Consider the following 49810-nt stretch of genomic DNA (forward strand, 5'->3'; position numbering starts at 1 on the left):
CGCCCTCCTCGTCGCCTTCCCATGGATTGTCCTGTGGCTGCCAAGCCAAGTGTGACGATATCGCGCCGGTTCACGCAGTGAGCCGGTTCGTGCCCGACCCGCCCCCAGGGCGGGCGCGAATTACCAACACTTGCCAGAAATAGAGTGCGCCGATGTCCTGAGAGGTCGGCGCACTTGAAGACCCCGCCCACGGGTCGGGCACGACCCTCCGCCTCTGTCTTCAAACAGCGATCAGGTGATTATCAAACGCCATGTCGTGCTGCACAGGATCCTTCTCAGCCCCGATATAGCGGATCATCCCAGTGCCGGAGGTTGCGATGAACCCGTCGCCAGAGGGTGACAGGCCACAGACATCCACCTCATCAATCTGGCTTAAAAAGTCACCCGTTCCAGCATCAAAAATCTGCACCGCATTGCCGCGGGGCGAGGTGATGGCAACCGTTTGCCCATCGCCGCTGAAAGCGATGGAGCCGGCGTAATTCTGCATGCCCTCATGCTGGGATTTGGGGGCGGCACTGAGGCGGGGCGCCTCACCGGGGCGCATCAGCCCCAGCAGCGGTGGGTGGCTGCCATCGCGGCCCTGCCACTGCATGGCAAAGCCGATCAACCCATCCGCCCTGAGTGCCAGATGGCGGATTGAGTTCAGCCGCAAGGCGGGCGCCAACTGGGTCACCTCCAACCCGCCGTCCAGATCCAAGAGCGCCAGATTGGCGCGCATGGTCGGCAGGTTCAGCGCGGTGCGGCCGCTTTCGGGATGGGTGTCTATACCGCCATTGGCGACCACGAACCGGTCCTGACCGGGCAGGCGCTGCAGGTCATGCGGGCCAATGCCCCCAGAGGGCAGATCGCCGATGCGGCGATAGCCCTGCCGCCTGTCCCAAAGGGCGATGCGGCCTTCACCGGCCTCATAGTCATTTTCCGGCGTTAGCAGCAGATCGCCAGCCAGATCAAAGGCGCCGTGGCCCATGAAATGGCGGCCCTCAGGGCTGTGAAGTTCGGCGATCACCTGACCGGTTGCACAGTCAATCACATGGGCAAAGGTGCCGGGACGGCGGGCGAAGGCCACGGCCTCGGCCCGGGTGGGATGGGCGGCGGCGGCATGGCCACGGCCGGGCAGGGGCAGATCAAATACCGGCTGACCCTGGGCCGATAGGCCAAAGAGGCGAAAGGATCCATCCGGCGTTTTGGCAGCCGACAGGTAGCGCGGCGCGCCGACATCGGCCCAGGTCACTGCGGGTGTCAGACCCGCCGCCAGAAGCCCCGCCAGAAAACCACGCCGTGAGGTCATCCGATCAACCCCGTCCAGCGCGTTGAACCCTGCGGGCACACCCAGGTCTTCGCCCAGCATCGGCATCAGCTCTTCCATGATCCGGTCATGTAAGGTCAGCCGCAGCATGTCGACCTGCATCCAGCCCATCGGCTCGGTCACTTGACCCAGATCCGCGCTGGTGATGCCGCCCAGGTTATCCGCGGCTTCGGCAAAGGCAGCGGCAAGTTCGCGTTCAAGGCTGCTGTCATCGGTTGCCAGCAGATCGGCCAGATGTGCCAGTTCGGTGACGGACAGCTCGATATGACGTTTGGAGCGTTCTGAGCGGCGCACCTCAGCACGTTTTGGACGGGGTCGGTCAAAACTGCCCAAGGGGCGGGCGAGGCGCATGTCGCTTGTGAACTGCAGGCCGGTCAGCAGGGCTTTGAACAGCTCCTGTGTCGCTTCATCCTGGGTTTTATAAGGGCCATCAGCGCTGGGGCTGCGCAGCGTTTCGGCATAGCTTTGCCAGTCTGTGTTGATGGCTGCGGTGATCCGGGCAATGTCGGCGCTGCCGGCTTGCACAAGGGCGCAGGCATAGGCGGCGGGCTGTTGCAGCTGCGGCTCAAACAGCAGGTATTCCAATGCGTAAAACCCGCGTGCCGCAATCGACAGTTCGGCGTATTCTTCCGGGGCCAGCAGGGCGACATCCTGATCGGCCAGCAAGCGGGCCAATGCGCGCGGTGTCTTGCCGCGACTGTCCGGCCAGAAGGCCAGCGCAAAGGCGCGGTTCTGCACCTCACTGGGGCCAAACCGCAGATGGCTGACCCGCACCCAGGCGTCAAAGGCGCGGTTATAGGCCTGCATCAGATCGCTGTTGCCCGGGGTGCAGTCACTGCCCGCGACAGTTGCCAGCATTGCGCTGCTCTCTGCCAGTTCGGCAAAGCCCGGCACTATCTGTTGATCCAGCACCGCCGCGACCTTTTCGCTGGCGGATTGGGCCAGGGCTGCAGTGGGCAGGATCAGGGCAAGAGCGGTGGCAAGAGGTTTCAACATCTCAAAGGCTTTCCAAAAAGGCGATCAATGCGTCACGGTCTGACGCTGGCAGCTGGCGAATATGGTTCTGGGCGCGGGCGGCTTCGCCCCCGTGCCACATCACGGCCTCCAGCAGGGTGCGGGCGCGGCCATCATGTAGGAACCCGGCCTCAGGCGAAGCGGCTTGCGCCAGACCGATACCCCAAAGCGGCGGGGTGCGCCATTCCTGATTGCCCGCGATCCCTTCCGGGCGGCTGTCCCTAAGCCCTTCTCCCATGTCATGCAACAGGAAATCGGAATAGGGCCAGATCAGCTGAAACGAACGTTCCGGCGTTTCGTTCAGGCGGTGGGTGACAAAATTGGGGGTGTGGCAGGCCTGACAGCCCGCCTGATGAAAGATCTCTTTGCCGCGCAGAACCTCGGGGCTGTCCACATTCCGCCGTTTGGGCACGCCCAGATTGGCGGTGTAAAGCGTCATCAAATCCAGTGCGATGTCGTCCACCTCATGCACCCGGACGTCCCTGTCGCCATGCGGCGCGGCGCGGCATTTGGTCTGCGCCTCGGTGCAATCGCCCCAGCCCGCAGGGAACAGCGGGGTCGACAGACCCAGATCGGTGCTAAGTGCTGCCGCAACCTGTTGGCGCAGGGTGGGTTGGCTGGCCTTATGGCCAAAACGGCCCAGCATCCAGCGGTCATATTCTACAGACCAGGCAATGGCGGCGCGGCCGGATATGCCGTCACCGTTGCTATCCTCAGGATCGGCCAGGGCCAGAATATCAGCGGCGGGGATTGCCTCGATCAACCCCAGGCCGCTGATCGGTGGTGCGATTCGTGGGCTGAGCATCACGTCAGGGTGCAGCGCACCATGGGCCATCTGTTCCAGTGCGACCTCAGGTTGGCGCAGCGCCAGAACCGCGCCATCTTCAAAGGTGACCTGACGGGAGCTGTAGCTGACCGATAGCCGCGCCTCCGCCCCGATATTGGCAGTGGCAAAGTCCTGTATCTGGCCACCGTAGTTGGGTTCCGGCGCCGTGGCGATCCAGCTGGCGATTTCGGCCGCCCGCTCATCCAGGGGCGCGGGGACAGAGAGTTTCAGGGCAAAGCTTTTGGCGTCATCCTCGGGCCCGGCTGGGGCATGGCCGCGCCCGTCGTTGATGTGGCAGCCCGAACAGGCACGTGCGTTATAGACCGGCCCCAAACCGTCAGAGGCGCGGGTTGAGGAGGGTGCTGCCACCCAGAGCTTTTCAAACAGCGACCGCCCCAATTCGAAATCCAACGTGTCCGTCAGGTTGGCCGCCGGTTGCGCAAAAAGCGCGGCACCACCCCGGACCAGAACGGTGCCTGCACCGGCGGGCAGGACCTCAAACTTTTGCGGGGCAGTGAAATCCTTGGGGGCTGCGCGCACGGCGTCGATGCGGGCCGCCTCAGACGCGGTGCGGGGCAGGGGGCTGAGATGGGGCTCTTGCGACAGATCGGCCAACACTGCGCCGGCTGTCAGCGGTAGGGAAAGGAGCGGTAGTAGGTATTTGGACATGGTTTCTGGCACCGGGAGGGATCCCTTACGAACAGGGGCGGGGCTGGATGTCAACTCTTCAACAGCGCGAATGCCAAATGTTGAAAGGCGCAGGCCGGCCACGGTTGCCCGCAGCCGGCCCATTGGAAACCCTCTGTTTATTCAAAAACAGCGGTCGGGTTGTCGAGGCTGTCGGAGCCTTCAAAGGCCAGCTGGTCAAGGCCCAGAGCGGCCACGACACGCTCGATCGATTTGGTTTGATCAACCAGACCGTTGACGCCACCCATGATCAACGCTTCGCCTTCGGCATTGCCGCGCTCCAGCATCTGGTCGTAGGCGAAACCGTTGTCGGCAGCCTCTTTCATTTTGCCCAGAGCGGCCATGGTCACTTCCAGTTTGCCGGTCATCTCAGCATCCAGCGCAGCGTCTTTGGCTTTCACCAGATCGCTCAGCGAGGCGCCCGACACAACGGTGCCGTCTACGCGGGTGTAGCTGCCTAGATAAACGTTCTGGATGCCCTGACCATCGTAGTAGTGGCTGTTGTGGGTGTTGTCGGAGAAGCAATCGTGCTCTTCCTCAGGATCGTTCAGCATCAGACCAAGGCGCATACGTTCCCCCGCCTGTTCACCGTACGACAGCGAGCCCATGCCGGTCAGCATAGCCACCAGGCCAGCACCTTCGTCGGCCAGAACTGTTGCGCGGCCTTCGCCACCTTCAGCCCAGGCTGCGGCCATGAATTCCAGGTCCGAAACCAGCAGGTCGGTGGCGGCTTTCAGGTAAGCGCCGCGACGGTCACAGTTGCCGCCGGTGCAAGCATCACCCGATGCGAAATCGGTGGCGGGACGGTTGCCGGCGCCAGCGCCGTGGCCGTTCAGGTCCTGACCCCAAAGCAGGAATTCGATGGCGTGGTAGCCGGTGGCCACGTTTGCCTCAACGCCGTCGGCTTCGTGCAGGGTGGCTTCCAGCAGGTCCGGGGTGATGTTGGTGGCGTCTACCTCGGTGCCCGACAGGGTGAAGACCGGGGTCGCAACAACGTTCAGCGCGGCGTAGTCGTTTTCTTCCGACAGGCCGTAAGAGGCATCCACATAGTCGATCAGGCCTTCGTCCAGCGGCCAGGCGTTCACTTTGCCTTCCCAGTCGTCAACGATGGCGTTGCCGAAACGGTAGACTTCGGTCTGCTGGTAGGGGTTGCGTGAGGCCAGCCAGGCATCCTTTGCCGCCTGCAGGGTGTCATCCGACGGTGATGCGATCAGCGCATCAACGGCGGCCTGCAGCGCTTTGGCGGTGATCAGACTGTCCTGATACTTCGCTTCAGCGATGTTGGCATAGTTTTCCAGAACCGCTTTGGCGCTCGGGGCCTCTGCCAGGGCGGCGCTGCCCAGCGTCAGTGCCAGCACGGAGGTGCTCAGGAAGGTGGTTTTCATGTCAGACTGTCCTTGGTTGGTTTTATGTCAATTATTGAGAAACTTGCGGGCTCGGGTAGAGGTGGCCGCTGTGCGGTTCCAACGTCTCTGTCCCAAAATCTTCGCTTGATCTGGCGCGCGACAGCGCGGTGCCGACGGATTGTGCCAATGCGGTCGACAGGGGCACCTGTTCGGCGCGCAGCATCAAGGTGGCAATCAGCATTGCATCTGCATCTTCACCCGCAGCGGCTAGTTCGACGAGATTGGCAAAACAACTCTCATCCGCCCCCAGACACTTGCATTGCAAATGATGGCGGCACAGGCGGCGCCGGCCGTGGTTGATGCACAGGCTGCACAGATGATCAAATTCCTGACCGGCGCGGGCGGCCGCCTCAGGACCAAGCGCAGGCAAGAGATCCTGCCGCAATTGGTCAGGGTGCCCCTCGCACCATAGGCGCAGGTACATCACTGCCGACATTGGCACCGGCTCCAGATCGCTCAGCACTCCGACGGGGGCGGCGCCTTTGGGGCGGGGGTTATGCGGCCTGTGGTAGCTCATTTGGTCAAGATCAGCTTGCCGGCGCGGGTGATGCGCAGGCTATAAACTTGGTCGTTCAGAACGATCAGGGCCTGTGTCCCGCCTTGGGTCAGGTCCTCGGCGCGGTGGGTGGGCAGCGTCGGCAGCTCAATTTCGGATGCGCCGGATTGGTTCAGTCTCATGGTGGTCATGACAGGGTCTCCCGTTGATCAAGCCGGTCAATGAGGCGTTCCAGAGAGTAATTCTCGGAAAGGCCTGTTTCAAAAATGCCGGTCTCGGAAAGCAACGACAGCACCAGTGGTCGTTCCGAACGGGTTGAAGACGGCGCGTTTGCCCGACGTCCAGCCGCTGAGATTTGCACGTTTCTCATATCGTTGTTTCCTGTTTCTCAGCAGAATCGGGCTGCCGCATGTGCGGTTGGCTAGACACGGGTGCTTTCTGACTAATTTACTCAGGATGGTCAAGCTGAGTTTTTCACTCAGGTTTAATTTTCGCTTACTTACCACTGTGCGCCCTCTGGCGGAGTAGGGGCTAAAACCTTATGAAGAAGGCACTATTGGCAGGAGTGCAGCATGGTGAACCGGGTGACATTTTCTTCGCTGCAAGACATTGCAGCTGCCGGGTTTGATGACATCATCGATGTACGTGCCCCGGCAGAATATGCCGAGGATCACCTGCCCGGCGCCATTTCGCTGCCGGTCTTTTCGGATGAGGAACGCGCGCGTGTCGGCACGATCTATGTGCAGGAGGATCCTTTTAAGGCGCGCAAAGTGGGGGCTGCTTTGGTGGCGCGCAATGCTGCGGCGCATCTTGAGGGGGTTCTGGCGGATCGACCGGGCGGCTGGCGGCCACTGGTCTATTGCTGGCGCGGCGGGCAGCGTTCAGGCTCATTTGCCTCAATCTTGTCGCAGATCGGCTGGCGGGTGTCCCTGATTGAAGGGGGCTATAAATCCTACCGTCGTCTGGTGGTGCAGATGCTTTATGATCAACCCTTGCCGCACCGGTTGGTGTTGATCGACGGGGGCACAGGCACCGGCAAAACCGATCTGCTGGCGGCCTTGAAAGGTCAGGGTGCGCAGGTGCTGGATCTGGAGGCCATGGCGCATCACCGTGGGTCCCTTCTTGGAGGGCGCGATGGCGGTCAACCCAGCCAGAAAGCCTTTGAAAGCATCCTGGCCATGGCGTTGGCGGCGATGGATCCCACGAGGCCCGTGCTGGTTGAGGCGGAAAGCGCCAAGATCGGCCGCATCCGCATTCCGCCCTCCGTCTGGCAGGCGATGGTGGCCGCAGATCACATCCGGCTGGAGGTGCCGCTGCAGGCGCGCGCGCAGTATCTGGCGCAGGCTTACAGCGATGTGATCGGCGATATGGAGGAGCTATGCGCCCGGCTGTCACATCTTGCGCCGTTTCATGGTCATGATCTGGTGACGCGCTGGCAGGACATGGCGCGGGGTGGCGATCATCAGGCGCTGGCCGCTGATCTGGTCGCGGTGCATTATGACCCCAGCTACCGCCGATCCTCTCGGCGCGCCGGGGCACCGTTGATGGTTCTGTCCCTGACGGGCCTTTCTGCTGAAGACATCGCTGCGGCCGCAACCAAGGTGCTATCTGTCCTCGCGACTTAGCGGCAGCGCAGTTCAGTACCGGGGAAAAACGTGCCGATTTGCCGGGCTGAGATACCATCATCCGCCAAAGCATAGAGCAGGGCATCAGCCTCACACTGATCCACGGCGGCCAGCAAGCCACCGGCGGTTTGCGGATCATGCAGCAACAGGCCGCGCGGCCCACGGACGTTGAGCACCGGCGCATGGGCCAGATTGGCGGGATAAAGCGAGGAGGTCACGCCAGCCGCAGCCAGCGCCTCGGCCCCATCGTAGAGCGGCAGCGCCTCCAGCCAGATCTCAGCCCCCAGACCGGAGGCGGCGCAGATCTCCTGCAGGTGACCGGCCAGGCCAAAGCCGGTGACGTCGGTCATGGCGTGCGCCTTTGACAGATGCCTTGCAGCAATCCCCTGCGGCTGGGCCATCTGGTGCAGCATGGCAGCCACATCGCGCCCCTTTGCCTGGCCCTGCATCTCAGCCGCCAGCAGGGTGCCCGATCCCAGCGGGCGCGTCAGGATCAACGCATCACCCGCCCGCGCGCCGTCAATCCCGATGGGATCTTTTGCGGTGCCGGTCACGGTGAAGCCGATGGTCAACTCAGCCCCCAGCGTGGTGTGACCGCCAACAATTTCCGCGCCAGCCTCAGCAAAGACTTCACCGGCGTGGCGCATGATTTCGCTTAGGGTGCGCCGCTGCAATCGATCGGACATGCGGGGCAGGGTCAGCTGGGTCAGCGCCGCCTGCGGGCGGGCGCCCATCGACCAGATATCGCCCAGGGCATGCACCGCCGCGATCCGCGCCATCAGCGCCGGGTCATGACTGAAGGCGCGCAGATGATCGGTGGAGATCACCTGCTTCACGCCGCCCATCTGCAGGATCGCTGCATCATCGCCAGCCCCCTGCACCACATCGGGATGGGCGGGCATGCGCAATGCGCTCAGCGCATCAGATAGCGCAGCCGGCCCCACCTTGGACCCGCAGCCAGCGCAGATCGGCTTGCCGCTGGCCAGTTCATCGGCCACGCCTGCAGCCGCAACAGCGGGCGTCGCAGCGCTGGCCATTTGCGGCAGGTTCTGAAACTTCACCATAAAGGCGCGGTCGATCCGGTCCTTCCAGCGCCACAGGGCTGCACCTGTAACGGGGCGCCCCCAACGTTCGGCAAGGGCGGATTTATGACCTAGAGAAATCAGTTTAAGATATTGCGATTGTGGTTTGAAAATGCGTGGTTTTTTGCCGACAAGCAACGCCTCGATATTGCCGTGCAGATAGGGCGCGGCCCGGACGGCAAAGACCCCTGCCTTGGGCCTTGGGGCATGGCTCAGATGAGCGCAGTCGCCGGTGGCAAACAGGGTGTCGACCCCCTCAACCTGCAGCGTCGGGCCAACCTTGATGAAACCCTCGTGCAGCGGCAGGCCGGTGTTCCCCAGCCAGCCATGCGGCGTAGCACCCGCGGCCCCCACCGTCAGGGCGGCCGGGATCACCTCGCCTGTTTTTAGGCGCAAATTGCCCGCGGTGATTGCCTCAATTTCCACGCTTTTCCTGAGGGTTATATCGTTTTCCTCAAGTTGTTTTTCCAGCGCGCGGCGGGTTGCTGGGCTGGTGCCGGTCAACTGCTCCGCGGCCTCCAACACCGTCACATCCGCCGCGCCTACGGTGTGGCGCAGCCGATGCGCCATGGCCAGCGCCAGTTCTACGCCCGCGACCCCGCCGCCGATGACGGCAACGGGGCCAGCCTGGCCCGTCGCCTGCGCCTCATCCAGAAACTGCTGCCAGCGCGCAGCGTAGCGATCCAGCGGTTTGGCGGCGATGGCGTGTTCAGAAAATCCTGGCAAATCAGGTAGATCTGAGGTGATGCCAATGTCGATTGAGGCGATGTCATAGTCCACCAATCCGTGGCCTTCGACCATGATCTGGCGCGCCTCGGGATCAATGCCTGTGGCCCGGCCCAGCAGCAGACGCGCGCCCGCAAACCGGGCCAGACGGACCAGGTCAATCTCCAACTCCTCCCGGATGTAATGACCGGCGATATGGCCGGGCAACATGCCGGTATAGGGCGCCGTGGGGCCGGGATTGATCAGGGTCAACCGCACGCCCGGCAAGGGCCGCATGCCCCATTTGCGCAGTACCAGCGCATGGGTGTGGCCGCTACCGATCAGCACCACGTCTTGGGTCAGGGGGATGTTATTTTGCATGGCGGCCTCATCATCAGATGGCCAAGAGCTACCTCAGCCGCAGGCCAAGGGCCAGAGGTCAGGTGGTCCCATCTGCGTGATCTGAGTGGCTTAGGGCGTGCCCGCTGCGCAGCCGGTCGCCATGTCCTTCGGACAGCGGATCATCAGCACGGCAGGGTTTTCAATGCCTTTGGCGGCAATGCATTCGGCCATTTCATCCAGAGCGCACTCAAGGATCTTCTCATGTGGATGGCTGGCAGAGGCCACGACTGAGACTTCGGTGTCGCCGGGCAGGCCACCCGACAGCAGGTTTTCCTGCACCTCAGCCGCCTTATGCACCGCCATGTACAGCACCAGGAGTGAGCCGGGAAGCGCCATCTGCGCCCAATCAGGCTGATCATCGCCGGGCCGCAGGGTGCCCGTCGTCAGGGTGACGCGATCGGTTTCGCCGCGTGCGGTCAACGGCCGGCTCAAGGCGGCTGCAGCGGCAGAGGCGGCGGTCACGCCCGGCACAATCTCCACCGGGATACCCGCGGCGCGGGCGGTTTCCAGCTCTTCCACCGCGCGGCCAAAGATCGACGGATCGCCTGATTTCAGGCGCACCACGCGCTGGCCCTGACGGGCGGCGCGCAGAACCACCTCATTGATGCGGTGCTGCGGCCATTGGGTGGTGCCCAGTACCTTGCCGACATAGACGCGTTCGGCGTCGCGGCGCGCCAGTTCCAGCACCTCGGGATCAACCAGCCGGTCGTAGAAGATGATATCGGCCTCTTGCAGCCGCTCCACCGCCCGCAGGGTCAGCAAATCCCGCGCCCCAGGGCCGGCGCCAACAAGGCTGATTTGTCCCAGATCCGACGTGCCAGGTGCTCCGCCAGAAGCTATGGCCTGTTTCAACAGATCTGCCGCCTGCCGCTCGGCACCGCGTTTATGGGCCTGCCAGGGATCTTCCTTAAAGGTCCAGCGCCAGAAATTGCGCCGTTTGGGTTGCGGCACCCGTTTCGCCACCGCATCCCGCAGCCGGCCCGCCAATGCGGCGAAACTGCCAAGGCGCGGGTCCAGCATCACCTCAAGATCGGTTTTCAACCGGCGCGCCAGAACAGGCGCTGTGCCCTCGGTGCCGATGGCCACAACGACCGGATCACGGTCGACAATTGACGGCGTGGTCGCATCGCAAAGGTCTGGCTGGTCCACCACGTTGACCGTGGCGCCGGCGGCTTTGGCGATGGCATGCAGCGCTGCATCCATCCCCGGGCACCCGGTGGCAATGAAAACTAAGGCCGCGTCAGCAAACTGCGCCACGCCAATTGGGCCGGTGTGATGTTCGGCGCGTCCTTCGTTGACGATTGCCTGCAGTTCATTGTCCAGCTCGGTGGCAAGAATGCTCAAGGCTGCGTCAGTTTTTAGCACCAAACGGGCCTTTTGCGCCGCTTGCTCCCCGCCGCCTGCGATCACCACACGGCGGTCTGCCATCCGCAAGAACATAGGAAAAAATTTCATCGGCTGCGTCCTAAACGGCTGCGGGCGGACCCGGGGATCTTAACTGGCACCTTGGAGCGGGGGCGTGCAAGGCCACCCGTCGACTGGCACCGTGGTTTAACGGTGTTTTGCGGCGAAGCAAAGGGGCAAGCGGCCTTATTCCGCCGCCTGCCGTGGCATTGCCGCAGAAAGCAGCGCCGCCAGTTCCGGCCGGCAGGAGCCGCAATTCGTCCCTGCGTTGAGCGCGGCGCCGATGGCGTCTACTGACATCAGGTTTTGCTGCTGGATGGCGCTGATGATGGTGTTGATGCCAACGTCGAAACAGGCGCAGATCGTGGCGCCGGGATCCGGCTGATCCGCGCCGGCGCGCCCGGCCAGTGCGGCGGGGGCCTCAGTGCCCAGCAGCGTGTTGACATGGCTGCGGGCCAAGGCAACGGGGTTGGGGGCGATGAACAGGGCGGCCTCCAACAGACCGTCGCGATGGGCGGCCAGCCGGAACAGGCCTTTGGCCGGGTCCTCAGTGGTTTGCAGGTTGCAGCCATCGGTGCAGAGCAGCTGTTCCGCGTAAGCCCGCCAATCCTCGGGCGTATGGCGATCCGCAAACTCCATCTGCCAACCGTCCCCCAGCCGCGCCAGGGCCCAATACTCGGCCTTAGGCTTGGGGTGTTGGCGGCTGACGGCATAGCCATACCAGCGGGCAGGCAGCTTGGTAATCGCCACCGGGGTCGCTTTGGATTCCGGCTGGCCCGAGACCGGATCAACCTCCGCCGCCACCACGGCGTCGATCCGCCCGGCGGAGGATAGTTGGCTCGTCCAATGCATCGGCGCAAAGACAGCGCCGGGTTTCACCTTGTCGCTCAGCAAAACACGCAAGATGGCGCGACCATGGGCCGAGGAGACTTCGGCCAGATCTGCCGCCTGTAGTCCCAGCGTGGTGGCATCGGTCGGGTGAATTTCCAGATAGGGCTCGGCCATATGCTGGTTCAGGCGCGGTGCAAGGCCGGAGCGACTCATCGTGTGCCATTGGTCGCGGATCCGCCCGGTGTTGAGGATGAAGGGATGCGTCGCGTCAGCGGGTTTTGCCGGGGCGCGGTGATGCAGCGGCAGCATGTTGGCGCGCCCTGACGGGGTGAAAAACCGCCCATCTGCAAAGAACCGTCCACCCCTTCGCTCCTTGGTCAGGGGCCAATGTTGCGGTGGCAGCGCGTCATATTCGACCTCAGTCAGATCGCTGAGGGCGGAAATGTCGAAATCCTTGCCATGCTGCGCGGCGAGACCTGAGAGGGTGGCGTATTCCCGTAGAATTTCGGCCGGGCTTTCATAGGCAAATTCAGCCTGCCACCCCATGCGCCTGCCGACCTCCGCCAGGACATCCCAGTCGTGGCGCGCGGTGCCCGGCGCGGGCAGGAAGGGACGTTGCCGCGAAATGCAGCGTTCGGAATTGGTCACGGTGCCGGTCTTTTCACCCCAGCCCGTGGCGGGCAGGACGATATCGGCCAGCTTTGCCGTATCTGTGTCGCCATACATGTCCGAGACGACCACGAAATCGCAGTTTGCAATGGCGGCTTTGACACGATCCGCCTCAGGCATCGAGACGACGGGGTTGGTGCACATCACCCACAGCGCCTTGATCCGCCCGTCGCCGACCGCGCGGAACATATCGACGGCTTTCAACCCCGCCGCTTCGGGCAGGGTCGGTGCCTGCCAGAAATCGCGCACGGTTGCGCGGTGGCCTGCGTTTTCCAGATCCAGATGGCAGGCCATCATATTCGCCAGCCCCCCAACCTCACGCCCGCCCATGGCGTTTGGCTGGCCGGTGACTGAAAACGGCCCCATACCCGGCCGGCCGATACGCCCGGTGGCCAGATGACAGTTCAGGATTGCGTTCACCTTGTCACTGCCCGAGGTCGACTGGTTCACCCCCTGACTATAGATGGTCACAACTTTTTCGGTGCCGATCCAGGCGCGGGTAAACTCGGCAAGTTCATTCGCACTTAGCCCCGTTGCCTGCACTTCGCCGGAACTGGCTGCGGAGAGTGCCGCATCAAACCCATCGACATGCTGTGCCACAAATGCGCTATCGACGGCACCCATTTCGTGAATCGTGGTTAGCAGATGGTTAAAAAGGGCCACATCACTGCCCGGTGTCAGCGCCAAATGCAGATCCGCCAGATCCGAACTGGCCGTGCGGCGCGGGTCAATGTTGATGATCTTCATCGCCGGACGCGCGGATTTCGCCGCCGCGATGCGTTGGTATAAAACAGGGTGGCACCAGGCAAGATTTGAGCCAACCAAAACAATCAGATCGGCCTGTTCCAGGTCCTCATATTGCCCCGGTACGGTGTCGGTCCCAAAGGCGCGTTTGTGACCGGCAACCGAAGAGGCCATGCAGAGACGCGAGTTGGTGTCGATATTTGCCGAGCCAATGAAACCTTTCATTAATTTGTTTGCGACATAATAGTCTTCGGTCAGCAACTGACCGGAGACGTAGAAGGCCACGCTGTCGGGACCGTGGGCTTCGATTGTTTGTTTGAAACGGCTGGCGACCTGCGACAGGGCGCTTTCCCAGGAGGCTTGGGCGCCGCTGATCGTTGGGTGGAGCAGTCGGCCGTCAAGTGACAGGGTTTCGGCCAGCGCCGACCCTTTGGAGCAGAGCCTGCCTTTGTTGGCGGGGTGATCCGGATCGCCTTTCACCGTGACCTGCGGGCCGGTGGGCGTGTCCGTCAGCGTGGCCAAAACCCCGCAGCCCACGCCGCAATAGGGGCAGGTGGTTTTCACGGTTTTGCTCTCGGCGCGGGTCGGATCAGGCTGTGCCATTTGGGCTCCGTTCAGAATGGAGGCGAAGAAAAGGAGGGATCGAACACCAGCAAGATGGCGATCACAGGAGTTGGCGGCGCGCGCCGCGAGCATGCCCTTCGCGGCGATGGCGGATTGAGTGATTTGGGCGGCGTTTTGCAGAGCTGACCGGATGGTTTGCGGTCAAATGACACGGCATCACGCCGCAGCTGCCCCCTGCAAACGGCTGACGTCCAACAGGATGTTGCCCTGTTCAACCCGCACCGGATAGGTGTCAATCGCGCCCTCATCCGCGCCTTGGGCTTCGCCAGTTTCAAGGCTAAAGACCCAATTGTGCAACGGGCAGGTCACGGCGCGGCCATGGACGATGCCCTCAGACAGCGGACCACCTTTGTGCGGGCAGCGGTCAGAGGTTGCAAAGACCTCATCCTCGCCGGTGCGGAACAGGGCCACGCAGCCAAGGCGGGTTTTCACCACACGGGCGCCGCGCAGTGGGATTTGGTCGACAGGTCCGATATCAAGCCAGCTCATTCCGCAGCCTCCAGGGTCAGATCAGCGATTGGGGTGAATTGTTTGGCGGGTTCGGGTTGTGCCTGTTCGGCCCAAGGGTCAGTGCGATAGACCGATTGTGACACGTCAAACCGCTCGGCAAGGGCACGGCGATTGTCCAGATCGTCAACCACCTGTTCCTTGCACCATTCGAGCCCCACTTTGGCGACCCATTTATAGACCCGGTCCAGATACTTGCCGTTTTCGCGGTAAAGCTGGGTAAAGGCCGAGATGACCTCGATCGCTTCAGCTTCATCCGGGACTTTGCACAGCAACTCGGTCTCTTTAACCTCCATACCGGCAGCGCCTGCGACGGAGATTTCATAGCCTGAATCCACGCAGATCACGCCGATATCCTTGCAGGTTGCCTCGGCGCAGTTCCTCGGGCAGCCCGAGACCGCAAGTTTGAGTTTGTGTGGCGTCCAGGACCCCCAGAGGTGCTTTTCCAGTTTCACCCCAAGGCCGGTGGAATCCTGGGTGCCAAAGCGGCAATGGTCTGTGCCAACACAGGTTTTCACCGTGCGCAGCCCTTTGGAATAGGCGTGGCCCGAGACCAACCCGGCCTGGTTCAGATCAAACCACATGGCGGGCAGATCTTCGCGTTTGACGCCTAAGAGGTCGATCCGCTGGCCGCCGGTCACCTTGACCGTCGGCACGTTGTACTTATCTGCCGCATCGGCGATGGCGCGCAGCTCATCCGGGGTGGTCAACCCGCCCCACATCCGTGGCACCACCGAATATGTGCCATCTTTTTGAATGTTGGCGTGGCGGCGTTCATTGACGAAGCGCGACTGCGGGTCATCGGCATAGTCCAGCGGCCAATCCGCCAGCAGGTAATAGTTCACCGCCGGGCGGCAGGTGTGGCATCCGTTGCGCGTTTTCCAGCCCAATTCCTGCCAGACCGCCTCCTGGCTTTTCAGCCCTTGCGATTTGATCAGCCGGCGCAGCGCCTCATGGGTCAGATCGGTGCAGCCGCAGATGGCCTGATCGGTGGGAATGACAAAGTCATCCCCCAGAGTCGCGCCCATCAGCTGTTCCACCAACCCGGTGCAGGTCCCGCAGGAGGCCGAGGCTTTGGTGGTGGCGCGAATGTCGCCCAGGGTGGTGGCGCCGGCCTGAATGGCCGTCACGATGTCGAGTTTGGAAACGCCGTTGCAGCCGCAGATTTCTGCATCATCCGGCAAGGCTGCAACGGCCGCCATAGGGTCCAGCGCTGCCCCCCCTTGGTAGGCGGGCCCAAAGATCAGCGTGTCCCGCATGTCGGACACATCGGTGCCGTCCTTGATCATGCCGTAGAACCAGGCGCCATCCGCGGTGTCGCCGTACATCACCGCGCCGATGATCCGGTTTTCTTTCAGGATCAAGCGTTTGTAGACGCCGCGGGCTGGGTCGCGGAACACGATGTCTTCGCGGTCGTCGCCTTCTGCAAAATCGCCGGCGCTGAACAGATCGCAACCCGTGACCTTCAATTTGGTGGAGACCTCCTTGTTCACAAAGGTGTCTTTTTCCCCCAACAGGGTCTTCGCCAGAACCTTGGCCTGATCATAAAGCGGCGCCACCAGACCAAAGATTGCGCCGTTGTGTTCAACACATTCCCCGAGCGCCAGAATATCTGCATCAGAGGTGATCATCTGGTCATCCACATGGATGCCTTTGCCGACGGCCAGACCGGCCTCGGCCCCCAGTTGGGTGGCAGGGCGGATGCCAACGGCCATGCAGAGCAGATCACAGGGCAGTTCGGTGCCGTCATCCAGCAGCAGGGCCCGGACCTTGCCATCCGCCCCCAGGATTTCCTTGGAGTTGGCGTTGCACATCACGGTGATGCCTTTGTCGACCAGCGCCTTGCGCAAGAGGTAGCCCGCCGCCGGGTCCAGCTGGCGTTCCATCAGGTGGCCCATGATATGGACCACGGTCACATCAACACCCTGCGCGGCCATGCCTGCAGCGGCCTCAAGCCCCAAGAGGCCGCCACCGATCACCACCGCTTTGGCACCGGGTTTGGCGCCAAGCGCCATCATGCACTCGGTGTCTTCCAGATCGCGGTAGGGGATCACGCCCTCCAGATCATGGCCGGGCAGCGGGATCATGAAGGGGTTGGACCCCATCCCCAGCACCAGTTTGTCATAAGGCACTTCGCCATTTTCGCCGATAACCACCTTGCGGTCGCGGTCAATGCGCAGGACCTTTTCGCCAAAACGGCAGGTGATGTTGTTGTCAGCGTACCAATCCGCGTCATGGGTGACGATGTCCTGATAGGTTTTTTCACCCGACAGGACGGGGGACAGCATCAGGCGGTTATAGTTGCCGCGGGGTTCTGCGTTGAACAGCGTGATGTCATAGGCGTTCGGATCTGCCTCCAGCAGGTGTTCCAACGCCCGGCCCGAGGCCATGCCAGCCCCGATCACAACCAGTTTCTTAGACATGGGAGCCTCCTTGCCCGAAGTCATGGGCAGGGAGTGCTGCCCCTAGGACGCCTTGGAATAGGCGGCGTCGATCATTGTGGTTGAGACAAATCCATAGACCTGTCCCCAAAGCAGCTTGCGCTCGTCTGAGAGGCCCCCGGGGGTCAATTCGTCCAGCGCGTAAATCAGCGCTTCGCCGACCAGGTCGTAATGCGCAGGCTCCGCCCCGTAGGTGACGTGCCGCCGCGCCAGCCGCTTGATCTTGCCGGTCAGGAACATGGGCTGGTGCAGGTTGTTGACCAGAAAGTCGAGCATGCTTTCCAGCTTGCTCATCTGTTCGCTCATATCCTCGGGGAAGAGGGGCCGGGCCTGTGGCGCGATGGCGAACAGACGCCGATAAAACACATTTGTCAGATAGCCCTTGCTGGGGCCAAGGTCCTGATACGACGCCTGCACCTCTGCGATGTCGCTTTTGCTGAGGAAGTCCATCCGCATTCTCCATCTTTGGTGCAAAGACGGTAGGGTGGTTTGCTTGCAATTCTCTAAACGCTGGCATCATTTTCCCTCACGCCGCGATGGGGTTTTTGCCGTTTTTCGGCGTTTTTGGTTTGGCGCCGTGTTCGTATTCCTCAAGGAAATCAAGAACCTCTTGGCGGAACGTGTAGTAGTCCGGGTGATCCAGCAGCGCTTTGCGACTGCGCGGGCGGGGCAGATTAACGTCGACAATTTTACCAACCGTGGCCTGCGGTCCGTTGGTCATCATCACCACGCGGTCCGCCAGCAGGATCGCCTCATCCACATCATGGGTGACACAGATCGCGGTCACTTTGGTGCGGTCCCAGACCTCCATCAGCACCTCTTGCAGTTCCCAGCGGGTGAGGCTGTCGAGCATGCCGAAAGGTTCATCCAAGAGCAGCAGTTTCGGCGATAGGGCAAAGGCGCGGGCGATGCCGACGCGCTGTTGCATGCCGTTTGACATCGACTGCGCTGGGCGGTCCATCGCATCGGCCAGGCCCACCCGTTCCAGGTAGTATTCCACCACATCCTGCCGTTCGGCCTGCGACGCCTTGGGATAGACCTTGTCCACCCCGATGGCGCAGTTTTCGCGCGCCGTCAGCCAGGGGAAGAGGTTGGGCGATTGGAACACCACCGCGCGTTCGGGATCGGCGCCTTCGACGTGGCGACCATCCAGGCGAATACCGCCTTTGCTGATCTCATTCAGACCCGCCGCCATGGTCAGCACGGTGGATTTGCCACAGCCTGAATGCCCGATGAGTGAGATGAACTCGCCCCGGTTCAGTTTGAGGTTAAAATCCTCAACCACCGTCAGCGGACCTTTGGGCGTCGGGTAGATCTTATGCAGCTGCGAAAAATCGAGGAAGTTATTGTCGATCATACCTTTCTGAGCGTCGGCAACCGCCACAGGCACACCGTGAATTGGTTCGACCTTCGGCAGGGTGCGGGTGGCCTCGGCCTTGGCTTCGATCCCCACATCCATCAGGTATTTGGTGATGTCACCGCGCAGCTTCTTGAAGCCGTCATGGTGGTTCATCGCCATCCGATCCCGCGGACGTGGGATCGAGACTTTGAAAGGGGCTCCCAGGGTGCCGTCGGGATTGAGCGGTATGATGCGATCAGCCATGATGATGGCTTCATCCACGTCATTGGTGATCAGCACACAGGTCTTTTTGTCATCTTCCCAGATCTCAAGGATCTCATCGGCCAGATTGGCGCGGGTCAGCGCATCAAGGGCTGACAGCGGCTCATCCAGCAGCAGAACCTCAGGGTTCATCGCCAGCGCACGGGCCACATTCACCCGCTGCCGCATCCCCCCCGACAGTTCCGCCGGGCGCCGTGTCATGGCGTGGCTGAGGCCCACCATCTTGACGTAATGCGCGACCTTTGCGGCGCGGTCCTTTTTGCTAAGACCGGGGAAGATCGTGTCCACCGCCAGCCCCACATTGCCCGCGACCGTCAGCCAGGGCATCAGCGAATAGCTTTGGAAGATCACACCACGTTCGGGACCGGGGCCTTTGATCGGTTCACCTTTGAAGGTGATCTGACCGCTGGTGGGCTGATCCAGACCGGCCATCATGTTGATCAGCGTGGTCTTGCCCGAGCCGGAGAAGCCGAGGAGGACCAGAAATTCGCCTTCCTCCACCTCCAGGTTGATGTCTTTCAACACCTCCTGTCGATGCTGGCCTTCACCGTAGCTTTTGCAGAGGTTCTTAAAGGAAATCATAGACATATCGATCACCGGTTGTTCGTGAAGGTGAACAGGGACTGCAGCGCATACATCACACGATCCAGCAGGAAGCCGATGATGCCGATGGTAAAGACCGCAACCATGATCTTGGCGAGCGATTGGCTGGAGCCGTTCTGGAACTCATCCCAGACAAATTTGCCAAGGCCGGGGTTCTGCGCCAGCATTTCGGCGGCGATCAGCACCATCCAGCCAACCCCCAGGCTGAGGCGCAAACCGGTGAAGATCAGTGGCAGGGCCGAAGGCAGCACCAGCTTGGTGATCTTGGTATAGGTGTTCATTTTCAGCACTTTGGAGACCGAGACGAGGTCCTTGTCGATGCTGGACACCCCCAGCGCGGTGTTGATCAGCGTCGGCCACAGCGAACAGAGCGTCACTGTGATGGCCGAAATCAGGAAGGACTTGGAAAACATGCCGTCATTGGAGGTGTAGACGGCGGACACCACCATGGTCACGATCGGCAACCAGGCGAGGGGCGAGACCGGCTTGAAGATCTGCACCAGCGGGTTCACGGCGGCGTTAGCGGTTTTTGACAGACCCGCCGCGATACCCACGGGCACCGCCACAACAGTGGCGATCAGGAAGCCGAAGAAGACGGTTTTGATCGAGGTCCAGATTTGCTGGTAATAGGTTGGTTTGCCGGTGTAGCTGCGGTTTTTCACCTTGTCGGCTTTGCCCGCCGCAATCAGCTTGGCATTGCGTTCATCCTGACGCTGGTAGAAGGCCGCGGCCTTGTCCTGTTCGCGCAGATGATCGTCATGCAGATTGCCGACCTGTTCCCAGACCTGCACCGGACCGGGAATGGCGCCAAGTGAGGTCTGCACCTTCGGCGCCAATGTGCCCCAGGCGATCAGGAAGGCAAAAATCGCGATCAGCGGCACCCCAAGCAGCTGCCATACCTCTTTCATCTGGGCGCGTGGGTTGTCACCAGCAGCAGCTTTCAGGATCGGGGTCAGCCAAGCGAGCCCCAGCACCTGAAACCAGCCGTCCAAACGGTTGATGCGGGTGAAGATACGGGCCTGTCGGGCGTCTTTCCGGGCGGTTTTCTCCGCGTCAGAGAGAGATTGCGGGTCGATGGCAGTCATGGCGAGAGATCCTGGCTGGAACGGTCAAGTCGAATGATTTGGAAAAGCGGGCGCGGGATCGAACCCCGCGCCCGAAGTGGCGGGGTGGTTAACCCTGGACGTCGCTGCCCACGACCTTCTGCGCGCCTTTCAGGCCGATCGGCAGGCTGTCGATATAGGCGTTGGGCGTGCGGCCGTCGTAGGCGATGCCGTCAATGATGTCGCCCGCTGGTGTGGGGGCTTTGTAACCGTCGCTGTCAAACGGGAAGTCAGCGGCATCGGCTAGACCTTCGTCGACCAGCATTTTGGCTGCTTCCAAATAGATCTCGGGCTTGTAGACCGATTTGGCGACCTCATCATACCAGCTGTCCGGTTTCTGTTCGGCGATCTGGCCCCAGCGGCGCATCTGGGTCAGGTACCAGACAGCGTCCGAATAATAGGGGTAGGTGGCGTTGTAGCGGAAGAAGACGTTGAAATCGGGCACCTCACGTTTGTCACCCTTTTCATATTCAAAGGTGCCGGTCATTGAGTTGGCGATCACGTCATAATCCGCCCCCACGTATTCCGAACGGCTGAGGATTTCGACCGCTTCGGGGCGGTTGGCGTTGTCATTTTCATCCAGCCACATGGCGGCGCGGATCAGGGCCTTGGTGATGGCCAGCGTGGTCTGCGGGTTTTCCTGCTGGAACTCCGCGCTGAGGCCAAAGACCTTTTCAGGGTTGTTCTTCCACAGCTCATAATCGGTGATGACCGGCACGCCGATGCCTTTGAACACTGCCTGCTGGTTCCACGGTTCCCCCACGCAGTAGCCATAAATCGTGCCAGCCTCCATCGTCGCAGGCATCTGCGGCGGTGGGGTCACGGACAGAAGAACATCTGCGCCGATCTGGCCGCTTACGTCCTCCGGAGAATAGAAACCCGGCTCCAGCCCGCCAGCAGCCAACCAGTAGCGCAGTTCGTAGTTGTGGGTCGACACAGGGAAGACCATGCCCATGTTGAACGGCTTGCCTTCATCGGCATAGGCCTCGACCACCGGTTTCAGCGCGGAGGCAGAAATCGGGTGGATCGGTTTGCCCGCATCATCATGGGGGATGTGCTGTTTCATCTCGGCCCAGATCTCATTCGAGACGGTGATGCCGTTGCCGTTCAGATCCATCGAGAAGGGGGTGATGATATGTGCTTCGGTGCCGTAGCCAATGGTGGCGGCCAGCGGTTGACCCGCCAGCATATGTGCGCCGTCCAAAGTGCCCGAGATCACACCGTCCAGCAGCACCTTCCAGTTGGCCTGAGCTTCCAGCGTGACAAACAGGCCTTCGTCTTCGAAGTAACCCTTTTCATAGGCCACCGCCAAAGGCGCCATGTCGGTCAGTTTGATGAAACCGAACTTCAGCTCATCCTTTTCAACATCCAGCAATTCAGCCAGCGCCGGGGTGGTCAGCAGGGTACTTGCAGCCAACAGGCTAGCGATCTTCAAATGCGTGCGTTTCATATCAAGTCCTCTGTTGGTGCCCGCCCAGAAAGGGCTGAGGCAAAACGAAAAAAGCCGCTCGTCTGCTCTGTCCTTGGGAGGTTGGACAGAGAGAACGAGCGGCTTTGCTCCTGGCAGTCGCCACCCCCATCGGGAGGAGGAAGGGTAGCGCCATCTAGCGGAACGCCATTGTTCCGGTTGCCTGCCATCCTGTGGCTTTCGCGGCACTGCGGCAATCGATTTGAGTGATTTTTTCTGCGTTGCCGCAAGGAAGGCGACGGGTTGCCTGATTTTTCATCACGTAACCCGCTCAGGATCAAAAATGCGGCCATCGAAGAAGGAATCAGGGGGCAGAATCAGCCGCCCGTTTTCCGATCCCAATGCGCTGGCGTGGCTCAGCGCACCCTCAACCTTGGCCGAGGCACCGGGCAGGCTGCGGGTCACCTGGGACAAATGATGGCGATGCAGATCGGCCCGGAACACTGCCTGTGCAGCTTGCGCGGATTTCACCGGATCGCGGCCATGCCGGCGCGCCAGTTGCACCCCGATCCAGGCCGCCTGAGATTGCCAGGGGAAGGTGGCCGCGCCATCGAAGAAGGCTACAAACCGGTCCGCCTGCCGGATCTCACCGCGGGGTGAAACGACCAGACGCCCCGACAGCGCCCGGTCAATCAGATCGGGCGACACCCCAAGGTGTTCCGGCCGTGACAGGATTTCTGCGCAGGTCGTCATGTTCTGGGCATCCCCCAACCAGCGACCCGCGCGCCATAGGCAGCGGATCAGGCGCCCGGCCAGATCAGGATGTCGGTCGGCCCAGCCGTGGCGGGTGGCCAGCACCTTCTCGGGTGCGCTCTGCCAGATGGCCTGACCGGGCAGCAGCAGTTCACCCACACCGTTTTCAACCGAAATTGTTCCCCAGGGTTCGCCAACGCAGAAGGCATCAATCTCACCCTTTGCCATGGCCTCCGCCATCAGGGGGGGCGGCACTGTGTGAATGGTGGGGCGTCGGTCAGCGGGCAGGCCAAGCGCGTCCAGCCAGTAAAACAGCAGTTCGGCATGCATTGAGAAGGGGAAAGGCACCCCGACCCGCAGCGGCTGATCCAGTGCAAACAGCGCCTCGCCAGCGGCACGCGCGTCAGCAAAATCAAAGCGGTAGCCGTTGCCCCGCATCAAATGCGCCAGTCCGGGGCTGACCCCAATGACGGTGCCATTCAGCGACAGGACTGAAAGCACCTCAAGCGGTTGCGCCGCCCCGCCAAGCCCCAGCGCCGCAGCAATGGGCAGGGGCGCCAGCAGATGCGCGGCCTCCACCCGGCCCATGGCCAGATAGTCACGCAGGGTTGCCCAGCTGGGCGCGCGGTGCAGCTCCAGATGCAGGCCTTCCTCCTCATCAAACCCAAGGGAACGGGCAATGATCAGCGGCGCGGCATCGGTCAGTGGGATGTATCCAGTGGGCAGGGTATAGGTCATGACAAGAGCCCCGCGGTGCTGACCAACGCTTCGGCCACCTCGGCCAGTTTGCGGCCCTGATCCATCGCGGCCTTGCGCAACAGCGCATAGGCCTCATCTTCACTGACGCCACGCGCTTTCATCAAAATGCCCTTGGCGCGGTCGATGGTTTTGCGTTCCTCCAAGGCACGGCGGGTGGCGGCCAGTTCACTGCGCATGCGGCTGACCATGTGAAACCGGGTGATTGCCGCATCTAGGATTGGGGTCAGCCGTTCCTGCTGCAACCCGTTCACCACATAGGCGGACACGCCCGCCTCAATCGCGGCTTTGGTCAACGCCCCGTCTGAGTGGTCAACAAACATCGCCACGGGGCGATCCATCGGACCGGAGGCCAGCGCCAGTTCTTCCAACGCGTCGCGCGACGGGCTGGCCATATCGATCAGCACCACATCCGGGTCCAGCGCCGCAATCCGGCGGGCCAGCCCGCTTTCTTCGGACAGGACGGTGATGGCATGATCGCCAGAGGCGTTCAGCCCATCGACGATCTGGAGCGCGCGGTCGCGGTCCTTTTCGACGATGATGATGGTGAGGTTCTTGGGCATGGCAGGGAAAATCCGTGGCTGGTCCCTCGGATTTTCTGCGTTGCAGCGATGAAGGGCAATGACGCGCGCGGGGCGTCATTGCGGAAACTACTGGGCTAACGAGAGTCTGCCCGAATTTTGGGCGACTGCCCGTAAATCAGACAAATTCAGGTGCGCTCAGAAATCCAGCCCCAGATCCAAAGTCTGCGCCGAATGGGTCAGCGCCCCGGAGGAGATGTAATCAACACCGGTCGCGGCAACCTCGGCAATCCGCTCCAGCTTCATGTTGCCGGAGGCCTCCAGCACCATCCGGCCTGCTGTCAGCTTCACCGCCTCTTGCAGGGTGGGGGTGTCCATATTGTCCAAGAGCACCACATCGGCGCCACCGGTGCGCAGTACTTCATCAAGCTGGGTCAGCGTGTCGACCTCAATCTCCACCCGCATCATATGGCTGGCGTGGGCTTTGGTGGCCTCCAACACGGCGCGCACGCCGCCGGCTGCGGCGATATGGTTGTCCTTGATCAGGATGGCATCGGACAGGCTGAAACGGTGGTTGAACCCACCGCCATGCAGCACCGCCTGTTTTTCGACGATGCGCAAACCGGGGGTGGTTTTGCGGGTGCAGGTGACGCGGGTCTGGGTGCCAGCGGTTTCCGCCACAAAGGCGGCGGTCAGGGTCGCAATACCGGTCAGACGCCCGGCAAAGTTCAGCGCTACCCGTTCACCGGATAGGATTGAGGCGGCTGCGCCGTCAATCTCCATCAGCGTGTCACCTTTACTGATCCGCTCACCATCCCGTTTCAACATGCGGATCTGCAACGTGGGATCCACCAGACGGAAGGCAATTGCCGCCACCTGCAGGCCTGAGGCCACGCCATCGGCGCGGGCGTTCAGCCGCGCGGTATAGGTGACATCGGCGGGGATCACTGCGCGGGTGGTGATGTCACCATAGGTGCCCAGATCCTCCATCAGCGCGGATTTCACTAGCGGTTCCAAAATCAGGTCGGGCAGGGTGGCGTAGCTTTGGCTCATGTCGGTTCACTCACGATTTCGGCGCGCAGGCGCAGGGCGGCGTCCAGGGTCATCAGGCTGCGTGTGCCGACCTTGCCGTTGGTTTCGGGAAAATCAAGGCGGCAATGGGCGCCGCGGCTTTCTTCACGCAAGAGCGCCGCAGCGGTGATCAGCGTGGCGGTGGCGGTCATGTTGCGGAAGGCGGGGCAGTCTGGCTGCGCTCCCTCCAACAGGTTGATCTGGCGCAGGGCGGTCTGCAAACCGGTTGCGTCGCGCAACACGCCAACGTGATCGGTCATGATCTGGCGCAGCTGCTCAACCGCTTGGGGATCTGGGGCCTGACCACCGGGGCGGAAGGTGAGGGTGACCTCCTCAGCGGGATCGGGTGCAGTGGTCGCCGCTATATCGCGGGCGCAGATGCGGGCGAAAACCAGTGCTTCCAGCAAACCGTTGGAGGCCAGGCGGTTCGCGCCATGCAACCCGGTTGAGGAAGCTTCCCCACAGACCCAAAGCTGGCCAAGCGTGGCGCGGCCCTGCAGATCGGTGGCGATGCCGCCCATGTGGTAATGCGCTGCGGCGGCCACGGGGATGGTGCCCTTGACCGGATCAATGCCGCCCCGCGCACAGGCCGCGGCCACGGCAGGGAACTGGCGGGTGACCGCATCCCCCAGCGCGGCGCGGGTGTCGAGCGCCGGGCGCTTGCCGGCCTGCGTTTGGGCATAGATGGCGCGGGCGACCACGTCACGCGGGGCCAGTTCGCCATCAGGATGGACCGCCTGCATGAAGCGTTCGCCGTCCTTGTTCACAAGGATCGCGCCTTCGCCGCGCAGGGCCTCGGTGGCCAAGGGTGCGGGATCTTCGCCCATATCGATGGCAGTGGGGTGAAATTGCACAAATTCGGCGTCGGCGATTTGCGCCCCGGCCCGCGCCGCCATGCCAATCACCTGGCCCCGGATCCGGGGCGGATTGGTTGTCAGCTTATAGAGACCGCCTGAGCCACCACCGGCCAGCAGCACCGCAGGTGCCTTAATCAGCAGCGGCGCGGCGCGGTGGTCCATGTCTGAGGGTTCGACCCAAACGCCCTGAACGGTGCCATCTTCGGTCTCCAGCCCTGCGGCCATCACACCTTCCAGCACCTGGATTGACGGGGTCGCCATCACTTCCGCGATCAGCGCGCGCATGATTTCGGCGCCAGCCTGGTCGCCTTTGACCCGCACCACACGGGCGTAGCTGTGGGCCGCTTCGCGTGACAGCACATAGCCGCCCTCACTGTCGCGATCAAAAGGCGCGCCACGCCGGGTGAGATCCAGAATGTGATCGCGCGCCTCCTGCGTCACCCGCTGGGCGACGGCGGGATCAACGGTGCCGGCCCCTGCGGCCAGCGTGTCTTTGGAGTGGCTGTCGGGGCTGTCGGGATCCCCCATCGCCGCCGCCACACCGCCCTGTGCCCATGCGGAAGAAGCCCCTTCGCCCAAAGGGTCGGGCGAGATCATCAAAACCGGATGGGGCGCAAGGTTCAGCGCCGCATAAAGCGCGGCCAGCCCCGCACCGACAATCACGATGCGATTGGTCTCAACCTCTTGCACATCTTCTGTCATGACGCCCCTCCCACAGGTGATGCCCAGACGGTTCAGCTCAGATCAGAGACCCAATTTCCGGCTGACATCGATCATGCGCTCAACCGCCAGCCGGGCGCCTTCGGCCACGGTGGGGTCAACCTCTACCGGGGTCGACATTGTGTGCAGGGAATAAAGGATCTTCTCGAGCGAGATCTTCTTCATGAAGGGGCACATGTTGCAGGGGCCGACAAAATCCACATCCGGCAAGGCGTCCGAGATGTTGGAGGCCATGGAGCATTCGGTGACCAGCATTGCTTTTTCGGGGCGTTCATTTTCCACATAGGCAATGATGCCAGCGGTGGAGCCGGAGAAATCAGCCTCATTCACCACATCAGGCGGGCATTCCGGGTGCGCAATGATGCGGGTGCCGGGGTTCCATTCGCGGAAATCTTTCAGATCCTGCGCGGTGTAGCGTTCGTGCACAATGCAGGAGCCTTCCCACCAGACGATGCGTTTGCCGGGCACCTGTTTGGCAACGTTCTGCGCCAGATACTGATCCGGCGTCATGATGACAGTGTCGCTTTCCTGCGCGGCGACGATCTGCGCCGCGTTGGAGGAGGTGCAACAAATGTCAGAGGCGGCTTTGACCTCAGCAGTGGTGTTCACATAAGTGACCACCGGCGCGCCGGGGTATTTCGCCCGCATCTCTGCGATACCCGCCGGGGTGATCGAGGAGGCCAGCGAGCAGCCCGCCTCCATATCCGGCATCAGAACGGTTTTGGCGGGGTTCAGGATCTTGGAGGTCTCGGCCATGAAGTGCACGCCGGCCTGAACGATCACGTCTGCCTCAACCCGCGTGGCCTCAATCGCCAGCTGCAGACTGTCACCGACAACGTCAGAAACCCCGTGGTAGATATCCGGCGTCATGTAGTTGTGGGCCAGAATGGCGGCGTTGCGCTGGGCCTTCAGGTCATTGATGGCTTTGACATAGGGCGCATAGGTGACCCATTCGGGCGGTGATACCACCCGGTCCATACGGGCGTAGATGTCCGACATGCTGTCGGCCAGCCGCGGGTTGGGCGCCAGATCGTAATGGTCGGCAAGGTCGCTGCGCAGCGTACTAAGGTCGAGCAAGCAAGGATCCTCCGGTCAGTTGCTTGGGGCGCTGCTATACGGGGAAACTACGGTGTTGGCCAGTCGCGAAACGCGGCTTTCCGTCGCGAAAGTGTATCAATTCCCGGCACGAGATTTCCGAAACGGCACAGGGCGACGCCATAGGAACCGCGGGGTTCTGCGCCCTGGGTTTTTTCAGGGGTGGAAATTACGATTTTTGCGTGTGTCGTTTCGGGCCCACGCAAAGCGGTGAGCCGGTGATTTCTGGGCCAAAAGCTCAGGCGAATCTCCTAAAACGGCGGATCGCAAAAAATGTGAGGAATTGGCGAGAAAACTGCGAAATTCCTGTTTTCACGCGGCAGATTGGCCCGGAATTTGCATCAATTTGGCTGAGAACGACCGGATTTTACCGACATTAAACTACGCGCCTACATACTTTTGTAGGCGTACCCCAAACCTATTCTTCAGGGGCCTCTTCCTATGCGACGTAGCAATCCCAACGGACCTTGGGCAATCATGAGGTCAGACGCCAAGACAGCGTCAGATCGCAACCGCAAACGAGATACCGAAAGGAAGGTCCCCATGTCGTTCCAGTTTCAGCCCGCCGCCCTGGTAGATGCAACACCGGTATCTTTCCCTGCACCTGCTGCGATGAACAAAGAAAAGTCGGACAAGCCTATGATGGGTGGTTGGTGGCTGGTGCCCTATATCGCCAGCGGCACGATGTTCTGGCTCTGGTTCATCCCGACCGTGACCAAGACGATTATCTAAGGTCACATCCCCAGTTTCACCAAGTCTGCGGGGATGGATCCCCGTCCCCAAACACCCCATCTCCGCAGCGCAATCTCTCTCTCCAAGAGAAACGGGTGGTCCCTCGGGACCGCCCGGTTTTGCTTTTGGCGGGTGGCTTTGGGGGATGACCTGGGCTGAAGGTTAGTCAGAGCGGCCCAGCCAGCGGGGCAGGGCGTCAGCCAGTTTGGCGATCTGAAACCGCAAGGCGCCCGCCAGCGACAGCAGCGCACAGAACGACATCACCAGCGAACGCAGCGGATCACCCTCTGTCACCATGACCTCCCCCAGCAGGAACAGGCCAACCCCGGCAAAACACAGGGTTGAGATCATCTGGCCATAGGCGCCTTTTTCGCGTCGTTGCATCATCATCTGTGTCTCCATTCCTTGGCGGGGGCGGGCCGATGGGGCCCGCAGGTGTCATTCGTTATGCAGCATTCTTGCCATGTTCGTTGAACTGGAACTCTTTGGTCAGCTCGACCTCAGGCAGTTCTGCATCGGGTTCCTGATCCAGGTGGTAAACATGGGCCAGAATGGTCGCCACCGCTGCATAAAGGCCCGGGTGGATCTCACCGCCGATTTTCGAGGTGAAGTAGAGCGCACGGGCCAACGGCGGCACCGGCAGGATGGTGACGTCATGTTCTTTGGCCAGCTCACGGATCTGGAAGGCCATCGCCCCTTCACCCAGCGCCAGCACGGTGGGCGCATCATCTTCACCCGGCACATAGCGCAGCGCGACCGAGAAGTGTTTCGGGTTGGTGATGATCGCGGTGGCATCTTTCACGTCATCCAGTGCCGCACGGCGAGCGGCGCCGTTCTGGGCGGCCTCCATCTGTTTGCGGCGGATTGCACCTTTGACCTCAGGCGAACCCTGGGTCTGTTTGCTTTCCTCTTTGATTTCCTGCTTGGACATCTTCAGCTGCTTGTTCATCGAATAGATCTGCCAGATCAGATCCACCGCACCGATGATGGCCAGTGCCAGAACCAGCGCCATCAGCACCTGATAGGAGACCGAGGACAGCATGGAGAACTGTTCGCCCACCCCCATAAAGGCGGTGGAGGACAGGGTTGGCAGCCACTGCCACAGCACCACACCAGCGGCAACGCTGAGCATGGTGACCTTCATCACAGCCTTCAGCAGCTCAATCGCTGCCTTGGCCGAAACCATGCGTTTGATGCCGGACAGGATGTTCAGCTTGGAAAACTTGGGCTTCATATTGGTGGTGGCAAACAGGATGCCGCCGCCCATCGCGGCCTGCATGGCCACGGTTGCGATCAGCATCGGCACACCCAGCACCATGCCGATCACCAGAACATGATAGAGCGAGTCTTCGAGGCGGGTCAGGATCAGGCTGTCGAAGTTTTCAGCGCCACCAAAGCGGAAAAAGCTGGCGAAATCCCGCGCCAGCGCCTTGCCGGCAAAACTGCCGGCCATCAGGATCACCATCGCACTCAGCATCGAGGCGAAAACGAACATCTCCTTGGAGGTGACAACTTTGCCTTCCTGTCGCGCGTCCTGTTTCTTCTTCGGAGTTGGCTCCTCTGTTTTTTCCTGACTGTCGCCAGCGCCGCCTTCAGCCATTTGCCGCTCCTGTCATCATCAGCGTCAACGCTTGGATTGCAGCGTCGATCAGCTTGTCCATCGCCAGACCCAGCACCGGTGCCCCCAGGTAGAGCAGCACCATGGTGACCGAGAGGGTCAGCGGGAAACCAAAAGAGAAAATATTCAATTGCGGGGCCGAACGGGTCATCACACCGATGCCCATGTTGACCAGCAACAGAACCGAAACCACCGGCATCATCAGACGCGCCGCATGGGCAAACATCTCACCGCCCGCAGCGATGCCCGCCTGGGCAATGCCGGAGAAGTCAAAAACAGTGCCGGGGGGGATGTGGATATAGCTGTCAAAGATCAGCCGCAGCACCGTGAGATGCCCGTCAACTGACAGAAACAGCACCAGAAGCCCAAGCGAGAACAGCTGTGAGATAACCGGCGCCGTCGCGCCCGAGGTGGGATCAACCTGCGCGGCAAAGCCCAGACCGGCCGTGGTGGCGATCCGGTCACCGGCGACAACCGCGGCGGCGAAAAAGATCATCAGGATCAGCCCGGCTGAGGCCCCCAGCGCCAATTCACCGATTACCATGCCGACACCTGCCGGGCTGGTCAGCGCCTCAATCGTGGGCATTTCTGCATAGGCGATCACCGGGATAGTGAGGATCACGGAGGCCACAATACGCACCTGCAGGGGAATGAACCGCGCACCAAAGATGGGCGCTGCCATCAAGAAGGCCCCAACGCGCAGCATTCCAAACAGGAACAGGACGGACAGGTCGATGAGCTTGGCCAGCTCCAGACCCGGCACCCCGGAATCGTATGTGATCAGATCCTCAAGCATCTAGCGCATGCTCGCGACCAGTTCGAAGATGTGGACGAAGTAGTCCGACATCGTGGTCAGCATGAAGCCCGAGGCCAGACCCATCGTCAGCAAAACGATGGCCAGCTTCGGCACGAAGGACAGCGTTGCTTCGTTGATCGATGTGGCGGCCTGAATGATGCCGACGGTCAGACCCACAGCAAGGGCCACGCCCAGTACCGGGCCTGCGGTCATCAGGATCTTCCAATAGGCGATCTGCAACTGTTCGATATTGGCGTCAAAATCCATCTTGTCAGGCTCCTACACCGCTGGAGAAAGAGTTCACGAGAGAGCCCATGGTCAGCGCCCAGCCATCCACCAGCACAAACAGCAACAGTTTGAACGGCAGCGACACCAGCATCGGCGACAGCATCATCATACCCAGCGCCATCAGGATCGAGGCGATCACCATGTCGATTACCAGGAAAGGCAGGAACAGCAGGAAACCGATCTGGAAGGCGGTCTTTAGTTCCGAGGTGATGAAGGCGGGCAGCATAACGGCCAAGGGCACGTCTTCGTTGCTCTCATAAGGGCCGCTGCCGGACAGATCCATGAACATCATCAGATCGTTCTGGCGGGTGTTTTCAATCAAGAAGCCCGAGATCAGAACCCGCGCTTTCTGCATTGCCTCGGGCGCGGCCATATTGCCATCCAGATAGGGGCCGACGGCGGTTTCATAGACCAGCGACAGCATCGGCTGCATGACAAAGAAGCCAAGGAACAGCGCAATCGCGACCAGCACCTGGTTCGGCGGGGTCTGCTGGGTGCCAAGGGCCTGACGCAGGATCGACAGAACAATGATGATCCGGGTGAAGGCGCTCATCCCCAAAACGATGGAGGGCAGCACCGTCAGCGCGGTCATCAGCGCCAGAATTTGCAGCGACAGGGAATACTGCGTCTCATCCCCTCCGGCGGGGCTGGTGATCTGCAGCGCAGGCAGTCCCTGCGCCAAAGCGGGCGAGGCCGCCAAAACCGTGAGACCAATTACGACGGGGAACAGGTGTTTCATGCGGCGATCCGGGCAAGTGTGTTGGCATCAAGGGCTGGGGTGTCTGTGGCGCGTCCGGTTTCTTGACCGGTTTTTGTGCCTGATTTTTGGCTGGCCAGCGGGGTGATCACCGGGGCCTGCCGTTTGGCAGTGACCACCAGGAACTCTTGCTCATCAATGCGCAGAAGCATCGCACGGGCGTCTGGACCCAATGCGGTGACCTCACCGATCGCCATGCGGCGGTCTTGGGTCAGTTTGGTTTTCAGTTTCCCTTTGTTGGTTTTAATAACAAAGAGCGCCACGAACAGGACGGCCAGAAAGCCCCCAACGGTCAGCAGCTGGTCTAGTGCAACAATATCCATAACACGCCTCTCCTAAACGGTTACCTTGACCGTTTAGGGGCATGTTTCGTGCCAAGTCTGGCGCAGATTTTTATGAAATAGCACAAGGCGCGGGGCAGGGCCCCGTTCCTTGGTTTTTCAATGTCTTAGGGCGCAAGCACCCCGGGGTGATCGCGTTAGGTCAGATGTTTACGCGATCTTTGGGATCGACAATATCGCCAAAGCGGATGCCAAACCGTTCACCGACCACCACAACTTCGCCTTTGGCGATGGTTGTGCCGTTGATCTGAATGTCCAGCGGGTCACCGGCCAGACGGTCCAGTTCCACAACCGAACCCTCGTTCAGTTTCAACAGGTTCTGAATGGTGATCTGGGTCCGGCCCACCTCAACGGTCAGGCGGACCTTGACCGTATCCAGCACACCCAAACCGCCCAGCAGCCCCGCATCCGTGGTGTCGGGAACACCAGCGCCCGAAGTGGCAGGCAGACCAGCGGTTTCTTCCATCAGGGTTTCGTCACTCATCATACAGGTTCTTCTTCGCGAGCAGTCTTAAGAGCTGGTTTCCGCCAGACGGCGGGTCAGGTTCAGGGCGGATTTGCCGGAGGCCTCACCGAGGTCGGCATCAAACAGCGGTCGGCCTTCGACCAGGAGTTTCGGGGCAGGGGTCATCGCCACCGGCACCACATCACCGGCCGCCACCTGGCTGACACGGCCCAGGGGCATTTGCGGCTCCGCCAAGACGGCGGTGATGTCCAGCGGCACCTGCAGAACAGCCTGTTCCAGCTTTTCGCGCCAGGTCAGGTCCTCTTCCATCAGGTCAGAATGCATCCGCGAACGCAGCTGCATGGCAATCGGCTTCAATGTCTGAAGCGGGTAAATCACATCAAAGTTCGCCGGATCGGTATCGGGCAGCTGCACCATGAAGGAGCAGTTGATCACCATGTCCTCGGCATCGGCGAATGAGGCAAAGCTCAGGTTTTCTTCGCGGTTCTGTAGTTCGAAATTGATCGGCATCAGATCGCGCCAGGAATGCGCCAGGGCGGTGTTCAACCCGTCTGAGACCAGTTCGATCACGCGCTGTTCGGTGCCGGTGAATTCCGTCCGGGTGATCGGCTGCACCGCGATTTCACCACCGTAGTAGCTGTTGGTCAGCATTGAGATGAAATCGGGCGGGATCACCAGCATCTGGCTACCGCGCAGCGCTTCAATGCGGCTGGTGGTCAATGAGACGAAGTTTTCCACCTCATCGGTGTAATCGGCAAAGGTTTTGATTTCCGGCGGGAAAGAGGAGATCCGCGGCTGCAGACGCAACATCGGCAGAAACACCGAACGTGCCAGACGGCAGAACCGTTCGTTGATCATCCGCAGACCGTAGTAGTCGCCCATAAGCGACAGGTTATTTTCACCAAACTTATACGGTTTGTAACTTATCTCACCGTCTTTCAGCTCGTCGCCATCCCCGGCGTCGAGATCCATCAGGCCGCCGACAAGCTCGGCAAGTTCGTTACTGGATAGTTTGTGTGTACCGGCCATTCGCCTGCCTCACTGCATTACGAAGGTGGGGAAGAAAACGCTCTCGATGCCGCCGAAGCCTTCCAGCTTCTCCAGCCGGCGGTTCACCACTTTCAGCAGTTCATCCGCCAGACGATCGCGCCCCTCGGTGCCCTCAACATCGGTCTCGGTATAGGTGGACAGCACCGCCAGAATGTCCGAGCGTAGCGCCATCTCATGGTTCTGCACGTTGTTCAGCACCGCCTCATCATATTGCGTGGACAGACCAATCCCCAACTGCAGGAACCGGCTGGATCCTTTCAGGTTGGTGGTCAGCGGTTCAGGGAACTCAAAATACTGGGTCACAAAGACCGGCTCATCCGGCATCTCTTTGGACACTTTCATTGGTCCATCTTCGCCCATATCGGCGGTTTGCATGTTAGTTTCTTCAATGAGGCGCAGCACCTCATCGGCGGGGCTCATGCTGGATTCAGCGAAGTACTTGCCGCCAAAGAAACCACCAGCCGCCAGACCAGCGCCTGTGACCAAAAGCAGGACCATTTTAACTGCGCCGCCTTTCTTCTTGGCGGGGGCGTTTGCTGTTGCGTCTGCCATTACCTTTTACCTCAGGCCAAAATATCAATGCCGTCGTCTTCGGCGGCGGGGTTCATTGTGCCAGCATCGCCACCCAGGATCTGGGCGGTGGCCGGTTGGTTCGTGTCAGAGGACTGTCCGTGACCACCGGGATTGCCCCCGGCCTGACCACCCAAGCCCGCCTGTTCGCGGCCCTGCTGTCCGGATGATGCATTGTGCTGGGTCAGATCCAACCCGGCCTGTTTCATCAGATCAGCAAGTCTTGCTTGGTTGTCATTCAACAATCGTGCCGAAGAGTCATTGTCGGTCACAATTGTTACGGCAACGGCGTTATCGCGCATCTCCATCCGGATGGTCATCTTGCCAAGCCGTTCAGGTTGCAGGGCAATTTCGATGTCTCCCTGTGTCAGATCGCGTGCTTCCTTGACCATGGCGGTCAGTTGGGTCGGCCATTCGCGATCCGTCATCATCAGGCTGCGGGTCATCGGTGCGCCTTGGCTGGTGGCGGTCTGCGGCTGCGCGGCCTCAGCCTGTGCGGTGACGTTTGACTGCGCCAGGGCCTGTGTGGCCTGTGTCTGAGCTGAGGCTTCGGCCCCTGCCATCATCGCCTGTTGCGGGGCAACAGCGGCGGATTGCGCGGCGGTCTGTGCCGGGCTCATCTGAGCCACACCCGGTTTCATCTCTGCGGTCAGTTCTGCCTTCAGATCAGGCTGCACCTTGGTGGTGTCATAAGCCATTTTGCTGCCTGCATCAGGCGCGGTGCCTTGCGCTTGAGCGGCGTCATTTGCTGACGCCGTTTGGGGCGTTGCGCCTGGCAACGGGGCAGCCTGCTGTTGGGCCTGTCCCTGTCCCTGACCTTGGGTCTGCCCCTGACCCTGGGCCAGGGTTTGCGGCGCGGGTTGCGTGGAGGCGTCAGCCTGTGCTGGTGCCTGGGCTTGTGCCAGACGTCCACGCAGGCCAAAGGCGTTGGCCTGGGTTGGCAGCTCCGCGACCTTCGTTGTCAATGTGTCCTCTGCCGTGCCCGTCTCCTGAGGTGTCGCGTCGGCTGCTGCGGCTGCACGTGCAATCACCGGCGCGGCCTTTTCAGAAGTCGTCTTGGCATTTTCAAGTGCAGGTGCAGCTACAGATTTGATCGCAGCAGCAGTTGAAGGGTCAATTTGCTTTGCCGCGCCCTTGCCCTGTTCTTGGCTCGTCGACAGGATCTCTGCCTTCAGCTTCGCCTCCATCTCAGCGACGGTGGGGGCTGCCTCGGGCCCATCCTGCGCCTGCGTCTTTGGCGCGTTGATCTGCGTCATCGAGTAGGGGGCCATCTGGGCCAATGTTGGTTTGCTCTCACCCGTTGGTGTGGCCTCTGGAGCTGTGGGCTGCTGCGTCTGAGGCAGCGGGGCAGTGGAGTTCAGCAGCTGCGCTTTCTGTGCCGTCCCGGCGGGGGTAGCGTCACCTGCGGTGTGTTGCTGGACACCCGGGGCGGTTGCCTGTTGTGCAGTCTCCGTTGCCTTGGTGACCTTGTCCGTCGTGGCGGTCACAACCTGCGTTGCATCGGCGTCAGCGGTGGCCTGTTGACCGTCCCCTGTCGTCAGCATCTCAGCATTGCGCATCAGCGTTGCTGCGGCGCCTTCGGTGGAGGTGCCTGCCTCAGCCGGTTTCACAGTGGGCGCGCGCAGCGACTGGCGTTCCTTCATCTGCTGAGCGGTGGCAAGGCTGGCGGCCGGGGTGGTGACCTCCTCGGCCTGAAGCGCTGCCAGCAGATCAGGATCTTCATCCCCTTCGGCAAAGTCAGACAGGGCCACGGGACCAGATTTCGTGGCAATCACGCTTGAGATATTGCCCGCCGCCGCGCCGGTGGTTGCGGCAAGGGCGGCCAGGGCTTCGGGGCTCAGCTCAGCCGCTTCGCCACCTTCGCCGACCAGAGTGTCCGGCGACACAGGCGGCAGGCCCACCGGGGTGGGGCCAGACGCAGCACCGGCTGCGGTGCCTGTTGCAGGCTGGGTTTGCATCAAGGCAGCGAAATCCATGGGCGCCGCAGCGCCAGGCAGGACGGGTTGCGCGATTTGCTGGCCATTCATGGTGCCCGAACCGCTGCCGGGTGCGAGGGTCAAGATGGCAGGCACAACGTTGTTTTGCATGTTTTTTTCCGGTCCTTGGAACTGGTTTTGCCACGATTAATGCAGCATCCGTGCCAAGGTGGGGCGCTCATTCAGAATTTTGTTGAGCGTCCATGACCTTGGCTTTTTCACTCAGCATTTCAAGCTTGTGACCGCTTTGCGCCAGTTCGGTTTGGGCCTTTTTCAAGCGGCGTTCGGATTGCGCTTTCTGGATCGACAGGGTGCTGCGAAACCCCTCCAGCTGCTGGCCCAGACGCAGCGTATTGGCCAGTTGTGCCGAGTTCTGCGCACCTTTCAGCTGGCCGCCATGTTCATGCAGCATCCGCTTGATGGATCCGGCCTGTGCGGTGATGTTGTTCATCTCATCCTGAGCGCGGCGCAGTTTCTTTGCCAGATCGGCCTGTTTGATCGTTTCGGCTTTGGCCATCAGCTTCAGATGGTTTCCGTTCGGCTTATTCATGAGGTCATCCCAATCAGCTCAAGCAGCTGTTTCTGGCTTTCTTCGAAGGTGACCTTTTCGTGTTTCATCTGGCAGATGAAACCTTCGATCTGCGGCCAGTTCTTGATCGCCGCGTCCAGATCCTTGTCCTGACCGGCGCTATAGCCGCCCATCAGCATCAGGTCGCGGTTTTCGTTATAAAGCGAAATCAGACGGCGCAGCCGCTGGCTGGCGGTCACATGTTCGGGCGGCACGATGTCATTCATCACCCGGCTGACCGAGGCGGGCAGATCAATCGCAGGGTAGATGCCGCGCTGCGCCTGGGCGCGGCTGAGCACCATGTGGCCATCAAGGATCGCCCGGGCCGAGTCTACAACCGGGTCATTGGTGGTGTCATCACCATCTGCCAGCACGGTGTAAAGCGCGGTGATCGTCCCCTGACCGGGCAGGCCGGGACCGCAGCGTTCAATCAGCGACGGGATCATTGAGATCACCGAAGGCGTGTAGCCTTTGGCGGTGGGCTGTTCACCAAGCGCCAGCCCGGCCTCACGTTTGGCATGGGCGACACGGGTCAGACTGTCCATGATCAGCAGCACATCCTTGCCCTGATCGCGGAAGTATTCGGCAATGGCGGTGGTGCGGTTGGCCGCGCGCAGGCGCAAGAGCGGTGAACGGTCGGCTGGCACCGCGACAACGCAAACCCTTGCGGCCGCCTCGGGTGTCATCACGCGGCTGACAAAATCACCGACCTCACGGGCACGTTCGCCGATGAGGCCAACGATGATCACATCTGCCGTGGTGTTGTGGGTCATCATTTCGATCAGCACGGATTTTCCGACGCCCGATCCCGCCATGATGCCAACACGCTGACCACGACCAATGGTCATCGAGGAATTGAGGATCCGCACGCCGACGTCCAGCACTTCCTTGACCGGGCCACGGGCCAGCGGGTTCAGCGGTTTGCCCGCCAAGGGCCAGAGGTCAGAGGGTTTCGGGGCAGGGCGGCCATCCAATGGCGCACCGCTGGCATCAATCACACGGCCCAGCAGCTCAGGACCCACCTCGCACATGCGGCCGGCACGGCGCAGGACAACCGGATCGCCCAGCGTGATCTGCGCGCCAGCGGTGTCCAGAAACAACAGGTTCTTGCCGTCGGAAAAGCCCACCACCTCACCCTCAACCGGGGCGGCACCGGGGCCGGCGTGACGCGGGTAAATCAGGCAGAGGTCACCGGGGGAGGCCGGAAAGCCGGAACATTCCACAACCAGCCCGTCATAGCGCACCACCTGGCCGCTGATCTGCGGCGCGGTGCGTTCGGGCAGGGTGGCCAGATCATGTCTCAGCCGCTCAAGGATGGTGGCGCTCATTGGCCGGCATCCGCGATCTGAATTTCGGTGTCATCCCAATCTGCGGGCAGGCCGCCATCGTCAAACTCTGGCAGGGCGCTTTGAACCCGGTTGGGGCCGGAACGGATATCCACTGCGCCGCGCGGCAGCGCCTCATCCTGTTGCAGGACACAGCCATCAATGATGTCAGAGCCGGCAAGCGAAGGTTCAATCACCGCCATATCTTCGGGGTTCAGATGGATCTGGGTGCAATCCACCGTCTTGCCCACCCGTTCCACCAGTTCCTCAACCTTCTGGGCAAAGGCGGCGGGCAGGGCATCAATCTGCTGACCGGCGAGGTCACTGGCAAGCGTCAGCAGCGTCTGTTCCATCGCCTGACGCAGGGCAGTGTGGTGATCGGCAGCGTGATCGGTGAGGGATCGCGCCAGATCGCTGAACAGGCGCGTGGCCTCTTCCAGATGGGCCTGGGCTTCGGGGGCAGGGGCGGGGTCAGGTTCGGGCGCTTCGGCGAGGCCTTTCTGATAGCCTTCGGCGAAACCTTCGGTGTAGCCGGTCTTATGGGCCGCAGCCTGCAGTGCCTCAAGCTCGGCATTGGGCTCGGGCTCTGGCGGGGCAACCTCTTCGGTCTGCACCGGGGTGCCAAGGCCGTTTTCCTCCAGCGCGGCATCGGCGGGCTGATCCTCGGGGATCTGCTCAAAGGCGCGGGGGCGGAAATTGCCGTCACGGTTTTTGCGCAGGATTGAGTTGATGGACTCAATATCAAGCGCCTGAACGGACATGTCTTTGTGGAAGCCCATATCGGATCCTCCTTATAAACCAGAACCTTAAACCATAACCTCGCCGCCACGACCGGCGAGGGTGATGGTGCCCTCGTCAGACAGACGCCGTGCTACAGCAATAACCTCTTTCTGCGCATTTTGCACCTCGGTCAGACGGACGGGGCCAAGGGCCTCCATCTCGTCCGCGATGGCGGCAGCCGCCCGGGTGGACATACAGCCCAGAAGCTTGTCGCGCAGGATTTCGTCGGCGCCACGCAGGGCCAGAATAAGGGTGCGGTTTTCCACTTCGCGCAGCAGGGTCTGAATGGCGCGATCGTCCGACTTGATGAGGTTGTCGAAGACGAACATGTTGTCCTGCAGGGCGGTGACCAGCGTTTTGTCGTGTTTCTGAACATCCTTCAGGATGCGCTGCTCCATATCCTGTTTGGTGAAGTTCATGATGCGGGCCGCGGCCTTCACGCCGCCCATCTGGCTGGCGCGCAGGGTGGTGTTGGCCTGGAACTTCTTCTGGATCACCTGTTCCAGATCCTTCAGCGCTTCGGGCTGAACGTTGGCCAGGTTGGAAATCCGGTGAATGATGTCGGACTGCACCTCTTCGGGCATCAGCTTCAGCACCTCGGCACCCACACCTGGGTCCAATGAGGCGATGACCAGCGCGATGATCTGGGGATGTTCGTCGACAATCAGTTCCGAAACTGCATGGGCGTCCATCCACTCCAGGATCTCAATCGGGCGCTCGGACGAGGTGCGCGGGATCCGGCTGAGGACCGAATGCGCCTTGTCGTTGCCAAGGGCCTTGGTCAGCACGTCTTTGATATAGGTGTTCACGCCGACGCCCAGACCGGTCTGTTCGCGCAGGTCATGCAGGAATTCATTCAGCACCGCATCCACGGTCGAGTGTTCCACATTGCGCACCATATACATCGCGGTGCCCAGCTGCTGCACTTCGGCCGGACTGAGGTAGCCAAGGATATTGGCTGCTGCCTCTTCGCCAAAGAGCATCATCAAAACGGCTGCTTTTTGGGTGCCGCCAAGGTCATCGATGGTCATGGTTCTAGGCATAGTAGATCACTTCAGCTGAGAGTTGTCGTCTTCGATCATCGACTTGAACGCAGTGGCGATACGGTCGCCGTCGCTGTGGGTCAGGTCGCGGATCAGGGCGAGTTTTTCTTCGTAGGACACATGGGACCACGGGTTGCCTGCGGGCTCAAACCCATCCAGGCGGGCGCGGACCTCGGCCAGGGTTTCACCGGGGCCAACTTCGATTGCGTCACCCATCTGGCCCGGTGCGCCGCCAATCGGGGCCCCCATGCCCATCGGGGCGGCGGGCGCTGCGGGCGAGAACAGCAGGCGGTCAACGATTGGCTTCACCAGACCCAGCACCACGATGGCCAAGACGGCGATCTGCGCGGCGTATCGGGCGGTGTTCATCACCCAGCCTTCTTTGTACCAGGGGTTGGCCACTTCGGCGAAAGTGTCAATGAACGGCTGGGCCGACAGGGTCACAGTGTCACCGCGACCGTTCTGAAACCCGATGGCCGAGCGAACCAGCGCTTCGGCGTCGCGCATCACGCTGTCGGGCAGGGCGCCCGGCACCAGGGAGCCATCTTCGGCCATGGTGCCCGCGGGGGTGCGCAGCAACACAGCGGCGTGGATCCGTACGATCTGGGCGCTGGCCGGTTGCGTGGTTTCCACCCGGCGGCTGACCTCATAGTTGCGGGTCGCGTTGGTGGTGGTGTTGTTGTTCACCGCATTGGTGTTGCGCACGGTCACACCGGGGCCTTCTTCGACCAGCTGGGTTTCCTGCGGCGGCGTGTTGGAGACGGCACCGGGGATGCCTTTGGCCTGCTGCTGGCTGTTCTGCTGGATCATTTCCTGTTCCGAGCGGATGACCGAGCCATTGGGCATATATTCTTCGGCGGTGATTTCCGAGCGTGTGAAGTCCATGTCCACCGTCACCTCAGCGGCGACATTGCCGGCGCCGACGATGGGTGACAGAAGCGCCTCAATCCGTTGACGGTAGAGGTTTTCCATCTGTTTGCGGTGGCCCAGCTGTTGGGTCGACAGCTCGCTCATCGGGTCGCCGCCTTCGCGGGACAGCAGGCGGCCGGTTTGATCGACCACCGAAACATTGGCGCGGGTCATGCCCGGCACCGAGGTGGAGACCAGCGAAACGATGGCGCTGACCTGACCTTCATCCAGTGCGCGACCCGGCGCAACCTGGACAAAGACCGAGGCGCGTGGCGGTTTGGTATCGCGGATAAAGGCGGTTTGTTCGGGCAGGGCCAGATGCACCCGCGCCGAGGTCACGTTGGAAAACTCGGTGATCGAACGCGCCAGGTCCAGCTCATTCATGCGGCGCAGACGCGCAGCCTCGACCGAGCGGGAAGCGCCCATTGGCATGTCGCTGAGGGTGCTCATACCGTCCGGGGTGCCGGCCGGCAGGCCTTCGGTTGCCAGAAGCATCCGCGCCTTGTGATAATCGGTTTCGGTGACGCGCAGAGTGCCTGTTCCCTGGTCGATCACCGCATCGATCCCGTTGGAGGTCAGAACCTCCACGGCGCGGGCCTTGTCGGCCTCTGGCAGATCCGAATAAAGGCTGAGACGTTTCGGCTGGGCCAGCATCATATAGACCATCAGACCCATCACCGCGACCACGACCAGAATGATCGCAGGCAGGGCACGTCGCACCGCAGGTTGGCTGATCATCTGTTGCGCTTGCGCCAGATAAGCCTTGCCCTGCTGGGCGGGCGTTGCACCTTCGGTGGGGGCGACTGGGTTGGTCGTGCTGTCCATCGAAACTCTCGTCTAGTTTGCCGTTAGGCGCCGGATCAAACCGGCATGTTCATAATATCGCGGTAGGCGGAAAGAGCCTTGTTGCGCACCTGCATGGTGAACTGGAAGCCCAGCGAAGACACCTGCTGATCCACCATCACCGAAGCCAGATTGTCGGTCGCGCCGGTCTCATAGGCGAAGGCCGATTTATTGGCTGTGGCCTGAGCTTCATTGACCTTGTTCAATGCATCACCGAGACGTTCGGCAAAGTTTGGGGTCTCTGGCTCGGTTGGGTTGGGCAACCCGGCCGGCAGGGCAGTTTGCGTGCTGTTCTGGAGCTGCGACGCGGCGCGGGCGTTCAGGGCCGCTAACGTCGAATTTCCCGAAAGGCTCGAAATAGTCATGGCTTACCTCAAGTTTGCCCTCTTGTTTTATGCGGCTTGTGCCGCGATCGGGGCGTTGATGTTAAAGCCGGGGATCATCGCCGCATTTGCGGTCAGCATGATGTCCGCGGCGCCCACCACGTCACCGGTGCGCAGCACCAGAGCGCGTTGAACCACGTTTTCCAGCTCACGCACGTTGCCCGGCCACTTGTGTTCCATCAGGGTGGCCACAGCCTCATCGCTCAGCAGCGGCAGGGTGGCCCCTTCGGGGGTGTGGCGGCGGATCATCGCAGTTGCGAGGGCGGGAATATCTTCGGGGCGGGCGGCCAGTTCCTGGGTCGCCAGCGGGAATACGTTCAGACGGTAGTAGAGGTCTTCGCGGAAGTGACCGGCTTCAACTTCGGCCAGCATGTCGCGGTTCGAGGTGGCGATGACACGTACGTCAACGGTTTCCTCTTTCTGGCTGCCCAGCGGGGTCACTTTCTTTTCCTGCAGAACCCGCAGCAGCTTGGCCTGCAGACCCAGCGGCATTTCCGAGATTTCGTCCAGCAGCAGGGTGCCACCGTCGGCGGCGCGGAAGATGCCGCGGTTGGCGGTCGATGCACCGGTGAAGGCGCCTTTTTCATGACCGAACAGCATGGCTTCCAGCATGTTTTCCGGGATCGCGGCGCAGTTTACGGCAACAAAAGGCTTGCCAGCGCGGGGCGAACGGTCGTGGATCAGTTGGCTCAGCACCTCTTTGCCGGAACCGGTCGGGCCGTTGATAAAGACGGTGACGTCAGTCTGGGCGACGCGGGCGGCCAGATCCATCAGAGCGCCGGTGTTGTCAGCGGCAGCAACCATGCCACCATGCGGGGTTGCGATGAGGTCAGTCAGGGCCAGCAGCGAAGGCGAGTAGAGCGGCGGAATGGCCGAACCGCGCAGCGGCAGGGTCACGCGCTGCATGCGGCCGCCCAGTTCTGCGGTCACCGCGAAAGCCTCACCCGGGGTGACGATGACCAGCTGGGTGATGCCCAAGGGGCGGGCCGCGGCCACCAGACCGGATTGACCGCCTGCCGCTTTTTCAGCTGCGGCCGAGCAGACCAGAGTGTTGCCTTTGCCGGGATTTGTATCAGGGGTGCCCAATGCGTCGATCAATACCGCGTCGATCCGACGACGTTTCAACAGATCCGCCACTGCGGCTGCGTCGTCAAATTCCTGTCCGATGATAAAGATCTTGGCCATGGTTACCTCCTGCGATTAGCTGACGGTTTCTAAGAAGCAGGGAGCGTACCAACCGGCGCATAAACTTTAGAAAAATTCACTAAGACAATGAAATTAAACGATTTAAAAAACTAAAATAACTAAAGTATATAGATGGTTAAGACCCTAGGTATAGGTCGGGTATACCCGCTTGATGGGTGAAATTGACGGGGTTTTGATAGGTGTCGACAAATTGACGACAGTCGACCATCTCCAAAATCTGATGACCCCATACTTAGGGATGTAGATTTTTCCATATGAGGGGGGTCAACTTTTCCAGAAGCCGGACGTTTCACATTGCAGACGTAAAACAAACTGCAGGCCGTGTTTATGTTGTCAAAAACGTACCATCTAAAATTCCCCAGCCTCGATGCCGCACAAATCGCTGCACCGTTTGTGACTGAGACGCTGGGCAACGCTATCCCTGAGTGCCGCTTGTCGGGGCTTACGGTTCTGATCAGTAAAGAAGGTGACATTTCTGTTAATGTCTTCTTCCCCACCGTGGCTGATCTGAAAAACTTCGAGAAGAAGCATGGTGGCTTTGTCGATATGATGAAGAAGACCTTCCTGTTCAAATCCACCGGGTTTGATGGGGTGTGTATTTTCAGCTTCGACGGAAACGAGAACGCTGCCTAAGGCAGCCTGATCGTATGAAGAGTGACGCCACTTGTGGCGATGTGTTGTGTAAATAAAGGACCAGGGTCGTAATGTCGGCAGAGGTAGATACCGGAACTGACAAACAAGCCGCAGGCGGGGCCTTGCTGCGCGTATCGTCGCAGAAGATCAGCCGCCTGATGGACCTTGTTGGTGAATTGTCTCTGAGTGTGTCAGAGACCGTGAACTCACCTGATCTGTTGGAGGGCAATGGGGATCGTACCGATTTCGAAGCCGCCGCACATCGTCTTTCTATGATTGTCCGTGAAGTACAGGACGCCGCGACCGAGCTGCGTCTGGTGCCCGTGGATGAGGTGTTCAAACGCCTCAAGCGCATGATCCGTGAGCTTGAGCGTCAGACTAAAAAGAAGATCAATCTCAACATCGTAGGGGCTGACACTGCCATTGATAAAATGGTGGCGGACCGTCTGTATGATCCTTTGCTGCACGTTTTGCGCAACTCGGCCGACCACGGCCTTGAAGGCGTTGACGAACGGGTGGCAGCCGGCAAATCCGAAAAGGGCACAATCACGCTCTCGGCGGCGCAGGTCGGCAGTGAGGTTCAGATTGTTGTGGGCGATGATGGCCGTGGCCTTAATCGCAAGAAGATCTTGGAAATCGCGCGCAAGCGGGGTTTCTATGGTCCGGACGAAGAACCTGAAAGCAGCAAGCTGTGGAAGGTGATCTTTGAGCCGGGCTTCTCCACCGCTGAAACAGTCTCAAACCTGTCGGGCCGTGGCGTGGGTATGGATGTATTGAACTCCACCATGCGCGACCTGCGGGGCCGGATTGCCGTGGACAGCTGGGAAGGCAAGGGCACCAATGTGTCGCTGCACATCCCTGTGTCGCTGGCCTTCCTTGATTGTATCCTGCTGCGCCAGGGCACCCATCTGTTTGCGGTTCCGGTGGAGGATATCGCCGAAATCGTCAATCCCGGCATTGAAAACAGCATGACCATTTCGGCGGGTTCGCGCGCTGAAATGCTGCGCCTTCGTGACACCCATGTGCCGGTGTGCCGTCTGGAAACCTATTATGGCAATGCCATGCCGGACCTGAAGCCGCTGACCGACACTGTTGTGATCGTGCTCAACGCAGGCTCCAAGCTGATCGCCGTGCCGGTGGATGAGGTTCTGGACCGCCAGCAGGTGGTGATGAAACCGTTGTCCGGGGTACTGGCCAAGGTCCGTGCCAGCTGGGGCTGCGCCCTGCTGGGCACCGGTGAAGTGGCTTTGGTTCTGGATGCTGATCGTCTTGCCGCAGGAGGAGAGAACTGATGAGTGTCATGGATCATTCCTCCTACGAAGATCACGCCGGCTATGAGCGTATCCGTTCATGGCTGGGCGATCGCTGCGGTATTTCCTATCCTGAACATAAGGCAGACCTGTTGCGTCAGCGTCTGGCCCGGGTCACACGGTCGTTCAAGCTGGAAGATCTGAATGAACTGGCCGGCACCATTTCCAAAGGGGAGCGTCAGGACGTCGAACTGGCCGTGATGCATGCGGCTTCGACCAATCACACGTTTTTCTTCCGTGAGCCTGAGGTCCTGGATGTTTTTGCAACGAACATCCTGCCGAAACTGGCCAACCGTGAACAGATCCGCATCTGGTCGGCCGCCGCGTCTACCGGCGATGAGGCCTACACGATTGCCATGTTGGTGGCCGAACACCTTGGCCCGCACGCGCTGAAAAAACTCGCTATTCTAGGCACCGATATTTCGGCCCCAGTTGTTGAGCGGGCAGAGCTGGGCGTGTTTTCGGGCCGTCAGCTGAGCCAGATGGATCGCACCATCAAGAAACGCTACATGACGCCGACCGGCATCGAACAGTATCGGGTGAACGAAAACCTGCGTGATACCTGTACGTTCCGCCGTCTGAACCTGAAGGCAACGCCATACCCCTTTGCCAAACAGTTCCAGGTCGTGTTCTGCCGCAACATCCTCTACTACTTTGAGCCCGAGGATCAGGCCGCAACCCTGCGCGCGATCTATGACGCGACAGAACCGGGTGGCTTCCTTGTAACCTCGGTCACCGAAGCGGTACGCGATCTTTGCAACGAATGGATTCCGGTCACCACCGGCATCTACCGGAGGGACTAAGATGCCTCTGGGTCGTAAAATCCGCACCCTGATCGTGGATGACAGCGCCATGGTGCGCAAAATCCTGTCGATGGGTCTGTCTCAGGACCCTGAGATCGAGGTTGTGGGCACCGCCGCCGATCCGCGTGTGGCGATGCAATACCTGGTCAAAGACAAGCCCGACGTGATCACGCTGGATCTGGAAATGCCCAATATGGACGGGCTGACCTTCCTGCGTGGGCTGATGTCCAAATCGCCGATCCCCACCGTGGTGATCTCATCGCAGACCCAACGGTCGGCGCAGGCCACCGTGGATGCGCTGGCGGCGGGCGCCGTGGATGTGATTGCCAAACCCAAGATGGAGTTGGGCGGCGGTCTGAATACGATGATGGAGAGCATCGCCCAGCGGGTGAAGGTTGCGGCCCGGGCCCAGGTGGGTCAGGCCCCGGCCAAAGCGCCGTTTGGGCAGGGGGGCATGCCACAGCGTGTTGCGCCTGCTGTGACCCAACGCAGCCTTCCACCTGTTGCAGCCGCCGCAGCGGGTGACATTCCGACCTGGATGATCGCAATTGGCGCCTCCACCGGGGGCGTTCAGGCCCTGACCCATGTGCTGGAAGCCATGCCGGTCAGCACCCCGCCGATTGTGATCGTACAGCACATGCCCGAAGGCTTCACCGCCTCTTTCGCCAACCGTCTGGATCAGACTTGTGCATTGCGTGTGCGCGAAGCCAAGGACGGTGATGTGCTGGAAAACGGTCTGGTGCTGATCGCGCCGGGCGGGCCGCGCCATATGAAGATCCAACCCAAAGGAAACCGCTTTGTGGTGGAACTGGTCGAAGGACCAGAAGTCTGTTTTTCACGTCCCGCTGTGGATGTGTTGTTCAAATCGGTTGCCCAGCACGCCAAGGGGCGTGTGTCATCGGCGATCCTGACCGGCATGGGCCGGGACGGTGCTGAAGGGCAGTTGGCCATCCGCCTGTCGGGTGGCCGAACCGTGGCCCAGGATGAGGCAAGCTGTGTCGTTTTCGGCATGCCCCATGCTGCTGCCGAAGTCGGAGCACCAGAGAAACTGGTCCCGTTGAGTGAAATGCCGTCATGGCTGCTCAATTCCTGCCCTAAGGCTGGAGCGCGCAGCGGGCTGGAAAGTTACAGAGTTTGAAAGGACCAAGAGGATGACTGAGATGACCGCTGAGCAAGCCTCGTCTGCAGATGCCGAAGCGCTGCTGCGCGATGATGACAACATCGAGAACATGTATCTCACCTTTGCCATCGGTACAGAAACCTACGGTGTACCGATCGCGGTTGTGACCGAGATCGTGGGCATGCAGCGCATCATGACGGTGCCGGATGTCCCGCGTTACATCAAAGGTGTGATCAACCTGCGTGGCAAGGTGATCCCGCTGATGGATGTGCGTTTGCGCTTTAACCTGGAAGAGCGCGCCTATGATGACCGCACCGTCATCATCGTGCTGGAACTGGGCACCTCGCCTGTGGGTCTGATCGTGGACCGCGTCAGCGAAGTGCTGGAAATCGCCGATGATCACATCGACAGCGCCAATGGTCTGGGCGGTGGCGACAGCCAGGGTCTGGTTCAGGGCCTGGGTCGCGTTGGCGAAAACGTTGCAATCATTCTGAATTCGGGCCTGTTGGTTTCGGATGCAGAACTGTCGATGCCAGAGGCGGCAACCGCCTAAGAACTTGGGCCGCGCAGGCCCCGAAGGCCAGGCAACTGGTCCGATCCCACCCCGGGGGCTTTATGCGGTCCGGGGGCGGGAGTGGCCTCGCCCTCCGTGGCAGGCTCAACCGTAACAAGTAACTGATTAACATAGGAGAGTTCATCATGAGCGAGCGCGGACCCCAACCGCCCAGACGCCCATATCTGGCGCAAACGCATAGCTCTTCCCAATTGCTGATCGAAATAACCAGTCGACTCTAAAAAACCGCATATCTGGCGACCCAGAGGCTAAAGAAAATCCCCGCCCGGTCGCTAATAAAAGTACAGCCCGCCCCAGAAAGGACACCCCGATGACCAAAGCGAAGACGGATAAGACGCCAGAAGCCAAAGGTGCCGACGCCTTCCAACTGCTGGACATGATTTCCGAGCCGGTTCTGATGACCGACGCGGATCTGGTGATTAACTATGCCAACCCCGCGGCGCAGAAAATGTTTGCCGGTGCCGAAGCCACCTTGCAGGGCATGCTGCCTTCGTTCAGCGCGGACAATCTGATCGGCAGCTGCATCGATGACTTCCACAAGAACCCAAGCCACCAGCGCAGCATGCTGAAGGGCCTGCGTGGTACCTATCAGGCAGCGATCCGTTTGCCGGGCTTTGCATGGGACATCGCGGTGACGGCTGCCGCGGACGGGCAGAGCTTCTTGGCGGAGTTTCAGGATAAATCGGCTGAGGTTCTGCTGGAAACTGAGACCAAGCGCCTGCTGGAGCGGATCACCGAAATGGCCGATGCCCACGGCGCGGGTCACGTAAAAGAATTTATCCAGACCGATGATTTCGAGCTGCCCAACATCGCTGCGGCGGGTGTGCAGGTGAACAAGATGGTCAAAGACCATATTGACGCCATTCTGGAAGGCATCTCGGTCTTTGAAACCTTCTCGGAAGGGGACCTGACGGCCAACATGCCGCAGTTGCCAGGTGACAAGGCTGCGCTGAACTACGCCATCGACCGCACCCGCGACAACTTCATGAACGTGAACGGCGAGATCAAGCGCCTGTCGAACGCCATCATGGAAGGTAAGCTGGACGTGCAGGCCGACACCGGCAAGTTCAAAGGCGCCTTCCGTGAGGTTGTGGAAACCTTCGAATCCGCCTTTGGCAGCCTGAACGGTGCCTTCAATGAGCTGAGCGCACAGGTTGGTCAGGTCACTCAGACCGTTGGCCAGATGAGCTCGGCCAGCCAGGAACTGGCGACCAACTCACAGATTGCATCGTCTTCGGTGGATGAGGTTTCGGCCTCGGCAGAAGAGACTGATGTGCAGGTGAAAGCCAACGCGGATGCGGCGAAAAACGCTGAAATCCTAGTGACCGCCAACGCTGAAGTGGCCGCAGAGGGCAAAGGTAAGATCGACGATATGGTCACCGCGATGGAAGGCATCAACGCCTCGTCGCAGGACATTGCCAAGATCATCAAAGTGATCGACGAAATCGCCTTCCAGACCAACCTTCTGGCGCTGAACGCCGCAGTTGAAGCGGCCCGCGCAGGTCAGCATGGTCGTGGTTTTGCGGTTGTGGCCCAAGAGGTGCGTAACCTTGCCGGTCGCTCGGCCAAAGCGGCCCGCGAAACCTCGGATCTGATTGAGGCCTCGACCAGCCGCGTTGCCGCCGGTGTGCGCCTGGCCACCGAAACCTCGGAAAGCTTTGAGAAGATCGCAACCAACATCGGCGAAGTGCGCGAACTGGTCGAAACCATCAACCGCGCCTCGGAAGAGCAATCGCGCGGCGTGGCCCAGATCAACTCTGCCATTGGCGAAGTTGCCCGCACCGCGCTGGCCACCAGTCAGCAGGCGGACGAACTGGCCGCAACCTCGGCCGAGATGACCGCTGCAACCGAAAGCATGAGCCGCGAAATCTCGCGCTTCCAGCTGCGCCCTGTTTCAACCAGCCCGGCAGATTTTGGCATGGTTGATGGCATGGAAAGCCTGCCGCCGGAAATGCTGGCCAAGCTGAAAGCGATGATGGGGGCCAAGGTTGGTGGTGCTCCGGCCACCCCTGCAGCAAGCCCAAGCGCGGCGCAGGGCGGGGACCACGATGAGCGCGGCTTCCTGAACTTCTAAACTCTTCCCGCCTCCGCGCCTGTCTCCAAGGGCGCGGGGGCTGATCTCAGCCACTAGGAGTGCAAACGAAATGGCTTACAAAGTGATGATCGTGGATGACGCTGCAATGATGCGGCTTTACATCTCGAGCTTCCTGAACTCGCTGCCAGACTTCAAGGTTGCCGCCCAGGCCGCCAATGGTCGCGAAGCGCTGGACAAACTCTCCGAGATCCCCGACCTCGACCTGATCCTGCTGGATATCGAGATGCCGGTGATGGACGGGCTGGAGTTCCTGCGTCACGCCAAGCTGAAGACCCGCGCCAAGATCTGTATGCTGCCCGCGCTGTGAAGTGGTCCCAGAAAACTGGACAGTCAGCTAAGGTGTATCC

Annotated in this window: 45 protein-coding genes; 9 read left to right on the plus strand and 36 right to left on the minus strand. The window is 60.9% G+C overall.

The window, feature by feature from the left end; all coding sequences use genetic code 11:
- Positions 1-220: 220 nt before the first annotated feature.
- The 5 genes from TL5118_RS21740 to hemP form a co-directional block, all read right to left on the minus strand.
- Complete coding sequence (locus TL5118_RS21740; RefSeq protein ID WP_106404175.1) at positions 221-2302, minus strand: DUF1513 domain-containing protein; 2082 nt, start codon at positions 2300-2302, stop codon at positions 221-223.
- 1 nt (position 2303) lies between these two features.
- Positions 2304-3815, minus strand: a complete 1512-nt coding sequence (locus TL5118_RS04470; RefSeq protein ID WP_082626220.1) for a di-heme oxidoreductase family protein — start codon at positions 3813-3815, stop codon at positions 2304-2306.
- A 137-nt stretch (positions 3816-3952) separates the two neighbouring features.
- On the minus strand, positions 3953-5218 hold the full coding sequence (locus TL5118_RS04475) for an imelysin family protein (RefSeq protein ID WP_058242936.1): 1266 nt from the start codon (positions 5216-5218) through the stop codon (positions 3953-3955).
- A gap of 31 nt (positions 5219-5249) precedes the next feature.
- On the minus strand, positions 5250-5756 hold the full coding sequence (locus TL5118_RS04480) for a hypothetical protein (RefSeq protein ID WP_082626217.1): 507 nt from the start codon (positions 5754-5756) through the stop codon (positions 5250-5252).
- On the minus strand, positions 5753-5917 hold the full coding sequence (gene hemP, locus TL5118_RS20850) for a hemin uptake protein HemP (protein ID WP_082626219.1): 165 nt from the start codon (positions 5915-5917) through the stop codon (positions 5753-5755). Before hemP ends, TL5118_RS04480 begins: the two co-directional genes overlap by 4 nt.
- 390 nt (positions 5918-6307) lie before the next feature.
- Here hemP and mnmH point away from each other — a divergent pair, with 390 nt between their 5' ends.
- Positions 6308-7360: a tRNA 2-selenouridine(34) synthase MnmH gene (gene mnmH, locus TL5118_RS04490; RefSeq protein WP_058242934.1), complete on the plus strand. Its 1053-nt coding sequence runs from the start codon at positions 6308-6310 to the stop codon at positions 7358-7360.
- On the opposite strand, the gene selD is transcribed toward mnmH, so the two are convergent.
- The 14 genes from selD to nadA all read right to left on the minus strand — a co-directional run bounded on the left by selD (position 7357) and on the right by nadA (position 27259).
- A complete protein-coding gene (selD, locus tag TL5118_RS04495; RefSeq protein WP_058242933.1) occupies positions 7357-9528 on the minus strand; it encodes a selenide, water dikinase SelD in 2172 nt (723 codons plus the stop codon). The two genes, mnmH and selD, sit on opposite strands and share 4 nt — an antisense overlap.
- 90 nt (positions 9529-9618) lie before the next feature.
- A complete protein-coding gene (gene cysG / locus TL5118_RS04500) occupies positions 9619-11004 on the minus strand; it encodes a siroheme synthase CysG (protein WP_058242932.1) in 1386 nt (461 codons plus the stop codon).
- Between the two features lie 135 nt (positions 11005-11139).
- Positions 11140-13800, minus strand: coding sequence for a nitrate reductase (locus TL5118_RS04505; protein ID WP_058242931.1), 2661 nt, complete (start codon positions 13798-13800; stop codon positions 11140-11142).
- A 177-nt stretch (positions 13801-13977) separates the two neighbouring features.
- Positions 13978-14310, minus strand: a complete 333-nt coding sequence (nirD, locus tag TL5118_RS04510; protein ID WP_058242930.1) for a nitrite reductase small subunit NirD — start codon at positions 14308-14310, stop codon at positions 13978-13980.
- Complete coding sequence (gene nirB / locus TL5118_RS04515; protein WP_058242929.1) at positions 14307-16751, minus strand: nitrite reductase large subunit NirB; 2445 nt, start codon at positions 16749-16751, stop codon at positions 14307-14309. Before nirB ends, nirD begins: the two co-directional genes overlap by 4 nt.
- Positions 16752-16793: 42 nt before the next feature.
- On the minus strand, positions 16794-17219 hold the full coding sequence (locus TL5118_RS04520; protein WP_165590016.1) for a globin domain-containing protein: 426 nt from the start codon (positions 17217-17219) through the stop codon (positions 16794-16796).
- Positions 17220-17295: 76 nt separating this feature from the next.
- Positions 17296-18978, minus strand: coding sequence for an ABC transporter ATP-binding protein (locus TL5118_RS04525; RefSeq protein ID WP_058242942.1), 1683 nt, complete (start codon positions 18976-18978; stop codon positions 17296-17298).
- Between the two features lie 5 nt (positions 18979-18983).
- Complete coding sequence (locus TL5118_RS04530; protein WP_058242927.1) at positions 18984-20078, minus strand: ABC transporter permease; 1095 nt, start codon at positions 20076-20078, stop codon at positions 18984-18986.
- 88 nt (positions 20079-20166) lie between these two features.
- Positions 20167-21546, minus strand: coding sequence for a CmpA/NrtA family ABC transporter substrate-binding protein (locus tag TL5118_RS04535; RefSeq protein ID WP_058242926.1), 1380 nt, complete (start codon positions 21544-21546; stop codon positions 20167-20169).
- Positions 21547-21822: 276 nt separating this feature from the next.
- Positions 21823-22995: a CmpA/NrtA family ABC transporter substrate-binding protein gene (locus tag TL5118_RS04540; RefSeq protein ID WP_058242925.1), complete on the minus strand. Its 1173-nt coding sequence runs from the start codon at positions 22993-22995 to the stop codon at positions 21823-21825.
- On the minus strand, positions 22992-23576 hold the full coding sequence (locus TL5118_RS04545) for an ANTAR domain-containing response regulator (protein WP_058242924.1): 585 nt from the start codon (positions 23574-23576) through the stop codon (positions 22992-22994). Before TL5118_RS04545 ends, TL5118_RS04540 begins: the two co-directional genes overlap by 4 nt.
- Before the next feature lie 156 nt (positions 23577-23732).
- The gene (nadC, locus tag TL5118_RS04550) at positions 23733-24587 is read right to left on the minus strand and encodes a carboxylating nicotinate-nucleotide diphosphorylase (RefSeq protein WP_058242923.1); all 855 of its coding nucleotides are present in this window, start codon (positions 24585-24587) and stop codon (positions 23733-23735) included.
- Positions 24584-26164 (minus strand): L-aspartate oxidase, encoded by a 1581-nt coding sequence (locus TL5118_RS04555; RefSeq protein WP_242601723.1) that lies wholly within the window; start codon positions 26162-26164, stop codon positions 24584-24586. The genes nadC and TL5118_RS04555 overlap by 4 nt, the downstream gene beginning before the upstream one ends.
- A 42-nt stretch (positions 26165-26206) precedes the next feature.
- Entirely contained in the window at positions 26207-27259 is a 1053-nt protein-coding gene (gene nadA, locus TL5118_RS04560; protein ID WP_058242922.1) for a quinolinate synthase NadA, read from the minus strand.
- A 561-nt stretch (positions 27260-27820) separates the two neighbouring features.
- Between nadA and TL5118_RS04565 the strand changes: the two genes are divergently transcribed.
- Positions 27821-28009, plus strand: coding sequence for a hypothetical protein (locus TL5118_RS04565; RefSeq protein WP_058242921.1), 189 nt, complete (start codon positions 27821-27823; stop codon positions 28007-28009).
- A 162-nt stretch (positions 28010-28171) separates the two neighbouring features.
- Here TL5118_RS04565 and TL5118_RS04570 read toward each other — a convergent pair whose 3' ends face one another.
- From TL5118_RS04570 to TL5118_RS04650, 17 genes are all read right to left on the minus strand, one after another.
- Entirely contained in the window at positions 28172-28399 is a 228-nt protein-coding gene (locus tag TL5118_RS04570; RefSeq protein WP_131727403.1) for a hypothetical protein, read from the minus strand.
- A 55-nt stretch (positions 28400-28454) separates the two neighbouring features.
- Positions 28455-29609, minus strand: coding sequence for a flagellar biosynthesis protein FlhB (flhB, locus tag TL5118_RS04575; RefSeq protein WP_058242919.1), 1155 nt, complete (start codon positions 29607-29609; stop codon positions 28455-28457).
- Entirely contained in the window at positions 29602-30423 is an 822-nt protein-coding gene (gene fliR / locus TL5118_RS04580) for a flagellar biosynthetic protein FliR (protein ID WP_058242918.1), read from the minus strand. The genes flhB and fliR overlap by 8 nt, the downstream gene beginning before the upstream one ends.
- Positions 30424-30690, minus strand: coding sequence for a flagellar biosynthesis protein FliQ (gene fliQ / locus TL5118_RS04585; protein WP_058242917.1), 267 nt, complete (start codon positions 30688-30690; stop codon positions 30424-30426).
- 4 nt (positions 30691-30694) lie between these two features.
- Entirely contained in the window at positions 30695-31450 is a 756-nt protein-coding gene (gene fliP / locus TL5118_RS04590; protein ID WP_058242916.1) for a flagellar type III secretion system pore protein FliP, read from the minus strand.
- On the minus strand, positions 31447-31791 hold the full coding sequence (locus tag TL5118_RS04595; protein WP_058242915.1) for a hypothetical protein: 345 nt from the start codon (positions 31789-31791) through the stop codon (positions 31447-31449). The genes fliP and TL5118_RS04595 overlap by 4 nt, the downstream gene beginning before the upstream one ends.
- 160 nt (positions 31792-31951) lie before the next feature.
- A complete protein-coding gene (gene fliN / locus TL5118_RS04600; protein ID WP_082626218.1) occupies positions 31952-32293 on the minus strand; it encodes a flagellar motor switch protein FliN in 342 nt (113 codons plus the stop codon).
- A 27-nt stretch (positions 32294-32320) separates the two neighbouring features.
- A complete protein-coding gene (fliM, locus tag TL5118_RS04605; RefSeq protein WP_058242914.1) occupies positions 32321-33304 on the minus strand; it encodes a flagellar motor switch protein FliM in 984 nt (327 codons plus the stop codon).
- Between the two features lie 9 nt (positions 33305-33313).
- Positions 33314-33877, minus strand: coding sequence for a flagellar basal body-associated FliL family protein (locus TL5118_RS04610; RefSeq protein WP_058242913.1), 564 nt, complete (start codon positions 33875-33877; stop codon positions 33314-33316).
- An 11-nt stretch (positions 33878-33888) separates the two neighbouring features.
- Positions 33889-35982: a flagellar hook-length control protein FliK gene (locus TL5118_RS04615; protein WP_058242912.1), complete on the minus strand. Its 2094-nt coding sequence runs from the start codon at positions 35980-35982 to the stop codon at positions 33889-33891.
- A gap of 67 nt (positions 35983-36049) precedes the next feature.
- On the minus strand, positions 36050-36421 hold the full coding sequence (locus tag TL5118_RS04620; RefSeq protein ID WP_058242911.1) for a hypothetical protein: 372 nt from the start codon (positions 36419-36421) through the stop codon (positions 36050-36052).
- The gene (locus tag TL5118_RS04625) at positions 36418-37767 is read right to left on the minus strand and encodes a FliI/YscN family ATPase (RefSeq protein ID WP_058242910.1); all 1350 of its coding nucleotides are present in this window, start codon (positions 37765-37767) and stop codon (positions 36418-36420) included. The genes TL5118_RS04620 and TL5118_RS04625 overlap by 4 nt, the downstream gene beginning before the upstream one ends.
- Positions 37764-38543: a FliH/SctL family protein gene (locus TL5118_RS04630; protein WP_058242909.1), complete on the minus strand. Its 780-nt coding sequence runs from the start codon at positions 38541-38543 to the stop codon at positions 37764-37766. The genes TL5118_RS04625 and TL5118_RS04630 overlap by 4 nt, the downstream gene beginning before the upstream one ends.
- A gap of 27 nt (positions 38544-38570) precedes the next feature.
- The gene (gene fliG, locus TL5118_RS21060; RefSeq protein WP_058242908.1) at positions 38571-39587 is read right to left on the minus strand and encodes a flagellar motor switch protein FliG; all 1017 of its coding nucleotides are present in this window, start codon (positions 39585-39587) and stop codon (positions 38571-38573) included.
- 6 nt (positions 39588-39593) lie between these two features.
- Positions 39594-41321 carry a flagellar basal-body MS-ring/collar protein FliF gene (fliF, locus tag TL5118_RS21065; protein WP_058242907.1) on the minus strand — a complete coding sequence of 576 codons (1728 nt, stop codon included), beginning with the start codon at positions 41319-41321 and terminating at the stop codon, positions 39594-39596.
- 35 nt (positions 41322-41356) lie between these two features.
- Positions 41357-41704: a flagellar hook-basal body complex protein FliE gene (fliE, locus tag TL5118_RS04645; protein WP_058242906.1), complete on the minus strand. Its 348-nt coding sequence runs from the start codon at positions 41702-41704 to the stop codon at positions 41357-41359.
- 27 nt (positions 41705-41731) lie between these two features.
- Positions 41732-42907, minus strand: coding sequence for a sigma 54-interacting transcriptional regulator (locus tag TL5118_RS04650; RefSeq protein WP_058242905.1), 1176 nt, complete (start codon positions 42905-42907; stop codon positions 41732-41734).
- Between the two features lie 348 nt (positions 42908-43255).
- Here TL5118_RS04650 and TL5118_RS04655 point away from each other — a divergent pair, with 348 nt between their 5' ends.
- The 7 genes from TL5118_RS04655 to TL5118_RS04685 all read left to right on the plus strand — a co-directional run bounded on the left by TL5118_RS04655 (position 43256) and on the right by TL5118_RS04685 (position 49770).
- Positions 43256-43561 carry a hypothetical protein gene (locus TL5118_RS04655; protein ID WP_058242904.1) on the plus strand — a complete coding sequence of 102 codons (306 nt, stop codon included), beginning with the start codon at positions 43256-43258 and terminating at the stop codon, positions 43559-43561.
- A gap of 71 nt (positions 43562-43632) precedes the next feature.
- A complete protein-coding gene (locus tag TL5118_RS04660) occupies positions 43633-44853 on the plus strand; it encodes a chemotaxis protein CheA (RefSeq protein WP_058242903.1) in 1221 nt (406 codons plus the stop codon).
- Positions 44853-45674: a CheR family methyltransferase gene (locus TL5118_RS04665; RefSeq protein WP_242601724.1), complete on the plus strand. Its 822-nt coding sequence runs from the start codon at positions 44853-44855 to the stop codon at positions 45672-45674. Before TL5118_RS04660 ends, TL5118_RS04665 begins: the two co-directional genes overlap by 1 nt.
- 1 nt (position 45675) lies before the next feature.
- Positions 45676-46812 carry a protein-glutamate methylesterase/protein-glutamine glutaminase gene (locus TL5118_RS04670; RefSeq protein WP_058242902.1) on the plus strand — a complete coding sequence of 379 codons (1137 nt, stop codon included), beginning with the start codon at positions 45676-45678 and terminating at the stop codon, positions 46810-46812.
- A gap of 13 nt (positions 46813-46825) precedes the next feature.
- Positions 46826-47347 (plus strand): chemotaxis protein CheW, encoded by a 522-nt coding sequence (locus TL5118_RS04675; protein ID WP_106404177.1) that lies wholly within the window; start codon positions 46826-46828, stop codon positions 47345-47347.
- 331 nt (positions 47348-47678) lie between these two features.
- On the plus strand, positions 47679-49442 hold the full coding sequence (locus tag TL5118_RS04680; protein ID WP_058242901.1) for a methyl-accepting chemotaxis protein: 1764 nt from the start codon (positions 47679-47681) through the stop codon (positions 49440-49442).
- Positions 49443-49512: 70 nt separating this feature from the next.
- Positions 49513-49770, plus strand: coding sequence for a response regulator (locus TL5118_RS04685; protein WP_082626216.1), 258 nt, complete (start codon positions 49513-49515; stop codon positions 49768-49770).
- Positions 49771-49810 lie beyond the last annotated feature (40 nt).

It is taken from the genome of Thalassovita autumnalis (assembly GCF_001458255.1).
GTDB lineage: Bacteria > Pseudomonadota > Alphaproteobacteria > Rhodobacterales > Rhodobacteraceae > Thalassobius > Thalassobius autumnalis.

Excerpts from the sequence above, each read along its gene's own strand:
- TL5118_RS04660 (WP_058242903.1), top strand. The coding sequence starts at position 43,633 with ATGTCGGCAGAGGTAGATACCGGAACTGACAAACAAGCCGCAGGCGGG.
- TL5118_RS04595 (WP_058242915.1), bottom strand. The coding sequence starts at position 31,791 with ATGGATATTGTTGCACTAGACCAGCTGCTGACCGTTGGGGGCTTTCTG.
- fliN (WP_082626218.1), bottom strand. The coding sequence starts at position 32,293 with ATGAGTGACGAAACCCTGATGGAAGAAACCGCTGGTCTGCCTGCCACT.
- selD (WP_058242933.1), bottom strand. The coding sequence starts at position 9,528 with ATGCAAAATAACATCCCCCTGACCCAAGACGTGGTGCTGATCGGTAGC.
- fliR (WP_058242918.1), bottom strand. The coding sequence starts at position 30,423 with ATGCTTGAGGATCTGATCACATACGATTCCGGGGTGCCGGGTCTGGAG.
- TL5118_RS04685 (WP_082626216.1), top strand. The coding sequence starts at position 49,513 with ATGGCTTACAAAGTGATGATCGTGGATGACGCTGCAATGATGCGGCTT.
- fliQ (WP_058242917.1), bottom strand. The coding sequence starts at position 30,690 with ATGGATTTTGACGCCAATATCGAACAGTTGCAGATCGCCTATTGGAAG.
- TL5118_RS04570 (WP_131727403.1), bottom strand. The coding sequence starts at position 28,399 with ATGATGATGCAACGACGCGAAAAAGGCGCCTATGGCCAGATGATCTCA.
- TL5118_RS04555 (WP_242601723.1), bottom strand. The coding sequence starts at position 26,164 with ATGACAGAAGATGTGCAAGAGGTTGAGACCAATCGCATCGTGATTGTC.
- TL5118_RS04480 (WP_082626217.1), bottom strand. The coding sequence starts at position 5,756 with ATGAGCTACCACAGGCCGCATAACCCCCGCCCCAAAGGCGCCGCCCCC.
- TL5118_RS04675 (WP_106404177.1), top strand. The coding sequence starts at position 46,826 with ATGACTGAGATGACCGCTGAGCAAGCCTCGTCTGCAGATGCCGAAGCG.
- TL5118_RS04665 (WP_242601724.1), top strand. The coding sequence starts at position 44,853 with ATGAGTGTCATGGATCATTCCTCCTACGAAGATCACGCCGGCTATGAG.
- nadC (WP_058242923.1), bottom strand. The coding sequence starts at position 24,587 with ATGAGCCAAAGCTACGCCACCCTGCCCGACCTGATTTTGGAACCGCTA.
- TL5118_RS04505 (WP_058242931.1), bottom strand. The coding sequence starts at position 13,800 with ATGGCACAGCCTGATCCGACCCGCGCCGAGAGCAAAACCGTGAAAACC.
- TL5118_RS04680 (WP_058242901.1), top strand. The coding sequence starts at position 47,679 with ATGACCAAAGCGAAGACGGATAAGACGCCAGAAGCCAAAGGTGCCGAC.
- TL5118_RS04475 (WP_058242936.1), bottom strand. The coding sequence starts at position 5,218 with ATGAAAACCACCTTCCTGAGCACCTCCGTGCTGGCACTGACGCTGGGC.
- TL5118_RS04565 (WP_058242921.1), top strand. The coding sequence starts at position 27,821 with ATGTCGTTCCAGTTTCAGCCCGCCGCCCTGGTAGATGCAACACCGGTA.
- TL5118_RS04545 (WP_058242924.1), bottom strand. The coding sequence starts at position 23,576 with ATGCCCAAGAACCTCACCATCATCATCGTCGAAAAGGACCGCGACCGC.
- flhB (WP_058242919.1), bottom strand. The coding sequence starts at position 29,609 with ATGGCTGAAGGCGGCGCTGGCGACAGTCAGGAAAAAACAGAGGAGCCA.
- TL5118_RS04630 (WP_058242909.1), bottom strand. The coding sequence starts at position 38,543 with ATGGGCTTCCACAAAGACATGTCCGTTCAGGCGCTTGATATTGAGTCC.
- fliE (WP_058242906.1), bottom strand. The coding sequence starts at position 41,704 with ATGACTATTTCGAGCCTTTCGGGAAATTCGACGTTAGCGGCCCTGAAC.
- hemP (WP_082626219.1), bottom strand. The coding sequence starts at position 5,917 with ATGAGACTGAACCAATCCGGCGCATCCGAAATTGAGCTGCCGACGCTG.
- TL5118_RS04530 (WP_058242927.1), bottom strand. The coding sequence starts at position 20,078 with ATGACTGCCATCGACCCGCAATCTCTCTCTGACGCGGAGAAAACCGCC.
- TL5118_RS04650 (WP_058242905.1), bottom strand. The coding sequence starts at position 42,907 with ATGGCCAAGATCTTTATCATCGGACAGGAATTTGACGACGCAGCCGCA.
- mnmH (WP_058242934.1), top strand. The coding sequence starts at position 6,308 with ATGGTGAACCGGGTGACATTTTCTTCGCTGCAAGACATTGCAGCTGCC.
- fliP (WP_058242916.1), bottom strand. The coding sequence starts at position 31,450 with ATGAAACACCTGTTCCCCGTCGTAATTGGTCTCACGGTTTTGGCGGCC.
- TL5118_RS04520 (WP_165590016.1), bottom strand. The coding sequence starts at position 17,219 with ATGGACTTCCTCAGCAAAAGCGACATCGCAGAGGTGCAGGCGTCGTAT.
- TL5118_RS04470 (WP_082626220.1), bottom strand. The coding sequence starts at position 3,815 with ATGTCCAAATACCTACTACCGCTCCTTTCCCTACCGCTGACAGCCGGC.
- fliG (WP_058242908.1), bottom strand. The coding sequence starts at position 39,587 with ATGCCTAGAACCATGACCATCGATGACCTTGGCGGCACCCAAAAAGCA.
- TL5118_RS04655 (WP_058242904.1), top strand. The coding sequence starts at position 43,256 with ATGTTGTCAAAAACGTACCATCTAAAATTCCCCAGCCTCGATGCCGCA.
- TL5118_RS04670 (WP_058242902.1), top strand. The coding sequence starts at position 45,676 with ATGCCTCTGGGTCGTAAAATCCGCACCCTGATCGTGGATGACAGCGCC.
- TL5118_RS04625 (WP_058242910.1), bottom strand. The coding sequence starts at position 37,767 with ATGAGCGCCACCATCCTTGAGCGGCTGAGACATGATCTGGCCACCCTG.
- TL5118_RS04535 (WP_058242926.1), bottom strand. The coding sequence starts at position 21,546 with ATGAAACGCACGCATTTGAAGATCGCTAGCCTGTTGGCTGCAAGTACC.
- TL5118_RS04620 (WP_058242911.1), bottom strand. The coding sequence starts at position 36,421 with ATGAATAAGCCGAACGGAAACCATCTGAAGCTGATGGCCAAAGCCGAA.
- TL5118_RS04610 (WP_058242913.1), bottom strand. The coding sequence starts at position 33,877 with ATGGCAGACGCAACAGCAAACGCCCCCGCCAAGAAGAAAGGCGGCGCA.
- TL5118_RS04615 (WP_058242912.1), bottom strand. The coding sequence starts at position 35,982 with ATGCAAAACAACGTTGTGCCTGCCATCTTGACCCTCGCACCCGGCAGC.
- TL5118_RS04540 (WP_058242925.1), bottom strand. The coding sequence starts at position 22,995 with ATGACCTATACCCTGCCCACTGGATACATCCCACTGACCGATGCCGCG.
- nirB (WP_058242929.1), bottom strand. The coding sequence starts at position 16,751 with ATGTCTAAGAAACTGGTTGTGATCGGGGCTGGCATGGCCTCGGGCCGG.
- nirD (WP_058242930.1), bottom strand. The coding sequence starts at position 14,310 with ATGAGCTGGCTTGATATCGGACCTGTCGACCAAATCCCACTGCGCGGC.
- fliM (WP_058242914.1), bottom strand. The coding sequence starts at position 33,304 with ATGGCCGGTACACACAAACTATCCAGTAACGAACTTGCCGAGCTTGTC.
- TL5118_RS04525 (WP_058242942.1), bottom strand. The coding sequence starts at position 18,978 with ATGTCTATGATTTCCTTTAAGAACCTCTGCAAAAGCTACGGTGAAGGC.
- TL5118_RS21740 (WP_106404175.1), bottom strand. The coding sequence starts at position 2,302 with ATGTTGAAACCTCTTGCCACCGCTCTTGCCCTGATCCTGCCCACTGCA.
- fliF (WP_058242907.1), bottom strand. The coding sequence starts at position 41,321 with ATGGACAGCACGACCAACCCAGTCGCCCCCACCGAAGGTGCAACGCCC.
- cysG (WP_058242932.1), bottom strand. The coding sequence starts at position 11,004 with ATGAAATTTTTTCCTATGTTCTTGCGGATGGCAGACCGCCGTGTGGTG.